The 53,522-nt window shown below is 64.4% G+C and carries 64 protein-coding genes and 1 riboswitch (1 of these 65 running past the window's edge); of the genes, 33 read left to right on the top strand and 31 right to left on the bottom strand.

Annotation, left to right across the window (positions count from 1 at the left end):
* Positions 1-1,219, bottom strand: the beginning of a protein-coding gene (alaS, locus tag XH81_RS08370) for an alanine--tRNA ligase (RefSeq protein WP_028142821.1). It extends 1,463 nt beyond the left edge of the window; only the first 1,219 of its 2,682 coding nucleotides appear in the window; it begins with the start codon at positions 1,217-1,219; its stop codon lies beyond the left edge, outside the window.
* Positions 1,220-1,452: 233 nt separating this feature from the next.
* A riboswitch (glycine riboswitch) is annotated at positions 1,453-1,541 on the top strand.
* 144 nt (positions 1,542-1,685) lie between these two features.
* Here alaS and gcvT point away from each other — a divergent pair.
* The 3 genes from gcvT to gcvP are packed head-to-tail and all read left to right on the top strand — an operon-like array spanning position 1,686 to position 6,098.
* On the top strand, positions 1,686-2,834 hold the full coding sequence (gcvT, locus tag XH81_RS08365; protein ID WP_028142820.1) for a glycine cleavage system aminomethyltransferase GcvT: 1,149 nt from the start codon (positions 1,686-1,688) through the stop codon (positions 2,832-2,834).
* 10 nt (positions 2,835-2,844) lie between these two features.
* Positions 2,845-3,213, top strand: a complete 369-nt coding sequence (gene gcvH / locus XH81_RS08360) for a glycine cleavage system protein GcvH (RefSeq protein ID WP_028142819.1) — start codon at positions 2,845-2,847, stop codon at positions 3,211-3,213.
* Between the two features lie 17 nt (positions 3,214-3,230).
* Positions 3,231-6,098, top strand: coding sequence for an aminomethyl-transferring glycine dehydrogenase (gene gcvP / locus XH81_RS08355; protein WP_028142818.1), 2,868 nt, complete (start codon positions 3,231-3,233; stop codon positions 6,096-6,098).
* A 117-nt stretch (positions 6,099-6,215) separates the two neighbouring features.
* Here the strand turns inward: gcvP and XH81_RS08350 are convergent, their stop codons facing one another.
* Entirely contained in the window at positions 6,216-6,512 is a 297-nt protein-coding gene (locus XH81_RS08350; RefSeq protein ID WP_028142817.1) for a hypothetical protein, read from the bottom strand.
* Positions 6,513-7,128: 616 nt separating this feature from the next.
* Positions 7,129-8,217, bottom strand: a complete 1,089-nt coding sequence (gene recA / locus XH81_RS08345) for a recombinase RecA (RefSeq protein WP_028142816.1) — start codon at positions 8,215-8,217, stop codon at positions 7,129-7,131.
* Positions 8,218-8,516: 299 nt separating this feature from the next.
* Here recA and XH81_RS08340 point away from each other — a divergent pair, with 299 nt between their 5' ends.
* Both XH81_RS08340 and XH81_RS08335 read left to right on the top strand, forming a co-directional pair.
* Complete coding sequence (locus XH81_RS08340; protein ID WP_028142815.1) at positions 8,517-8,717, top strand: hypothetical protein; 201 nt, start codon at positions 8,517-8,519, stop codon at positions 8,715-8,717.
* A 155-nt stretch (positions 8,718-8,872) separates the two neighbouring features.
* Positions 8,873-9,040 (top strand): hypothetical protein, encoded by a 168-nt coding sequence (locus tag XH81_RS08335; RefSeq protein ID WP_085967727.1) that lies wholly within the window; start codon positions 8,873-8,875, stop codon positions 9,038-9,040.
* A gap of 635 nt (positions 9,041-9,675) precedes the next feature.
* Here XH81_RS08335 and XH81_RS08330 read toward each other — a convergent pair.
* Positions 9,676-9,933, bottom strand: coding sequence for a DUF2798 domain-containing protein (locus XH81_RS08330; protein ID WP_028142814.1), 258 nt, complete (start codon positions 9,931-9,933; stop codon positions 9,676-9,678).
* 352 nt (positions 9,934-10,285) lie between these two features.
* On the opposite strand from XH81_RS08330, the gene XH81_RS08325 reads away from it, so the two are divergent.
* Positions 10,286-10,483, top strand: a complete 198-nt coding sequence (locus XH81_RS08325) for a hypothetical protein (protein WP_028142813.1) — start codon at positions 10,286-10,288, stop codon at positions 10,481-10,483.
* A gap of 169 nt (positions 10,484-10,652) precedes the next feature.
* Positions 10,653-10,886, top strand: coding sequence for a DUF6894 family protein (locus tag XH81_RS08320; RefSeq protein WP_028142812.1), 234 nt, complete (start codon positions 10,653-10,655; stop codon positions 10,884-10,886).
* Between the two features lie 82 nt (positions 10,887-10,968).
* Here the strand turns inward: XH81_RS08320 and XH81_RS08315 are convergent, their stop codons facing one another.
* Together XH81_RS08315 and XH81_RS08310 are read right to left on the bottom strand one after the other, a co-directional pair.
* Positions 10,969-11,223, bottom strand: a complete 255-nt coding sequence (locus XH81_RS08315) for a hypothetical protein (RefSeq protein WP_028142811.1) — start codon at positions 11,221-11,223, stop codon at positions 10,969-10,971.
* Between the two features lie 127 nt (positions 11,224-11,350).
* Positions 11,351-11,647, bottom strand: a complete 297-nt coding sequence (locus XH81_RS08310; protein ID WP_018316631.1) for a hypothetical protein — start codon at positions 11,645-11,647, stop codon at positions 11,351-11,353.
* Positions 11,648-12,023: 376 nt separating this feature from the next.
* Here XH81_RS08310 and XH81_RS08305 point away from each other — a divergent pair, with 376 nt between their 5' ends.
* Positions 12,024-12,488 (top strand): PaaI family thioesterase, encoded by a 465-nt coding sequence (locus tag XH81_RS08305; protein WP_028142810.1) that lies wholly within the window; start codon positions 12,024-12,026, stop codon positions 12,486-12,488.
* A gap of 133 nt (positions 12,489-12,621) precedes the next feature.
* On the opposite strand, the gene XH81_RS08300 is transcribed toward XH81_RS08305, so the two are convergent.
* A complete protein-coding gene (locus tag XH81_RS08300; RefSeq protein ID WP_026201704.1) occupies positions 12,622-12,915 on the bottom strand; it encodes an HdeA family protein in 294 nt (97 codons plus the stop codon).
* Between the two features lie 176 nt (positions 12,916-13,091).
* Here XH81_RS08300 and XH81_RS08295 point away from each other — a divergent pair, with 176 nt between their 5' ends.
* Positions 13,092-13,340: a PilZ domain-containing protein gene (locus XH81_RS08295; RefSeq protein WP_370092662.1), complete on the top strand. Its 249-nt coding sequence runs from the start codon at positions 13,092-13,094 to the stop codon at positions 13,338-13,340.
* 44 nt (positions 13,341-13,384) lie between these two features.
* Here the strand turns inward: XH81_RS08295 and XH81_RS08290 are convergent, their stop codons facing one another.
* Together XH81_RS08290 and XH81_RS08285 are read right to left on the bottom strand one after the other, a co-directional pair.
* Positions 13,385-15,421: a pyrroloquinoline quinone-dependent dehydrogenase gene (locus XH81_RS08290; RefSeq protein WP_028142808.1), complete on the bottom strand. Its 2,037-nt coding sequence runs from the start codon at positions 15,419-15,421 to the stop codon at positions 13,385-13,387.
* A gap of 13 nt (positions 15,422-15,434) precedes the next feature.
* Positions 15,435-15,659, bottom strand: a complete 225-nt coding sequence (locus XH81_RS08285; protein WP_028142807.1) for a hypothetical protein — start codon at positions 15,657-15,659, stop codon at positions 15,435-15,437.
* 177 nt (positions 15,660-15,836) lie between these two features.
* Here XH81_RS08285 and XH81_RS08280 point away from each other — a divergent pair, with 177 nt between their 5' ends.
* On the top strand, positions 15,837-16,241 hold the full coding sequence (locus XH81_RS08280) for a hypothetical protein (RefSeq protein ID WP_028142806.1): 405 nt from the start codon (positions 15,837-15,839) through the stop codon (positions 16,239-16,241).
* Between the two features lie 113 nt (positions 16,242-16,354).
* A complete protein-coding gene (locus tag XH81_RS08275) occupies positions 16,355-16,681 on the top strand; it encodes a hypothetical protein (protein WP_028142805.1) in 327 nt (108 codons plus the stop codon).
* A gap of 68 nt (positions 16,682-16,749) precedes the next feature.
* Here XH81_RS08275 and XH81_RS08270 read toward each other — a convergent pair whose 3' ends face one another.
* From XH81_RS08270 to XH81_RS08260, 3 genes are read right to left on the bottom strand one after another with little or no spacing between them, the layout of a single operon-like run.
* A complete protein-coding gene (locus XH81_RS08270) occupies positions 16,750-17,106 on the bottom strand; it encodes a carboxymuconolactone decarboxylase family protein (RefSeq protein WP_028142804.1) in 357 nt (118 codons plus the stop codon).
* A gap of 23 nt (positions 17,107-17,129) precedes the next feature.
* Positions 17,130-17,597, bottom strand: a complete 468-nt coding sequence (locus XH81_RS08265; protein WP_028142803.1) for a DUF6691 family protein — start codon at positions 17,595-17,597, stop codon at positions 17,130-17,132.
* Positions 17,598-17,602: 5 nt separating this feature from the next.
* Positions 17,603-18,031: a YeeE/YedE family protein gene (locus tag XH81_RS08260; RefSeq protein ID WP_028142802.1), complete on the bottom strand. Its 429-nt coding sequence runs from the start codon at positions 18,029-18,031 to the stop codon at positions 17,603-17,605.
* 93 nt (positions 18,032-18,124) lie between these two features.
* Here XH81_RS08260 and XH81_RS08255 point away from each other — a divergent pair, with 93 nt between their 5' ends.
* From XH81_RS08255 to XH81_RS08245, 3 genes are all read left to right on the top strand, one after another.
* Positions 18,125-18,442 carry an ArsR/SmtB family transcription factor gene (locus XH81_RS08255; protein WP_028142801.1) on the top strand — a complete coding sequence of 106 codons (318 nt, stop codon included), beginning with the start codon at positions 18,125-18,127 and terminating at the stop codon, positions 18,440-18,442.
* 31 nt (positions 18,443-18,473) lie between these two features.
* Complete coding sequence (gene ccoG, locus XH81_RS08250; RefSeq protein ID WP_271596099.1) at positions 18,474-19,913, top strand: cytochrome c oxidase accessory protein CcoG; 1,440 nt, start codon at positions 18,474-18,476, stop codon at positions 19,911-19,913.
* A gap of 151 nt (positions 19,914-20,064) precedes the next feature.
* Positions 20,065-21,258 (top strand): GNAT family N-acetyltransferase, encoded by a 1,194-nt coding sequence (locus XH81_RS08245; protein WP_028142799.1) that lies wholly within the window; start codon positions 20,065-20,067, stop codon positions 21,256-21,258.
* Here XH81_RS08245 and XH81_RS08240 read toward each other — a convergent pair.
* Both XH81_RS08240 and XH81_RS08235 read right to left on the bottom strand, forming a co-directional pair.
* Positions 21,236-21,901, bottom strand: coding sequence for a DsbA family oxidoreductase (locus tag XH81_RS08240; protein ID WP_028142798.1), 666 nt, complete (start codon positions 21,899-21,901; stop codon positions 21,236-21,238). The genes XH81_RS08245 and XH81_RS08240 overlap by 23 nt on opposite strands.
* A 92-nt stretch (positions 21,902-21,993) precedes the next feature.
* Positions 21,994-22,815, bottom strand: a complete 822-nt coding sequence (locus tag XH81_RS08235; RefSeq protein ID WP_271596098.1) for a helix-turn-helix domain-containing protein — start codon at positions 22,813-22,815, stop codon at positions 21,994-21,996.
* Positions 22,816-22,916: 101 nt separating this feature from the next.
* Between XH81_RS08235 and XH81_RS08230 the strand changes: the two genes are divergently transcribed.
* Both XH81_RS08230 and XH81_RS08225 read left to right on the top strand, forming a co-directional pair.
* Positions 22,917-23,147 carry a hypothetical protein gene (locus tag XH81_RS08230; protein WP_080670194.1) on the top strand — a complete coding sequence of 77 codons (231 nt, stop codon included), beginning with the start codon at positions 22,917-22,919 and terminating at the stop codon, positions 23,145-23,147.
* 39 nt (positions 23,148-23,186) lie between these two features.
* Positions 23,187-23,585, top strand: a complete 399-nt coding sequence (locus XH81_RS08225) for a hypothetical protein (protein ID WP_028142795.1) — start codon at positions 23,187-23,189, stop codon at positions 23,583-23,585.
* Positions 23,586-23,627: 42 nt separating this feature from the next.
* On the opposite strand, the gene XH81_RS08220 is transcribed toward XH81_RS08225, so the two are convergent.
* Positions 23,628-24,191 (bottom strand): SET domain-containing protein, encoded by a 564-nt coding sequence (locus XH81_RS08220; protein ID WP_028142794.1) that lies wholly within the window; start codon positions 24,189-24,191, stop codon positions 23,628-23,630.
* Positions 24,192-24,354: 163 nt separating this feature from the next.
* Here XH81_RS08220 and XH81_RS08215 point away from each other — a divergent pair, with 163 nt between their 5' ends.
* Positions 24,355-24,960, top strand: a complete 606-nt coding sequence (locus XH81_RS08215; RefSeq protein ID WP_028142793.1) for a hypothetical protein — start codon at positions 24,355-24,357, stop codon at positions 24,958-24,960.
* 121 nt (positions 24,961-25,081) lie between these two features.
* Here the strand turns inward: XH81_RS08215 and XH81_RS08210 are convergent, their stop codons facing one another.
* Positions 25,082-25,822 carry a TetR/AcrR family transcriptional regulator gene (locus XH81_RS08210; protein ID WP_271596097.1) on the bottom strand — a complete coding sequence of 247 codons (741 nt, stop codon included), beginning with the start codon at positions 25,820-25,822 and terminating at the stop codon, positions 25,082-25,084.
* Positions 25,823-25,927: 105 nt separating this feature from the next.
* Between XH81_RS08210 and XH81_RS08205 the strand changes: the two genes are divergently transcribed.
* From XH81_RS08205 to XH81_RS08175, 7 genes are all read left to right on the top strand, one after another.
* A complete protein-coding gene (locus tag XH81_RS08205) occupies positions 25,928-27,325 on the top strand; it encodes a carotenoid oxygenase family protein (protein WP_097668934.1) in 1,398 nt (465 codons plus the stop codon).
* A gap of 75 nt (positions 27,326-27,400) precedes the next feature.
* Entirely contained in the window at positions 27,401-27,664 is a 264-nt protein-coding gene (locus XH81_RS08200) for a hypothetical protein (protein WP_028142790.1), read from the top strand.
* Between the two features lie 76 nt (positions 27,665-27,740).
* A complete protein-coding gene (locus XH81_RS08195; RefSeq protein ID WP_028142789.1) occupies positions 27,741-28,316 on the top strand; it encodes a hypothetical protein in 576 nt (191 codons plus the stop codon).
* Positions 28,317-28,328: 12 nt separating this feature from the next.
* Positions 28,329-28,883 carry an inner membrane-spanning protein YciB gene (locus XH81_RS08190; protein WP_028142788.1) on the top strand — a complete coding sequence of 185 codons (555 nt, stop codon included), beginning with the start codon at positions 28,329-28,331 and terminating at the stop codon, positions 28,881-28,883.
* A 189-nt stretch (positions 28,884-29,072) separates the two neighbouring features.
* Positions 29,073-29,369 (top strand): hypothetical protein, encoded by a 297-nt coding sequence (locus tag XH81_RS08185; RefSeq protein WP_028142787.1) that lies wholly within the window; start codon positions 29,073-29,075, stop codon positions 29,367-29,369.
* Between the two features lie 14 nt (positions 29,370-29,383).
* Positions 29,384-30,304 carry a hypothetical protein gene (locus XH81_RS08180; RefSeq protein ID WP_028142786.1) on the top strand — a complete coding sequence of 307 codons (921 nt, stop codon included), beginning with the start codon at positions 29,384-29,386 and terminating at the stop codon, positions 30,302-30,304.
* An 85-nt stretch (positions 30,305-30,389) separates the two neighbouring features.
* Positions 30,390-31,439 (top strand): DUF3616 domain-containing protein, encoded by a 1,050-nt coding sequence (locus XH81_RS08175; RefSeq protein ID WP_028142785.1) that lies wholly within the window; start codon positions 30,390-30,392, stop codon positions 31,437-31,439.
* Between the two features lie 57 nt (positions 31,440-31,496).
* Here the strand turns inward: XH81_RS08175 and XH81_RS08170 are convergent, their stop codons facing one another.
* The 3 genes from XH81_RS08170 to XH81_RS08160 form a co-directional block, all read right to left on the bottom strand.
* Positions 31,497-33,152, bottom strand: a complete 1,656-nt coding sequence (locus XH81_RS08170) for a fumarate hydratase (protein WP_038948099.1) — start codon at positions 33,150-33,152, stop codon at positions 31,497-31,499.
* A gap of 176 nt (positions 33,153-33,328) precedes the next feature.
* Positions 33,329-33,562, bottom strand: a complete 234-nt coding sequence (locus XH81_RS08165; RefSeq protein WP_245448835.1) for a type II toxin-antitoxin system RelE/ParE family toxin — start codon at positions 33,560-33,562, stop codon at positions 33,329-33,331.
* Between the two features lie 6 nt (positions 33,563-33,568).
* Positions 33,569-33,790, bottom strand: coding sequence for a hypothetical protein (locus tag XH81_RS08160; protein ID WP_028142783.1), 222 nt, complete (start codon positions 33,788-33,790; stop codon positions 33,569-33,571).
* 122 nt (positions 33,791-33,912) lie between these two features.
* Between XH81_RS08160 and XH81_RS08155 the strand changes: the two genes are divergently transcribed.
* The 4 genes from XH81_RS08155 to XH81_RS08140 all read left to right on the top strand — a co-directional run bounded on the left by XH81_RS08155 (position 33,913) and on the right by XH81_RS08140 (position 37,143).
* Entirely contained in the window at positions 33,913-34,386 is a 474-nt protein-coding gene (locus XH81_RS08155; protein ID WP_028142782.1) for a hypothetical protein, read from the top strand.
* 340 nt (positions 34,387-34,726) lie between these two features.
* Positions 34,727-34,900 carry a hypothetical protein gene (locus XH81_RS08150; RefSeq protein WP_162832252.1) on the top strand — a complete coding sequence of 58 codons (174 nt, stop codon included), beginning with the start codon at positions 34,727-34,729 and terminating at the stop codon, positions 34,898-34,900.
* 363 nt (positions 34,901-35,263) lie between these two features.
* Positions 35,264-36,385 carry a helix-turn-helix transcriptional regulator gene (locus XH81_RS08145; RefSeq protein WP_038948102.1) on the top strand — a complete coding sequence of 374 codons (1,122 nt, stop codon included), beginning with the start codon at positions 35,264-35,266 and terminating at the stop codon, positions 36,383-36,385.
* Between the two features lie 83 nt (positions 36,386-36,468).
* Entirely contained in the window at positions 36,469-37,143 is a 675-nt protein-coding gene (locus XH81_RS08140) for a methyltransferase family protein (RefSeq protein WP_028142779.1), read from the top strand.
* 417 nt (positions 37,144-37,560) lie between these two features.
* On the opposite strand, the gene XH81_RS08135 is transcribed toward XH81_RS08140, so the two are convergent.
* Positions 37,561-38,526: an AraC family transcriptional regulator gene (locus tag XH81_RS08135; protein WP_038971620.1), complete on the bottom strand. Its 966-nt coding sequence runs from the start codon at positions 38,524-38,526 to the stop codon at positions 37,561-37,563.
* A 103-nt stretch (positions 38,527-38,629) separates the two neighbouring features.
* Between XH81_RS08135 and XH81_RS08130 the strand changes: the two genes are divergently transcribed.
* Together XH81_RS08130 and XH81_RS08125 are read left to right on the top strand one after the other, a co-directional pair.
* A complete protein-coding gene (locus XH81_RS08130) occupies positions 38,630-39,622 on the top strand; it encodes a zinc-dependent alcohol dehydrogenase family protein (protein WP_038948104.1) in 993 nt (330 codons plus the stop codon).
* A gap of 34 nt (positions 39,623-39,656) precedes the next feature.
* Positions 39,657-39,950, top strand: coding sequence for a DUF1330 domain-containing protein (locus XH81_RS08125; protein WP_028142777.1), 294 nt, complete (start codon positions 39,657-39,659; stop codon positions 39,948-39,950).
* A 77-nt stretch (positions 39,951-40,027) separates the two neighbouring features.
* Here XH81_RS08125 and XH81_RS08120 read toward each other — a convergent pair whose 3' ends face one another.
* The gene (locus XH81_RS08120) at positions 40,028-40,924 is read right to left on the bottom strand and encodes a crotonase/enoyl-CoA hydratase family protein (RefSeq protein WP_028142776.1); all 897 of its coding nucleotides are present in this window, start codon (positions 40,922-40,924) and stop codon (positions 40,028-40,030) included.
* A gap of 85 nt (positions 40,925-41,009) precedes the next feature.
* Here XH81_RS08120 and XH81_RS08115 point away from each other — a divergent pair, with 85 nt between their 5' ends.
* A complete protein-coding gene (locus XH81_RS08115) occupies positions 41,010-41,654 on the top strand; it encodes a TetR/AcrR family transcriptional regulator (protein WP_028142775.1) in 645 nt (214 codons plus the stop codon).
* Positions 41,655-41,656: 2 nt separating this feature from the next.
* Positions 41,657-43,282, top strand: coding sequence for an AMP-binding protein (locus XH81_RS08110; RefSeq protein WP_028142774.1), 1,626 nt, complete (start codon positions 41,657-41,659; stop codon positions 43,280-43,282).
* A 1-nt stretch (position 43,283) separates the two neighbouring features.
* Here XH81_RS08110 and XH81_RS08105 read toward each other — a convergent pair whose 3' ends face one another.
* The 10 genes from XH81_RS08105 to flgB form a co-directional block, all read right to left on the bottom strand.
* A complete protein-coding gene (locus XH81_RS08105) occupies positions 43,284-43,991 on the bottom strand; it encodes a glutathione S-transferase (RefSeq protein ID WP_028142773.1) in 708 nt (235 codons plus the stop codon).
* Between the two features lie 180 nt (positions 43,992-44,171).
* Entirely contained in the window at positions 44,172-44,855 is a 684-nt protein-coding gene (locus XH81_RS08100) for a lectin (RefSeq protein WP_028142772.1), read from the bottom strand.
* A 144-nt stretch (positions 44,856-44,999) separates the two neighbouring features.
* Positions 45,000-46,007 carry a Tim44 domain-containing protein gene (locus XH81_RS08095; RefSeq protein WP_097668917.1) on the bottom strand — a complete coding sequence of 336 codons (1,008 nt, stop codon included), beginning with the start codon at positions 46,005-46,007 and terminating at the stop codon, positions 45,000-45,002.
* Between the two features lie 359 nt (positions 46,008-46,366).
* Positions 46,367-48,946, bottom strand: a complete 2,580-nt coding sequence (gene cckA, locus XH81_RS08090; RefSeq protein ID WP_028142770.1) for a cell cycle histidine kinase CckA — start codon at positions 48,944-48,946, stop codon at positions 46,367-46,369.
* Between the two features lie 155 nt (positions 48,947-49,101).
* Positions 49,102-50,181 (bottom strand): flagellar biosynthesis protein FlhB, encoded by a 1,080-nt coding sequence (gene flhB / locus XH81_RS08085; protein WP_028142769.1) that lies wholly within the window; start codon positions 50,179-50,181, stop codon positions 49,102-49,104.
* Positions 50,182-50,185: 4 nt separating this feature from the next.
* Positions 50,186-50,962, bottom strand: coding sequence for a flagellar biosynthetic protein FliR (gene fliR, locus XH81_RS08080; RefSeq protein WP_028142768.1), 777 nt, complete (start codon positions 50,960-50,962; stop codon positions 50,186-50,188).
* A 17-nt stretch (positions 50,963-50,979) separates the two neighbouring features.
* Entirely contained in the window at positions 50,980-51,243 is a 264-nt protein-coding gene (gene fliQ, locus XH81_RS08075; RefSeq protein WP_018321865.1) for a flagellar biosynthesis protein FliQ, read from the bottom strand.
* Between the two features lie 138 nt (positions 51,244-51,381).
* Entirely contained in the window at positions 51,382-51,690 is a 309-nt protein-coding gene (gene fliE, locus XH81_RS08070) for a flagellar hook-basal body complex protein FliE (RefSeq protein WP_018321864.1), read from the bottom strand.
* Positions 51,691-51,706: 16 nt separating this feature from the next.
* A complete protein-coding gene (gene flgC, locus XH81_RS08065) occupies positions 51,707-52,132 on the bottom strand; it encodes a flagellar basal body rod protein FlgC (protein ID WP_018321863.1) in 426 nt (141 codons plus the stop codon).
* Between the two features lie 40 nt (positions 52,133-52,172).
* Positions 52,173-52,577, bottom strand: a complete 405-nt coding sequence (gene flgB, locus XH81_RS08060) for a flagellar basal body rod protein FlgB (protein ID WP_028142767.1) — start codon at positions 52,575-52,577, stop codon at positions 52,173-52,175.
* A gap of 352 nt (positions 52,578-52,929) precedes the next feature.
* Between flgB and XH81_RS08055 the strand changes: the two genes are divergently transcribed.
* A partial coding sequence (locus XH81_RS08055) for a flagellar biosynthetic protein FliO (RefSeq protein WP_271596096.1) occupies positions 52,930-53,522 on the top strand: 593 nt, incomplete at its 3' end.

Genomic DNA, 53,522 nt, shown 5'->3' with positions numbered 1-53,522 from the left:
TCAGCGCGTCCTGCGTCAGGTCGAGCGGGAAGCCGTAGGTGTCGTACAGCGTGAAGGCGACGTCGCCATCGAACATGTCGCCCTTTTTCAAGGACGCGCTCTTCTCGTCGAGGATGGCGAGGCCCCGCGACAGCGTCTTGCGGAACCGGGTCTCTTCCAGCCGCAGCGTTTCCTCGATCAGGTTTTCCGCGCGCATCAGGTCGGGGTAGGCCTGGCCCATCTCGCGGACCAGCGCCCAGACCAGACGATGCATCAGCGGCTCCTTGGCACCGAGCAACTGCGCATGGCGCATCGCGCGGCGCATGATCCGGCGCAGCACGTAGCCGCGGCCCTCGTTCGAGGGCAGCACGCCGTCCGCGACCAGGAACGCCGAGGAGCGCAAATGGTCGGCAATGACGCGGAACGAGGCCACGGTCTGCTCATTCGGCCCGCTCCCGAGCGCGGACGAGGTCGCATCGATCAAATGACGGAACAGGTCGGTCTCGAACACGCTGTCGACCCCCTGCATGATGCAGGCCATGCGCTCGAGGCCCATGCCGGTGTCGATCGAGGGACGCGGCAGATCCACGCGCTCCTCCTTCGTCACCTGCTCGTACTGCATGAACACGAGATTCCAGAATTCGAGGAAGCGGTCGCCATCCTCTTCCGGCGAGCCCGGAGGTCCGCCCCAGATGTGATCACCGCGGTCGATGAAGATCTCCGAGCACGGGCCGCACGGGCCGGTGTCGCCCATCGCCCAGAAATTGTCCGAGGTCGGAATGCGGATAATGCGGTCGTCGGAGAAGCCCGCGATCTTCTTCCAGAGCCCGTGCGCTTCGTCGTCGGTGTGGTAGACGGTGACGAGCAGCTTGTCCTTGTTGAGCCCGAAGTCCTTCGTGATCAGCTTCCAGGCGAGCTCGATCGCGCGCTCCTTGAAATAGTCGCCGAAGGAGAAGTTGCCGAGCATCTCGAAGAAGGTGAGATGGCGCGCGGTGTAGCCGACATTGTCGAGGTCGTTGTGCTTGCCGCCGGCGCGCACGCATTTCTGCGACGTGGTGGCGCGCTGATAGGGCCGCTTCTCGACGCCGGTGAAGACGTTCTTGAACTGCACCATGCCGGCATTGGTGAACATCAACGTCGGATCGTTGCGCGGCACCAATGGCGAGGACGACACGATCTCGTGGCCGTTCTCGGCAAAGAAGTTCAGAAAGGTCGACCTGATCTCGTTGACGCCGCTCATGTTCATCCAATCGGGTGTGCTTGGACCCGCTATAGGCCATCCAAACCTGACATTTAGGCTGATATCTGCGGGCCACAGCGCTTTTAGACAAGGCCAGCTTCGCTGTCCAGAAACTGTGCAAGGAGATCAGAGGGTTGCCGCAGGCGCTCAATCCCCTTTGCAATCCCGTTGATAGGGCAAGCGGACGCGTTGACAGGCTTGGCCGCCCTGTGGTCTGTACCCATCTGTATCGTACGGCCACGTCGGGAGAGACCGGCTTTGGTGCCGGCGCCGAAGGAGCAACCGCCCCGGAAACTCTCAGGCAAAAGGACCGCGTGGCTTTGACAGCATCTGGAAAGAGGCGCCGACGGGTTTAGACCCGGATGGCTCCCGCCGACGGGATAATACTCTCAGGCACAGCGACAGATGGGGCTTCGACTGGTGTCCTCAGGGAATCGTCCCGGGGGAACCGCCGAGGGCCCCTGTGATGCTAGCGCGCGACGACCAAGACTCCCGAAAACGTACGCCCCTTCATGGGCTTCATGTCTCCCTGGGCGGCAAGATGGTGCCGTTCGCGGGCTATGACATGCCCGTGCAATACCCCGCGGGCGTCCTGAAGGAGCACCTCCATACCCGCAACGCAGCCGGCCTGTTCGACGTCGCCCATATGGGCCAGATCGCGCTCAGGCCGAAATCCGGCAGGGTCGAGGACGCCGCCCGCGCACTGGAACGGCTGGTGCCACAGGATATCGTGGCGATTGCACCGGGACGGCAACGCTACGCCCAGTTCACCAACGCCGATGGCGGAATTCTGGACGACCTGATGGTCGCCAATTTCGGTGATCACCTCTTCCTGGTCGTCAACGCCGCCTGCAAGGAAGCCGACGAGGCGCATCTGCGCGCGAATCTCTCTGGGGACTGCGGCGTCGATTCCCTCACAGACCGCGCACTGATCGCGCTGCAGGGGCCGAAGGCCGAGGCGGCGCTGGCGAAATTGTGTGCAGAGGCGCCCGCCATGAAGTTCATGGATTCCGGCCCCCGCAAGGTTGCCGGCCTCGACTGTTTCGTCTCGCGCTCCGGCTACACCGGCGAGGACGGTTTTGAAATTTCGGTTCCCGCGGCCGATGCCGAACGTCTCGCCAAAGCGCTGCTCGAAAACCCCGACGTGCTGCCGATCGGCCTGGGCGCCCGCGACAGTCTTCGGCTGGAAGCCGGGCTCTGCCTCTACGGCCACGACATCGACACCGCGACCACGCCGGTCGAGGCCGCGCTGGAATGGTCGGTGCAGAAGAGCCGCCGCAGCGGCGGCGCGCGCGCCGGCGGCTTTCCCGGTGCCGAAAAAATCCTCGCCCATTTCGACAACGGCGCGGCCCGCCGCCGCGTCGGCCTGCTCGCCCAGGGACGCGCGCCGGTGCGCGAGGGCGCGCTGCTGTTTGCTGACAGCGCGGGCGGCGAGCCGATCGGACAAGTCACATCGGGCGGTTTCGGCCCAAGCCTGAATGCGCCGGTCGCGATGGGCTATGTGCCCACCGCATCGAGCGCGCTCGGCACACAACTCTTCGCCGAGGTGCGCGGCCAGCGTCTGCCGGTCGCTGTCGCCGCCATGCCCTTCGTCAAGAACACCTACAAACGCTGAGGATTCGAGAATGACCACGACGCTGTATACCTCCGACCATGAATGGCTCGCCATCGAGGGCGACGTCGCCACCGTCGGCATCACCGATTACGCCCAGCAGCAGCTCGGCGACGTCGTGTTCGTCGAACTGCCCAAGGTCGGCCGCGTGCTGAAGAAGGCGGAACCCGCCGCCGTGGTTGAGTCGGTCAAGGCGGCCTCGGATGTGTACGCGCCCGTGACAGGCGAAGTGCTCGAGACCAACGCCGAGCTCGCGGCCGAGCCGGCGCTGGTGAACTCGGAGGCGCAAGGCAAGGCGTGGTTCTTCAAGATCAAGATGGCCGACAGAAGCGAGCTCGGCGGCCTGATGGATGAAGCCGCCTACAAGGCGCACACGGCTTAAGGACGATGGAGCAAGCGATGACCGCGCACCGCAAGACCAACGGCGACACCGCCGCCAGCTTCGTTCGCCGCCATATCGGCCCGTCGGCGCGCGATGTCACCGCCATGCTCGAAACCGTCAGCGCCAAGAGCGTCGACGCCCTGATGGCCGAGACGCTGCCGGCTTCGATCCGGCAGGCCGCCCCGCTCGATCTCGGCAAGCCGCTCAGCGAGACCGAGGCGATCGCGCATATGGGCGAGCTCGCGGCCCAGAACCAGGTCTTCACCTCGCTGATCGGCCAAGGCTATTCCGGCACGATTTTGCCCGCGGTGATCCAGCGCAACATCCTGGAGAATCCGGCCTGGTACACGGCGTACACGCCCTACCAGCCCGAGATCAGCCAGGGCCGGCTGGAGGCGCTGCTCAACTTCCAGACCATGATCTGCGACCTCACCGGGCTCGACGTCGCCAACGCCTCGCTGCTCGACGAGGCCACCGCCGCGGCCGAAGCCATGGCGCTGGCGGAGCGGCACTCGCAGGTGAAGGCGCAAGCCTTCTTCGTCGACAAGGACGTGCATCCGCAGACGCTCGCTGTGATGCGCACCCGCGCCGAGCCGCTGGGCTGGACCCTGATCGTCGGCGATCCCCTCACCGATCTCGACAAAGCCGACGTGCTCGGCGCGCTGCTGCAATATCCGGGCTCTTCGGGCGCGGTGCGCGACCTCCGGCCCGCGATCGCAACATTGAAGGCCAAGGGCGCGCTCGCGATCGTGGCCGCCGACCTGCTGGCCCTGACGCTGCTCGCCTCGCCCGGCGAGCTCGGCGCCGACATCGCGATCGGCTCGGCGCAGCGTTTTGGCGTGCCGATGGGTTATGGCGGACCGCACGCGGCCTATATGGCGGTGCGCGATGCGCTGAAGCGCTCGCTGCCCGGCCGCATCGTCGGCCTCTCCGTGGATTCCCGCGGGATGCCGGCCTATCGCCTCGCGTTGCAGACCCGCGAGCAGCACATCCGCCGCGAGAAGGCGACCTCGAACATCTGCACCGCGCAGGTGCTGCTGGCCGTGATCGCCTCGATGTACGCGGTCTATCATGGCCCCGAAGGGCTGACGCAGATCGCCCGCAATGTGCATCGCCGCGCCGCCGTGCTCGCGAGCGGCTTGCGCAAGCTCGGCTTCGCGCCTGATAGCGAAAACTTCTTCGACACGATCAGCGTCGATGCCGGCGCCAAGCGCGCCGAGATCGTCGCGCGCGCGGCGGCCGAGAAGATCAATCTCGGCGTCGGCGCCACCAGCTTGCGCATCGCGCTCGACGAGACCACGACGCCCGCGACGGTCGAAGCGGTCTGGCGCGCCTTCGGCGGCAAGCTGGCCTATGCCGAGTTAGAGGCGACCACGCGCGAGGCGCTGCCGGAGGCGCTGAAGCGGGCGACCTCCTTCCTCACCCATCCCGTCTTCCACGCGCATCGCTCGGAGACCGAGATGCTGCGCTACATGCGCAAGCTCAGTGACCGCGACCTCGCACTCGACCGTGCGATGATCCCGCTGGGATCCTGCACCATGAAGCTGAACGCGACCACCGAGATGATGCCCCTGACCTGGCCGGAGTTCGGCTCGCTGCATCCGTTCGTCCCGCGCGAGCAGGCGGCCGGCTATCATGTGCTGTTCGCGCGGCTGGAAAAATGGCTGTGCGACATCACCGGCTATGACGCCATCTCGCTGCAGCCGAATTCGGGCGCGCAGGGCGAATATGCGGGACTTCTTGCCATTCGTGGCTACCATGCCGCGCGCGGCGAAAGCCATCGCAAGATCTGCCTGATCCCCTCCTCCGCCCACGGCACCAATCCGGCCTCGGCCGCGATGGTCGGCATGGACGTGGTGGTGGTCGCCTGCGAGAAGAACGGCGACGTCGACGTCAATGATCTCCGCGCAAAGGCCGAAAAGCACTCCAATGATCTCGCTGCGGTCATGATCACCTATCCCTCGACGCACGGCGTGTTCGAGGAGCACATCCGCGAGATCTGCGACATCGTGCACGGCCATGGCGGCCAGGTGTATCTGGACGGCGCCAACCTCAACGCGCAGGTCGGCCTTAGCAGGCCCGGCGATTACGGCGCCGATGTCAGCCATCTCAATCTGCACAAGACCTTCTGCATCCCGCATGGCGGCGGCGGCCCCGGCATGGGCCCGATCGGCGTGAAGGCGCATCTGGCGCCGTTCCTGCCGGGTCATCCGGCGACCCAAGGCGACGCACCGGTCGGCCCGGTCTCGGCCGCGCCGTTCGGTTCGGCCTCGATCCTCACCATCTCCTACATCTACATCCTGATGATGGGCGGTGAAGGCCTGAAGCGCGCCACCGAGATCGCGATCCTCAACGCCAACTACATCGCAGCGCGGCTCGATCCCCACTTCCCGGTGCTCTACAAGAATGCGAAGGGCCGCGTCGCGCATGAGTGCATCGTCGATCCCCGTCCGCTGAAGAATACGAGCGGCGTCACTGTCGACGACATCGCCAAGCGCCTGATCGACTACGGCTTCCACGCGCCGACCATGAGCTTCCCGGTGCCGGGCACGCTGATGATCGAACCGACCGAATCGGAATCCAAGGCCGAGCTGGATCGTTTTTGTGATGCCATGATCGCGATCCGGAAAGAAATCGCCGAAGTCGAGGCCGGCCGCTTCAAGATCGAAGCGTCACCGCTGCGCCATGCTCCGCACACCGTGCACGACATCGCCGATGATGATTGGAAGCGCGCCTATACCCGCAGCGAGGGCTGCTTCCCCGCGGGCACCTCGCGCACCGACAAATACTGGAGCCCGGTGGGGCGCGTCGACAACGTCTATGGCGACCGCAACCTGGTATGCTCCTGCCCGCCGGTGAGCGATTACGCGGAGGCGGCAGAGTAAGACGCGACGGAGGTCTTGTAGGGTGGGCAAAGCGTAAGCGTGCCCACCACCCTTGTATGCGTTGAAATATGGTGGGCACGGCGCTTACGCGCCTTTGCCCACCCTACGGCTCCTGACCTAAGGCGCAATCAACAATCGACTTTCACGATCCCAACGCCAGAGTTGCTCATTGGTCAGCAACGTGCCGCCCCACCAGCGCCGAATCGGATTGTGACGGCGAAAATCCTCCCGACCTTCCAGAACCGCTTTGCCAAACTCCGTCAGCGACAGCCGGCTCCGGCGAAAGGCGGCGTTGCGACCGCGCGCGTTGTCCGGATCGAGTGTCGCCAGCTTGCCGTCCAGACCCGCAACCGCTGGCGCAGGGCCGAATGCGAGCCCTTCGAGCAGCGCGCCCAACTCCCACGGATCGAACACACGAGCCTCGGAGGTGCCTGACGGAAACAGCTCATCGGTGCGACTGCGTCCGCTTGCGATGAGTTCGAGAAGCCGCGTCTCGGTCGCCCCCAGTCCCGTCGCTGGCGACGGCAGCGCAGATCGAAATCGACGAGTCGTAGTCTCAGACTCTCAGTAAGTGACGGCTCGAAACGCAGGTAATTGAGGATCCAGATCAGCTGCAATTGACTGTTGGGTTCGGGGTCGAACCACAGTTCAATGAGATCGACCCCGTAATTCTTGCAGACCCAGAGCAGGGCACCGGCTCGATCCTGGCGCCTGATGAGGGGCGACTGACGCACGGGGACGCAATCCGACCAGTGCATTTGGTCGACCCACGTCCTGGACTCCCGCCAGCCGAGATAGCGGATGAGGTGGTCAGCCGTCGGAAGTGGCCCCGAAACGAAGCGATAGATGAACGGGATGACCATGTCGGCGCGATCGGCGAGGGCAAGACCGACGCCCGCCGAACTGGTCAGGATCACACGCTTCATCGTCGGCGCACCTCACCCTTACGCAAAACGAAACGGGCACTGACGACGTCGGCAACTCAACGTCTTCAGCGCCCGCTCCTCGCGAAAAACTTTCGCGTTAGGTCTTACTCGTCCGCCGGCTCCTCGCCGTCGGCGTCGCGCTCCGGCGTGCCGGCGAGAATTTGCTCGGCGATCAGGCCGGAGTTCTGGCGGATCGAGGTCTCGATCTTGGCGGTGATGTCGGGGTTGGCCTTCAGGAACGCTTTCGAGTTCTCGCGGCCCTGGCCGAGACGCTGGCTGTCATAGGAGAACCAGGCGCCTGACTTCTCGACGATGCCGGCCTTGACGCCGAGATCGAGGATCTCACCCATCTTGGAGACGCCCTCGCCGTACATGATGTCGAACTCGACCTGCTTGAAGGGCGGCGCCAGCTTGTTCTTGACGACCTTGACGCGCGTGGTGTTGCCGACAACTTCGTCGCGCTCCTTGATCGCGCCGATGCGGCGGATGTCGAGGCGGACCGAGGCATAGAACTTCAGCGCGTTGCCGCCGGTGGTGGTTTCCGGCGAGCCGTACATCACACCGATCTTCATGCGGATCTGGTTGATGAAGATCACCATGGTGTTGGACTTGTTGATGGAGGCCGTCAGCTTGCGCAGCGCCTGGCTCATCAGGCGGGCCTGCAGACCCGGCAGCGCATCGCCCATCTCGCCCTCGAGCTCGGCCTTCGGCACCAGCGCCGCGACCGAATCGATCACCAGCACGTCCACCGCACCCGACCGCACCAGCGTGTCGCAGATCTCCAGCGCCTGCTCACCGGTGTCGGGCTGCGAGATCAGGAGCTCGTCGATGTTGACGCCCAGCTTCCTCGCATAGACCGGGTCGAGCGCGTGCTCGGCGTCGATGAAGGCGCAGATGCCGCCCTTCTTCTGCGCTTCGGCCACCGTATGCAGCGCCAGCGTGGTTTTTCCTGAGGATTCCGGCCCGTAGATCTCGACGATGCGCCCCTTCGGCAGGCCGCCGATGCCGAGCGCGATATCGAGCCCGAGCGAGCCTGACGACACCGCCTCGATGTCCATGGACCGGTCGTTCTTGCCGAGCTTCATCACCGAGCCCTTGCCGAACTGGCGCTCGATCTGAGAGAGCGCGGCGGCCAGAGCTTTACTCTTGTCCATGGAAGATCCTTCGACGATACGCAGGGCAGTGGCGGACATTGGGTCGTGCTCCTTATGGCGAGGATTCGCGTGAGGGACAAACGATTGGCGAGGCGGCTCGTCGATAAAAGCAACGTACCCTATTTGTTCTAGGTTCGCAATATGTTCTTTTGCGGATTTGAGGCTTTGTCCGTGAGCATCGCCACGTCCCCCTCCCCATTCGCGTTGTGCACACAACTGGACAGACGCGGCTCCCGTTAATGGTCCTCAATGGGCCATCACCGCCCCAACCGTGGCCACTATCGGTGACGAGAACGCCGATTGCGCTCCCGCCTTCATCGCATGAAAAGGAGCGCGCCATGCTCAAGCGGCGACGTTTCAAGCAGCAGTTGACCCTTCAAGACCGGCTCTCCGCATGGGTGAAGCAGGTCCAGGAAGAGGCCGCCAGGCTTCCGCCCGGGCCCGAGCGGGACGCCCTGCTCAAGAAGGCCCGCCAGGCCGATGTCGCCAATCATCTGCACGACTGGGTCATATCCCCCGGGCTGCAACCGCCGAAATAGCAGGGCTGTCGCAACGTCATTCCCCGGCCGAAGCTGACGCTCATCAAAGACGCAGCCGCCGGCCGCCGTCAGAATTCCGCAATCCTGCGGCACCGAACCTTTTCGCGGTCTCGGGCCTTCTCCAGGATGGGACCGCAACTCTGGGGACCTCAGTCATGACGGACACCACGAACCGCGATACGATCAGGCGCAATCCCCTGCTGGAGGCGGCGCATGAGGAACTGATGAAGTTCGAGCGCCAGGAAAACGAATTCCGCAAGAAGGACCGCCAAGAGCGCGCCGCCGAGTTCCACCTTCCCCTGAATGAAATCAAGATCCACTAGACCCAACCGGGGGCTTCCGAAGCTGACAAGAGCGCGCCGGCGATACGGCTGGCGGCGGCCCTTTTGATGACCTTGCGGGAGGTGGCGGCGGGAGGCGGTCGCCCTATCACCGCAAGCGCGTTGACGGCATCCAAACACCAAGTTTAAGCTATTGAAAGGACAACGGAACTTCCGTGCAGCCTACTGTGCATGGGGTTGTTTTCCAATTTTGCGGCATGCCCTGTACCCCGTTCATCCAGGGAAAGGCTGCCGCTCGCGTGCCTGTCCTTAAAGCAGCGCCAGCAGCACGAGGCCGATCACCAGCACCACGAAGCCAGCCGCTGTCGCGGCGGCGAATGACCGCTCTACGTTATCCATGATGCCACCCCGTGGTCGGCGTGCCACGTTTCCCCCATGGCTGCGCCGAACGCTGTGGAATCTTGCCGACCGGTGTGTCCGCAGTTGTGCGAACGGATGTCGAAATTGGGACCGGTGCGGGGCCAGTCTGCGGCCTCGGCGTTGAGTCCGGAAATCTGACGCCTGTCAGGCTGCCGTAAGCGGAGCCGGCTAGGATGATGCCGCTATGGTGTTGCAGCCCAGCACCTCAGCCTCCAATAACTTTTTGCCCCGTCTGGCTCTCCCCAGGCGGGGCTTTTTCATGCCTGCCGGGCGGTTCGCGGGTCCCGCTCCTCCTGCGTCAGGAGCAGCGAGAAGGCGCGGATCGCGGGCGCAGCCAGCAGCACGATCGGCAACATCGCGGCCCATGCGATCAGCCACGACACCATCCAGTGCCCGACGAAGCTCATCGCGCTGCCTGCGGGCAAGCTGGCGATCCCCGCCGCGATCAGCGACGTCAGCCCGGACTGGATGATGCCGAAGACGAAATGACTGTAGCGGCGGGGAATGCCCAGCATGACGGCCCTTGCTGTTTTTGCCATCGCCAGACCAAGCAAGGCATATGCCGCCGCTTGCAGGGAAACCGGTAACCCCTCCGCGGGCCCCCCGCGGCCCGTCCGATCGGCGTACCGACGCAGCCGGGTGCAGCCCAGGAACTTTGTTCATGGTCGGAGAACCACGGGTATGCGACAGCCTCACTGTCTCACGGACCGGCGTCTTTCGAGAGCCGGCTTCGCCTGTTTCGGGGCAGGCGCGCTTTCGAGATACCCCCGAACTATCTAGGGCTTACCGACAAAATTTGCTTGTCTCCGGAATATTGGCACGTCGAACATGTTTGCAGTCATGGAGAGTGAATCGTGGGAGGTCGCCATGAATCACAGGGGCATCGAGTTCACCGTCGCCAAGACGGCGATTCCCGGAATCTGGCAGTGGCAGTTCCGCATTGGCGAGCAGGTCAAGACCGGCAAGACCGAGACGAAAATCGACCTGTTGGCGATCCGGCGCGTGCAGCTGCGTATCGACCGTGAGCTGAAGCGATCGGCCGGGCGGCGTGAACCGGCCGGATGAAAGTCGGCATCGGATGGCGCCTTCTGCGCCCGCTGCACCACGGCTGGCGGTTGCGGCGGAACATCATCCGTAGCCGCCCGGAATTGATCTGACGGTCGTTTGGGATTGGACTGCGCGCGCGCCCATGGCCTTGGGGGCGAGGCCATCACGCGCGCGATCGGTGCCAGCTATGCCGTTGTATTTCTTTCGGATCCGGAATGGAAGTTACTCCGGCTGCGCCGATCAGGCGACGGAATTTGCCGATCGCAATTCGGCCTGGAAAGAGATGACCAATGTCTGCGCCGACATGACCGCAGGCATTGCCCGCAAGCTCCAGGAAAATTCCGAATGGCACATGGAGCTGCTGGACGAGACCAAGGAGCCCGTGTTCCGGATCCGCATCGTTGCCGAAACCCTCGACTAGCAAGCTCTCCGGATCAAGCTTTAGATTGTTGTTTGAGCATGATCTTTTCGGAAAACCGCTGAGCACTTTTCCGGATCATGCTCTAGTCCGCGCTGGGCAGCCGCCGCATGGTGAATTCGATATCGCCGCCGGGCAGCTCGCGCCAGCTCTCGACAACGCTCATATAGCCGGCCTTGGGGTAGCGGGCGAAGAAGGCCTGCGCCCTTTCCCGCGCCGCCGCGCGCGGCAGCGTGAAGGTCTCGCGCAGATAGCCGTCCCGAACCGCTTGGCCCGGCTTGCCGGCGATCTTGCGCCGGCGCGCCATCCGCTCGGCGAGATCCCGCGGACGGTCGGCCATGTCCTCCTCCTCTACGCACTACGCTCAGCCCAATGTAGGGCGTGAGCCGGGTGAAGAGGAGTCCCGTCCGAAAAGCGTTGCACCGCCTCCCGAACGGAGCTGGGTCAGTTGGCGGCCGTGCCGCTCGTCAGTTGGCGGCCGTGCCGCTCTTGGACTTCTTCGGCGCGCTGGTTGCGGCCGAGGCCTTCGGCGCCGCCGGCTGCTTCGGCGGATCGGAGCGCATGCCGCCCCAGGGATCGTTGGAGGTCTTGGAATCCGGGATCTTCTTCAGCGTTTCCTTGTAGGCCTTGTCACGCTCGGCTTCCGCGGCCTTTTCCTCGGGGGTCTTGCTCGGGGCGTCCTGCAGCAAATTCAGATTGGGCATTTGCGCATAGGCAGGTCCCGCCAGCACGGCCAGCACCGCGGCCAAACGGAAAAGCTTCATCGTCTACTCCTTGATCATCCATGGAGGCACGGATCGCCCGTGCCTGGTCATCCTTGTCGCGGCCGCTCGCGACCGCCGAGGCCGTCCGGGCCCGCTAGAGCCGATCCGATCTGCACGATTTCGGCGCGTGCAGCCAGTCGTCCCAGATCGGACCGCATTTGGTGCAGCCGCTCAGCGCCAGGCCGAGCGCGGCCATGCAAAAGACGAGGACACACCGACGCAACATCATCCACCCATACCCCGAGCAAGCCATCATATCGGGCCAAGTCAGGCATTTTCAAGCCGACGGGACCGGCGCCAGACCGGGTGACTTTGCCGCGCCGATGCGCGCACAATGGGCCGAAACATCAGGCAAATACAGGAGAGCGCGCCAGCAATGCAAATGCAGCCAGACACCGAATTCGGCCTCTCCGACGCCAGACGCATCCTCGGCGAGGTTTTTGCGCCCTGGGTCCAGGATCTTAATCTCGCCGTCGAGCGCCTCGAGCACGTGCAGCCGGCGGATGCGCCGGACTGGCAGCCGGGCGCGCTGCTGCGCATGCCGTTCTCGGAGCGGCTGTGCCGGAACGGCGGCGTGGTCTGCGGCCAGGCCCTGATGGCGCTCGCCGACACCGCGATGGTGATCGCGATCCTGGCTGCCAATCGCGGCTACCGCCCGATGACCACGGTCGACCAGACCACGCATTTCATGCGCGCAGTGTCCTCGTCGGACGTGCTGGCGGACGCGCGCGTAGTGCGGCTCGGGCGCACCATGAGCTTTGGCCGCGTCACGCTGCTCTCGGCCGCCGACAACAAGCCGGTCGCGATGGTATCGAGCGCGTTCGCGATGCTGCCGGGCTGAGCAGCATCTCAAAAGAAGAGAGCCGCGTGGGCGTAAAGCGCACCGCGGCTCTCCATCACGATCGTGTCGAAGCAAGAGACCGAAGCGCGATTGCATCCTCGCTTCGGTCCGCACGCTTCATGACTTGCCGGGATTATTTTCCGAGCACTTCGTCGGCCGCGGTGACGATGCTGGCTGTCGGATTCTTTCCGCAATAGGCACCGAACTTCTTGGCGTTCTCGATGAACACGTCGGTGTCGATGATCGCGTTGTCCTCGTCGCCCTTGTACCAGCCGTCCATCCAGGTCAGCACGACCTGGATATTGTCTTCGCCGCTCTCGAGGAACTGCTTGCAGCTCATGGTCGAGAGGTCCCACTTGACGGCGTGGGCGGGCATCGACGACAGCGAGAACGCGGCGGCGAGCAAAATCGAAAGCGTGGTCTTCATCAGTATCTCCATTGGAGCGTAGCGCCACAAAAGAAAAGCGTGTGAGGAAAGTCGGCGGAGAGACTCTCCGCGTCAACGTCGTAAACGAAGTCTGAAGCGCTGTGCAAGTAGCGCCAGTATTGAGTTTAGTTCAACGTAATTTCTATGCACTACTTCACAATCAACATGATGGACCAATGCGGATGATCGAGAAGCGTGAAGCGCAGCGGTACCGTGTTTTCAAGGGTGGAACGATCACCTTTGAAAGCAGCGGCATTCCCTGCACTGTGCGAAACATGTCAGCGGGCGGCGCGGCGATCGACCTCGACACCCCCGTCACATTGCCGCAATCGTTCACGCTATCGATCGCGCGCGACGATTTCGTCCGGAATTGTCGCACAGTTTGGCGCAGTGACAAGCGCGTCGGCCTCGCCTTCGTGCAATAGCGCGCGCGATGTGAACGAACGTTCGCATCGCATCCACAACACGATTATGATTGCGTGATACGACGACGGCGACGCCAGCGCAGGCTTGCGATCACGAGCGCGGCGATCCCGATTCCGATCACTGCGGATGCCCCAAAAAATCGTCCACCGGGACGATCGATGGTGCGCGACCACAATGTCGGCGCCTCGCCCGGCCGCGCCAGGCGGAACGCAACCACGCTGTCGCCGATCGAGGTGCCAGCTTCAGAGTGGCCGCCGGCGCCGATCGCGACATATTGCTCGCCCTTCCACAGATAGGTCATGGGATTGGCGACGCCGGGCACCGGCAGCCGTCCCTGCCACAACTCCTTGCCGCTTCGCGCATCGAAGGCACGCAGATAAGCATCCATCGCGCCGGTGAAGACGAGACCACCCGCCGTGACCGCCAGTCCGTTGACGAGAGGCGCGCCCCAGGGCAGCGGCGCGCCGAGCGGTGCCAGATCTTCGGTGGTGCCCACGGTCGAGCGCCAGAGGATCTTGCCGGCCTTCAGATCGACCGCAACCATCTCGCCCCAGGGCGGCTTGTTGCAGAGCAGACCGAGCGGCGACATCGCCACCGCGCGCGACATCGCAAACGGCGCGCCGCGCTGCTGGCCGAAATCATGACCCGGCGGCGGGTTGTACCCGGCGGCCTCCGCGCGCGGGATCAGCCTGATGAGATGAACGGCGCGCCCGGTGTTGGCGTAGAGAATCTGCCGGACCGGATCGAAGGCCGCGCTGCCCCAGTTCACGCCGCCGCCGGTGAAGGGAAACTCCAGCGTGCCCCGCACGGAAGGCGGCGTGAACAGACCCTCGTTGCGCGCCTCCGTGAACTGGCGCTCGCAGGACGAGCGGCGCAGTTCCGGCAACGGCGAGAGCGCGTCGTCGGTCGAGATCGTCTGCGACGTCAGCGCCGGCACATGCGTCGGAAACGGCTGCGTCGGCGACAACGCCTCCCCGTCCGCGCCGCCCTGCGGCACCGCGCGTTCTTCCACCGGCCAGACCGGCTTGCCGGTATCGCGGTCGAGCACGAAGACAAAACCCTGCTTGGTCGGCTGGATCACGACGTCGCGCTGGCCGTCACCGGCATCGAGGCGCGCGAGCGTCGGCTGCGCCGCCAGATCGTAATCCCAGACGTCGTGATGCACGGTCTGGAATGCCCATGCGAGCTCGCCGGTCTCGATACGCAATGCGACCACCGAATTGGCATGTTCGTTGTTGCCCGGCCGCTTGCCGCCCCAGAAATCCGGCGACGGCGAGGACGTCGGCAGGAACACCAGGCCGCGCGCCGCGTCGACCGACATCGGCGCCCAGACGTTGGCGTGCCCGGCTTCGATGCCGTCACGCTTGAGCGGCTCGAAGGTCCAGCGCGCCCGGCCGCTGCGCGCGTCGAACGCACGTACGACGCCGCTCGGCGCATCGACGCGTCGGTTGTCGGAGATCGAGGAGCCGACCACGACGACACCCCGGCCAACGGCGGGCGGCGAGGTGATCTGGAACTCGCCGGGCCATTCCAGGGCCATGCCGATATCGAGCTTCACCTCGCCGCCATTGCCGAAACCGGCACAGGGAATTCCCGTCTTCGCGTCCAGCGCGATCAGGCGGACGTCGTTCGTGCCCGTGAAGATGCGCGATCGACAGGCGGCATTCGCGGGCGCCTCATCGTCGGTCCAGTAGGTGACGCCGCGGCAGACGTAACGATTGGCGGGACGCTGATCGGTCGCGATCTTCGGATCGTAACGCCATTTCTGCGCGCCTGTGCCGGGATCGAGCGCAATCACCTCGTTGAAGGGCGAGCAGAAGATCAGGCTGTCCTCGACGAACAGCGGCGTTGCCTGGAATTTGGTTCGCCGCATCACCTCCGGCGGACGCACCGTGAGATCGCCGGTGCGGAATTCGAAGGCCCGAACCAGATTGCCGACATTGTCGGGCGTGATCTGTTGCAGTGGCGAGAAGCGCGAGCCGCCGGCATCGCCGCCCCAACTCTCCCAGGCCGCGCTTGGCCGCACGGCAATCAGCAGCAGCGCAACGAGCCCGATCGGAATTCGCAGGCTGCTCCGCAACGCTTCCCTCGCTCTATTTCGGCTTCTTGGCGGGTTCACTCGGCCGGGCCCCGCCCCAAGGGTCGTACTTGTCCTTGGGCTCGGGAATGCGCTCGAGCGCGGCCTTGTAGGCTTTCTCGTCGACCTTGGGCTTGTTGTCCGCCGGTTTGGCTCCGTCATTGGGTGGCCGCCGGCCCTGCGCCTGCGCCGAGGCAACCGTCAGCGCCATGACCGCGGCCGCAATGACCAAAATCCTCATTGGTGCAATCCCCCTCGTCTGGGGTACAAACTTAGCCTGCAATTCCGGAATATGAAATGCCGCGAGTTCCAACCATTCCATCAAGGCTTCCATAAAGACTTCAGCAAATCTTGATCGCCGGGGACTTCGCCGGATCGCATTCCTGCCTATCTGTTGGCCCGCAGGGGACCTTCACGGATGTTGCGGATCATTGCTCATGCGGCGTTGCTCGCCGGCGCGCTCGCGCTCGGCGCCTGCGGCGTTGCCGACAGCCGCGCCCCAGTGCCGGAATTCATGCGCATGAAGGAAACCGAGCAGCCGCCGCCCGAAGCGCCTCCCGACGTCAAGCGCCTGGTGCGCGAGCAGATCGACGTCGTCTTCCTCGCCACCTCCTATCCGCGCGAGGTGCACGTCGCTTCGCCCCATCGCGAGGTGCGAGGGCCCGGCTGGACCGCCTGCGTCCGCGCCCAGCTCACCTCCGCGACCGGCACCTCGCTCGGCGCCCAGACCTACATCGTGACGATATCAGGCGGAAAGGTGGTCGACCGCCGCCGGGCGGAAGCCGACGATATCTGCGGAACGGAGACCTACGAGCCGATCTAGCAGCGAATCCGCGCAACAAAGCTCCGGTTCCGGGAAAAACCAGTATCGCAATCGGGAACGATCGCCGCCTCCCCTTCTTGTTACCGCCGAGGGCAGTTTCGGTGGAGGACAGGATGAAGACGTTTACGATTGCGCTTTTGGCGGGCGTCGGTGCTTTGGCGGCGGCGTCGAGTGCGAAGGCTTCCGATATCTACACGAGCAGCGAGTATACCAATTCGGATCTCGTCCAGCAGGTCCGGCTTGTCTGCGACGACGCCGGCCGCTGCTATCGTACGCGCGGTGGTTCGCGCGTGATCGTGCGCGATTCCTACAATTCCATGCCGCGCGATCGCTATTATGAGCGACGCACCTATCGCGACTGGGATGACGGGCCGCGCGGCGGCGTCGGCATTCGCGCGCCCGGCGTCAGCGTGGGCGTCGGTGTCGGCGACCGCTGGTAGTTGCTAGATCCGGCATGGGCGGGACCGGGCGAGACAATCGCCCGGTCCCGTCACGTGATTGAATCGGATCAGGCGGCGACGGATTGGTGCTGAAACTGCTCGTAGGCCGCGATCGCGTCGGCGGCGTACATCAGCGACGGCCCGCCGCCCATGTAAACGGCCATGCCGAGCGTCTCCTCGACCTCCTGACGCGTCGCGCCGAGCTTGACGAGGGCTTCGGTGTGAAAGCCGATGCAGCCGTCACAACGCGCGGCGACACCGAGCGCCAGCGCCATCAGCTCCTTGGTCTTCTTGTCCAGCGCGCCGTCCCGCGTGGCGGCCTGGGCGAGTGCGGAAAATCCCTTCATCGTCTCGGGAATGTCGCTCCGCAGCTTGCGCATATTGGCGGAGATTTGCCTGACGATGTCGGGATAGTTCTTGTCCATGGTCTTTACTCTCTGCAGTGACTTCAGGTTTCGAGCGGATCGGCCGGCGCGACGAAGCGCGTCAGCGACGGCAGGTGAGCGACAAAGCGTGCCAGCACCATGCCGGCACACATCGCCGCGACGAAGATGAAGGCCAAAGAAGACCCGAACCCGAGCGCGGTCAGCGCCGGCCCCGGACAGAAGCCGGCCAGTCCCCAGCCGATACCGAAGATCGCCGGACCTGCGACGATTCTGAGATCGATATCGTTTCGCGTCGGGAGAAAAAATCGTTCGGCAAAGAACGGACGCGCGCGCCGCAGGACGCGATTGAAGCCGATGAAGGTCACGGCCACCGCGCCGGCCATCACGAAGGCAAGGCTCGCATCCCACGTCCCCGCCGGAATGCCGCCGACGTCGAGGAAGTTCAGAACCTTCGCCGGGTCGGACATGCCGGAGACGATCAGGCCGAGACCGAAGATCAGGCCGATCACGAATTGAACGAGAATGGCCATCGGCGTCAGCTCCAGTGCCGCATCACGAAGACGGTCGCCATGCCGGCTGCCATGAAGGTCACGGTCGCGACCAGCGAACGCGTGGAGAGCCGCGACAGGCCGCAGACGCCGTGGCCCGAGGTGCAGCCGCTGCCCCACACCGAGCCAAAGCCGGTGAGCAGGCCGCCGACAACCAGGATTGCCGTGCCCGCCTCGATCGTCTGCGACGGCAGGCTTCCGGTGGCGAGCCGCACCAGCACGGGTGCGGCGACAAGACCGGCGACGAAGGCCAGCCGTCCGGCGAACTCGCCGTCCTCATAGGGCGGAAACAACCTTGCCGCGATGCCGCTGACGCCGGCGACCCGTCCCTTCGCCCACATCAGCAGAACGGCGGACAGGCCGATCAGCGCGCCGCCCACGAGCGAAGCCATTGGCGTGAAAGACGTTGCAACCATTCGACCCTCCGGACCGAGAGTGCCCTTCACGGGCGGCGATACCTTTATTTCAGTTGTTTCTTATTTTCGAATATACTAATATATTAGCCGACCATGAATCGCAAGCCCCGCAATCAGGAATTGCTCGCTCTGGAGGAGAAGGCCGAAGACGCCTCCCGCCTCCTCACCGCTATGGGCAATCCCAAGCGCCTGCTGGTTCTCTGCAACATGCTGGACGGCGAAAAGTCCGTCGGCGAACTCGCCGAGATCGCGGGCCTGTCCTCGGCGGCGCTATCTCAGCATCTCGGCAAGATGCGCGCATTGAGCCTGGTCAAACCCAGGCGGGACGGCCAGACGATATACTACAGCATCGCGAGCCGGGAAGTCCGCGCGGTGCTGGAGACGCTGTACCGCCTCTTCTGCGCACCCTAGGACTTCGCCGGCGCAAACGCGGGAGCGCGGCATGACCGACGACACCTTCATCGAAGGACCTCTCTACGAGAAGCGCAGGAAGGTCTATCCTCAATCGGTCCACGGCCCGTTCCGCCGCATCAAATGGGCGATCCTGTGCGTCACGCTCGGGATCTATTATCTCTTGCCATTCATGCGCTGGAATCGCGGACCCGGCCTGCCCGACCAGGCCGTGCTGATCGACTTGCCGCATCGCCGCTTCTATTTCTTCTTCATCGAGCTGTGGCCGCAGGAGGTGTATTACTTCACCGGTCTGCTCATCATCGCGGCGATGGCCCTGTTCCTGATGAATGCAGTCGCGGGGCGACTGTGGTGCGGCTATTTGTGCCCGCAGACGGTGTGGACCGACCTGTTCTACGCCGTCGAGCGCTGGGTCGAAGGCGACCGGCGCGAGCGCATGCAGGGCGACAAGCGCTACTGGACGTTCGACCACATCCGGAAGGTGGCGCTGAAGCACTTTCTCTGGATCATGATCGCCTGGTGGACCGGCGGCGCCTGGGTGCTGTATTTCGACGACGCGCCGACGCTGGTGAAGGAGCTCGCCACCTTCCAGGCCCCGTTCATCGCCTATCTCTGGATCGGCATCCTGACCGCGACGACCTATGTCTTCGCCGGCCACGCCCGTGAGCAGATGTGCATCTACATGTGCCCGTGGCCGCGCATCCAGGCGGCATTGACCGACGAATCGGCGCTCAACGTCACCTATCGCGGCGACCGCGGAGAGCCGCGCATGTCGGTGAAGAAGGCGGAAGCTGCCCGCGCCCATGGCGATTTCGCCGGCGATTGCGTCGACTGCCACCAATGCATCAACGTCTGCCCGACTGGCGTCGACATCCGCCACGGCATCCAGCTCGGCTGCATCCAGTGCGGCCTCTGCATCGATGCCTGCGACAACGTCATGCGCGAGATCGGCCGGCCCAAGGGCCTGATCGGCTACGATACCGATATCAACATGCAGCGCCGGCGCGACGGCAAGCCGCCGATCTATCGCATCGTCCGCGCGCGCACGCTGATCTATACCGCAGCCATTGCCATCGTCGGCACCATCATGGTCTACACCCTCGCCACGCGCGCGACCATGGACGTCAACGTGCTGCACGAGCGCAATCCGCTGTTCGTTCAGCTCTCGGACGGCGGGGTCCGCAACGATTACACCGTGCGCATTCTCAACAAGGGCGCACAGCGATCGTTTGCGATCGAGGTCTCCGGACTGCCCGGCGCGAACATCCGGGTCGCAGGCGTTGAAGTCGCTCCGGATGGCAAGCCCGTCGTAGAAGTCGGGCAGGACCAGACCCGCGAGGTCAGGCTGTCGGTGCAGGTCGGGCCTGCCGATCTGCCGAAGAGCTCGCGCGATCTCGAGGTTGCGATCACCGATACCGCCAGCGGGGGGCGGGCGAGCGCCCGTGATCACTTCCTGCCCGGCGACAAATAGGGATCTGCGTTGAGCATCCGGCACCGGATGCTCAACGAGACGTTAACATTACCGGTCGAATTGGAGCCGCGTCCCAACGGTATTTTCCAATCTTTGGGCTAAGCATGGCCACGTGACGCGGCATTTGCCCGCGTGAACGGGACGAGGGGACGTGGTCGACATCGCGCAGCAGGCAGCGATCCATGCGGCATCGAGAAAGGATGCCATGGCGGCGCGCGTCCCGCTTACAGCGATCGATCCCGGCCAATGGCGCGCGCTCGCGCAGCGCGCGATCGAGCCGAACGGATATTACCTGCCCGCCTGGGAGCTCGCCGTCAGCGCCACCGCGCGCGGCCGCACCGCAGCTTCGGCATTGCCCGCTTTCGACGGCGCGTCGACCCGGCTGATCGGGCTGATGCCGGTGATCTCGCTGTGGCGCGCCCTGAAGATTCCCCTGCCCGCGCTGGTGAGCGCGCATCCCTACGGCACCCTGTGCAGTCCGCTGATCGACCGCGACGCCCCGATCGAGGCGGCGACGCAACTGTTGCGGCGGGCGCGCGAGGCCGGCGCGCATGCGCTCGTGCTCAACGACGTCGCGCTCGACGGCGCTGCGATGACTGCGCTTAAGCAGGTCCTGACCCGCGACGGCCTGAAGCCGCGCGTGCTTTCCTCCTACATCCGCGCCAGCCTCGATGCGACGCAGGATGACGAAACGCTACTGCGCGACGCACTCGGCACCAAGAAGCTCAAGGAGCTGCGCCGACAAAGCCATCGCCTCGAAGAGCACGGCCCTGTTACGTTCGACGTCGCACGCCGGCCTGACGAGATCGGGCCCGCACTCGAAACATTCCTGCAGCTCGAAGCCAGCGGCTGGAAAGGCAAGCGCGGCACCGCGCTGGTGCAGCATGTCGGCGATGCGACCTTCATTCGCCGCGCGGTGCCGGCGCTGGCGGAGACCGCGCAGTGCGAAATCATCACGCTTCGCGCCGGGACGACCCCGGTCGCCGCCGGCATCGTGCTGAGCCATCAGGACCGCGCTTTCTTCTTCAAGCTCGGCATTGACGAACGCTTTGCGAAATATTCGCCGGGCGTGCAGCTCACAATCGAGCTCACCCGCCATCTCTGCGCCGATCCCGCCATCGCAAGCGCGGATTCCACCGCGAGCGCCGATCACCCCATGATCAACCCGATCTGGCGCGGGCGTTTTGCAGTCGGCGACGTGCTGATCCCGCTGCGGCGGCACGATCCGGTCGTGGCCCTGATTCACGCAGCACTGGCCGGACTCAATGCCGCGCACGAGGGCGCGCGACACGTGGTCCGCCGGCTCCGCAAATCAGCGAAAGCTACTCCGCCGCCTGCGCGTTGATCTCCTCCGAGACCTGGCGGATGGCGCGCGCGAGCAGGGTCGGGTCCTGCGCACCGGAGACGGCGTATTTCTGCGCGAACACGTAGGTCGGCACGCCGGAGATGCCCTTCTCGGCGGCCTCCTGCGCATCGGCCGAGACGCGCGCGACGTCTTCGTCGGTGGCAAGGCGCCGGCGCACGTCCTCGGCGTCGAGGCCGATATCGGCGGCCGCCTGCACCAGCACGTTCACATCGGTGAGATCGCCGCCGTCGCGGAAATACAGCTCCATCAGGCGCTGCTTCATCTCGGGCGCCTTGCCGATCGCTTCCGCCCACAGGATGAGGCGATGGCAGTCGGTCGTGTTGGGCTGACGCGCGACCAGCTCGGGCTTGTAGAGGAGGCCCTCCTCGCTTGCGGCCGTAACGACGCGCCCCGCGATCCCCTTATAGGCTTCGACCGAGCCGAACTTCTGGGTGAGATAGGCCTCGCGGCTGATGCCCTCGCGCGGCACCCAGGGGTTGAGGAAGAACGGGCGGAAATTGAGCTTGACGGGAACGTCCGGCACGAGCGCCAGCGCACTCTCGATCCGGTGCTTGCCGATATAGCACCAGGGGCACACCACATCGGAGACGACATCGATCTGGAGCGGTTTCAGCGTGCTCATGTCAGGCGCCTCCTTCGGGCGATCAAGGTTGGCCCAAAGATAAGCCGAAGCCGCTCGGAGGCAAGGGTGCCAAGGGCTCTAGGTCAAGGGCTCTAGGTCATGGCTGCCGCGATCTGCTTCAGCCGCTCTGCGGTGCGCTCGTCGGCCGGGAAGAACGTCTCCAGCGCCAGCTCCGACAGGGTGATGTCGACGGGCGTGCCGAACACCATGGTGGTGGAGAAGAAACTTAGTATCTCCCCGCCGTGGCGCAGCTTGAACGGGATCGCGACATTGTCGCTCGACAGCGGCCCCGCGCGCGCCGGGATCGGATAGCTCTTGAGGTCGTTGTAGAGCTTGATCAGCTCAGGATCGGCCGTCACCTCGCATTGCCGGTGCAGACGCTCCAGAAGGTGGCCGCACCACTCCGCGAGATTGACCGTGCGCGGCGCCAGCGCCTCGGGATGAAAGGCGAGCCGCAGCACGTTGAAGGGCTGGCCGAGCAGCCGCTGCGGAATGCCGTCGAGCAGCGGCGCCACCATGCGGTTGGCCGACACCAGGTTCCAGTGCCGGTCCACCGCGAGCGCGGGATTGGGCTCGTGCGCCCTCAGCACGAGATCGATCGCCTGGCGGGCTGATTTCAAGGCCGAGTCCTCCAGCGGGCGCTGCTGGAACGCGGGCGCGTAGCCGGCGGCGACCAGCAGCACGTTGCGCTCGCGCAAGGGCACGTCGAGACGCTCGGCGAGCCGCAGCACCATGTCGCGCGAGGGCGCGGCGCGGCCAGTCTCGACGAAGCTGAGATGACGCGCCGAGATTTCGGCTTCGCCCGCGAGATCGAGCTGGCTCATGCGGCGGCGCTGCCGCCATTCGCGCAAATGGTCGCCGATGTGAACCGGCTGGCTGCGGTCGGCCTGTGCCGTGGATGCATGTGCGTTCATGCCCGGAAACCTAGCATGCGGATTTCGGCCCTTCCATTACCCGCGAGGTAATCGAATTGGCGCGCCGGCGCGCGCATCTTCAGTGGCGACAGGAGATGACCATGATCGCGCTGCTGCTCTACCGGACCGTCGCAGACCACCTTGTTCCCTGGGCCATGGCCTTCGCAACGCGGATGCTGGCGCGCAGCCTCAACATGCCGGAGCCGCTGGTGCATTCCACCGGCGACTATGTGCTCGCGCAGGTCACGGCCTTCGAGCACGGCGTCGGCAGGAGCCTTTGTCCGTTCCGCCTCGCCCGCCTGCTTCGCGCCTGGTGGCGCGGACGGCACTGAGTTTCACCCCCGAGCCCACCCCAACCATGGAGACCTCTGATGATCGACGCTTCCACCTTCCTGCGCCGCGCGCTGCTCGCCGATGCCATCTTCAGCGGCGTCGCCGCCCTCGGCTTCACTTTCGGCGCGAGCGCGTTCGCTGCGATGTTCAACCTGCCCGAAGCGCTGCTGCGCGAGACCGGCCTGTTCCTGATCGCCTACGCCGCGCTGGTCGGCTGGCTGGCGTCACGCGCCTCGGTGGCGAAGGCGCTCGTGCTGCTGGTCGTGATCGGCAATGCGGCCTGGACGGTCGGCAGCATTGCGCTGCTGCTCTCGGGCGCGGTGTCGCCGAACCTTGCCGGCGCGCTCATGGTCGTGGCGCAGGCGATCGCCACCGGCGTGTTTGCTGAGCTGCAATATGTGGGATTGCGGAGAAGTGCGAGCGCGGTGGCGGCGTGAGGCCCGGCCTGGCCGCGCACCAATCGCGGCCATCGCCTGCGACTACGCCCTCGCCCGGCCGACCTTGCCGGCGAAGTGCTTGCCGTTCAGCTTCTTCTTTTTCGCCGTGCTTTTCGTGCCCGCCTTCTTGGCCTTGGCTTCCGTGCGCGCCTTCACCTTGGCGGCTTCCGCCCGCGCCTCGGTTCGCAGCTTCTTGCGCTTCTTCTCGCAAGACTCGCACTTGCAACCGATCGGCTTCAGATAGGCTTTGAAATAGTCGGTGCCGTAATCATAGTTGATCTCGTCACCCGGCTCGATGTTCCTGATGGCGCGGATGAAGACCTTGCGCTCGCGCGGCCGGACGTCGGACTCGGCGTTGGGCCGGCAGGAATGGTTGATGTAGCGGGCCAGATTCTTGCGCACCGAGCCGTCGATAGTCCAGCGGCCGTTGAGCTCGAACAGGTACTTGTTCTCGATGTCGTCCTGCTCGGGAATCCGCGAATCCAGGATCGGTCCGAAATAGCGGATGATCCGGGTGCCCTTCTTGATCGGCTTGGTGGCGAAGAGGCCGAGCCCGGTCTTGGAGCGGCCGACGCGATAGGGTTTTTGCGAGGAGATGGCTGGCATGATCAAGTAAAGGAGGACGCGAACGAGGCTGGAGGAGCCCAAGCGAAGCCGCTCTTCTAGAACGATTCCGCGCCGCTGTCAGGTCTATCCCACCCCTGTTTGAACCTTGCCCACAATGAAGACGTCTGATGGTGCGGAGTTCCCTGCGATCGAAGCCCTCATGATGAACCGCATCACCTGCACAGGCCTGGCCGTCTTGATGATCTGCATCGGCCTGCACAGCGCCGCCGCCCAAACCGTGGGCAGCACCTACACCTCGACCGCGCCCAAGGATTGCCGCCAGATCGGCAAGCCCAGCGAGCTCGACGGCAGCACGACGCGCATCTGTCCGGGCAAGGACGGCCTCCTGGTGCTGATCGCCGAGGACGATCTTCGCGAAATCGTCTCGGTCGGCCGCAATCGCAAGCAGGCGGCCGAGGAACCGGCAGCCAAGGTCTGGTTCGCACCGTTCAATTCGTCGGAGACCACGATCGAATGGCGTGCCGTGGGCGCAAAGCCGTTCGCGATCATCCAGCGCTGGCACATCGCCGACAATGCCGATCCCGACAAGCAGGGCCGGCCGAACACCAGGGACATGCTGGTCGTGACCCGGCTCCCGCCGGGCCCGGTCTGTCACGTTGCTTATGTCGATGCGATCGCAAACCCCACCACCAACGAGCTTGCGCGCAAGGCCGCGGACGATTTCGCCCGTGGCTTCGCTTGCGGCAAGGACGAGGTGAAGATCATCGGCACGCGCGGCCGCGCCGTCGAGCTTGCGACGATGCGCTAAGGCGCGATGCGATTAGGACGAATCGTCATCGCGCTTTAGGTTGTTGTTTAAGCATGATCTTTTCGGAAAACCGCTGCGCACTTTTCCGGATCATGCTTTAGGCCTTGGCGGCCCACGACCGCTATGCGGGGTGTTTGGTGGCCACCGGCGCCATCAGCATCGCCTCCATTAGCCGCTCGGCCGTCGTTCCCTCGGGCAGACGTCCCAAGATATCCTCGAGCCGTCCGTCGAGCAGCAGCATGGTGAAGCCATGCACCATCGACCAGGCACGTGCGATCGCGGCACCCTGGCTCAGCGTCAGCGCGTCACCGCTGATCTGCTCCTGCCGCATCATGCCGATCGCATTCGCCAGCCCGGCGAAGGAGGCTTCGGCCGCCTCGTGCAGCGAGGGCCTGGAATAGTCCAGGCGCTCGGTACGGAACATGATGCTGTACATGCCGGGATGGGCTTGCGCGTAGGCGACGTAGGCCTTGGGCCGCGCCAGCGCGGCTTCGAGCGGCGTGGTGGCGGCACCGCAGGATGCCGCCATCGCCGCGTTGAACTGGCGGAAGCCGACGGCCGCGAGTTCGCTGAGCAGGCCGGTGAGATCACCGAAATGGTGGGTGGGTGCGGCATGGGAGACGCCCGCCTCCCGCGCCACCGCGCGCAAGGTGAGGCCGGCGAGTCCGTCGCGCTCCAGCACCCGTTCGGCAGCCTGCAGCAACGCCTCGCGCAAGGCACCGTGGTGATACGGCGTCTCGGACTTCGCGCTCGCCGCGCCGCGCCTTGGGCGCGATGCCGCAGTCGACGTCGTCTTTCTGGGGGCACGCGCGCTTCGCGCCGTTTCGCTCTTGGTATCGGTCTTGGTGTCGATCTTGGCCATTTGCAAGCTATATGACGCAATATTGACAGTGTAAAGATTTCGCTTGACCGATGCGGCAATCGACGCTATCCGATCTTTACGATGTAAAGATAAGGAGTGTACGCCGTGCAGCACGACGCCATCGCCGAGCGCCGCAACAACATCGCGCCGATCCCGTTCGAAGCGGACGCGCCATTCCTGAAGATCATCGGCGAATTGCCGCGCGAGCTGAACGGCACGCTCTATCGCAACGGCCCCAATCCGCAGTTCGATTCCCCCGGCGCGCATTGGTTCGTCGGCGACGGCATGCTGCACGCGTTCCACCTCGACAACGGGCGCGCCAGCTATCGCAACCGCTGGGTCCGCACGCCGAAATGGCTCGCCGAGCACGATGCCGGCCGCGCCTTGTTCGGCGGCTTCGGCCGCAAGCTGCCGGATGCGCCGGCCGATCTCACCGACGGCGGCGTCGCCAACACCAACATCATCTTCCATGCCGGCAAGCTGCTGGCGCTGGAAGAGGCGCATCTGCCGACCGAGATCGAGCCCGGCACGCTGGCGACGCGCGGCTATCACAACTACCAGGGCCGTGTCGCCGGCAGTTTTACCGCGCACCCGAAGATCGATCCCGTCACCGGCGAGCTCGTGTTCTTCGGCTACAACGCCGCGGGTCCGTTGACCCCTGCCCTGTCCTACGGCTCGATCGACGCCTCCGGCAAGGCGACCCGCTTCGAGCGGTTCGAGGCGCCCTATGCCAGCATGGTGCATGACTTCATCGTCACCGCGAACCATGTGCTGTTTCCGATCCTGCCGATCACCGGCAGCATGGAGCGCGCGATGCGCGGGCAGCCGCCCTACGCCTGGGAGCCGGACAAGGGCGCCTATGTCGGCGTGATGAAGCGGAGCGGCACCGCAAAGGACATCGTCTGGTTTCGCGGTGAAGCCTGCTACGTCTTCCACATCATGAACGCGTGGGAGGACGAGAACCGCATCATCGCCGACGTCATGCAGTTCGAGGAAGCGCCGCTGTTTCCGCATTCCGACGGCCGGCCGACCGATCCGGACAAGTCGCGCGCCCGGCACTGCCGCTGGACCTTCGATCTCTCCGGCAATACCGATCGCTTCCAGCAGACCTATCTCGACGATCTCACCGGCGAATTTCCGCGCATCGACGACCGCCGCGCCGGGCTGAAGAACCGTCACGGCTGGTACGCCTGCGCCAATCCGAAACTGCCGATGTTCGGCGCGCTCTCCGGCGTCGTCCATGTCGACGGCAACGGAAGACGTCTCGGCCATTACCTGCTGCCCGCCGGCGACACCATCTCCGAGCCGGTGTTCGTCGAGCGATCGAAGGATGCGACTGAGGGCGATGGCTGGCTGCTCGCCGTGGTCTGGCGGGCGCGGGAGAACCGCAGCGACCTCGCCGTGTTCAACGCCACCGATGTCGAAGCGGGTCCCGTCGCGCTGGTGCAGCTCGGCCATCGCGTGCCGGATGGTTTTCACGGCAATTGGGTGGGGGCGCAGTAGCTCCCGTCATTCCGGGGCGCGCCACTTGGCGCCCGCCCGGAGCCACAGCACGGACGTGTCACCAAAGAGGCCCGTATGCAGATGCCCTCCATCACTGCAGACCTCCTCGCCATCCTCGCCATGGTCTGCGCCGCGCTCACACTCGAGGTGGTCCATCTGCGGCGGAGCGGCCAAGTCCTCTTCAACGGCGGCATCCTGCTCGCCCTCGGCCTCGCGATCGCCTGCGCGCTCCCCATTCTGTCGCGCCTGCCCTGGGCGGAATTGGCTGACGAGGCGTCCGACCAAGCCGTTGCGGCACTTCAACTTTTACATGCCGCCTACATCATTTTGACACTGTAAAGATTTCGCTTGACCCGGTCTCGCCTCTGACCTATTGATCTTTACATCGTAAAGATCGGCCTGACCGAGGTAGGTAATGGCGATTTTCCTGATCCTTGCGCCCTACGGCGCCTACAGCTTCCTGATGCTGGTAACGTCGGCCGCGATCAGCGTGTTCGTGGCCTCCGCGATCTGCCTCGCCACCGTCGCAATCGATGTGGCGCGCGGGCGCTCGGTGAAGACCCTGGCCGCGGGCTCGGCGATCGTGTTCGCCGCAATCGGCCTCTACCTGGCGCTGCTCGACCCGCAGCTCGGAACGCTCGGCGTCAAGCTGTCGGTCGATATCGGCATCTTCGTCATCTCGCTCGGCTCGCTGCTGGTCCGCCGTCCCTTCACGCTGCAATATGCGCTGGAATCAGTGCCGGCCGAGACCGCGGCGATGCCCGGCTTTCTCACCGCCAATTACGTCATCACCGGCGCCTGGACCGTAGCCGCGCTGTTGATGGCGGCCGGCAATCTCGTGCTGCTCTACGTCCCCGGCCTGCCGCTCTGGTCGAGCCTTGCAGTCGCCTTCGCCGCCCGCAACAGCGCGATTTACTTCACAAAATGGTATCCCGAGTATCGCCAGATCAAGTACGGTACGCCCGCCCGCGCATTGCCCACCGCCCGCTGAACAGGATTGACGATGAAGGACGTATTCGCCCGCCTCGGCTCCGACCTCTTCTCCGCCATCGTCTTCCTGGTCGTCTATCTCGCCACCGACAACGTCATCCTAGCGACGTCAGTGGCGATCGCCGGCGCGATCGCGCAGGTGATCCACGCCCGCATCAAGGGGCAGCAACTCAACTACATGACCTATGCGAGCCTCGCGCTCGTCGTCGGACTGGGCGGGATCACTCTGCTGACCAATGATCCCCGCTTCATGATGGCAAAGCCTTCGATCGCGCATTTCGCCATCGGCGCGATCATGCTCAAGCGCGGCTGGATGCTGCGCTACATGCCGCCGATCGTCGTCGAGACCGTTCCGGAATATGTGACGGCTGCAGGCTATGCCTGGGCGGCGCTGATGTTCGTGATCGGCGTCGGCATGATCCTCGTCGCCTCCACGGGCGATCTGAAGCTGTGGGCGTTCTACCTCACGGTGGTCGCCGGCGGCGCCAAGATCCTCGCCTTTGCCGTGCAGTATGTCGTTCTAAGGCTCATCGTCACCAGCCGCAGGCGCGCTGCAGCCCGCGCCTAAAGCGCGATGTGATCGCGCTTTAGGTTGTTGTCTGAGCATGATCCTTTCCGAAAACCGCTACGCACTTTTCGGGACATGCTTCCATGCCTCAAATGGAGCGTTAGGCAGGAGCTGCGAGTTGGGCTATAGGCTCGTCCGGGACTGGCCGCGGATCGTCGCGGTCCGCCGGGATTTGTTCGGGAGACGGGAATGGCCGTAGACGGCAACTGGAATCTGACCATGACGACGCCGATGGGCGAGCGCCAGGCGACGCTGAGCCTCAAGGCCGCCGGCGGCACGCTCACGGGCACGCAAGGCGCGGAAGGTAATACCGCCGAGATCTTCGACGGCACCGTCGCTGGCGACAACGTCTCCTGGAAGGTCTCGATCACCAACCCGATGCCGCTCACGCTCGAATTCGCCGGCACCGTCTCCGGCGACAGCATGAACGGCGAGATGGGCATCGGCCCGATGGGCAGCTTCCCGTTCACGGGCGCCCGCGCGTAAGGCGGCGCAGCATCATGCGCGTGCTTCGTCTCATCGCGACGACGATGCTGTGCGTCGCGACACAAGCGGCGCGCGCGGATGACACCGAACCGGCGTGGCGCGCAAGCGCGCTCGCCCTGGTCCCGGCAGGCTATGTCGCCGGCGCCGCTTATCGGACTGATGGCTCGATGGGATATCTCGCCGTCTATCCCGCGCCATCGAACGATCCAAAAACACCGGCAAGCGTGTTCGCTGCGCGCCAGGCCCTCGTGGTCAAGCTGACACCGGATGCGACACGCGCGGTTTCAGCCGAGTTGAAGCCGCGCACAGAGCCCGATCCGGACAATGACGACAGCGATTTCTCAAAGCTGCACGCCGATCTCGCCGCCGGACGAACAAAGCTGCCCGAGGGCACCGAGCCCTGCAGTCTCGGCGCCTGGTCCATCGACAAGGACCCCGGTGGCCTCAACGTGCGCGCCGAGCCGTCGGCGACGGCGCGCGTGCTCGGCACGCTGCCGCCGCCTTACCGCTTGAAGTTAGGCGGCGCTGAGAACACGCCCGACGGCGGCTGGCTCACCGAATTCCGCATCATCGGCTTCAAGAGCGGCTGGTTTCTGATCGAAGACGCCAAGCCGCCGGGCAAGGACTACGAGGACGAGAAGAGATATCCGCGGAGCGCGCCCAAACCCTATGCCGGGCGCGGCTGGGTTGCGTCCAACAAGGTCGGCGCGAGCTACGCCAATGGCTATACGCGCGCAGGCGGGCTGTTCCAGGCTCCCTTCGTCGATGCCAAATGGATGCCGGCGCAGCGTGAGCTCGGCGGCCCGATCGACGGTGACGGCGGCCCGAAGCGCCTGTTCGCCTGCAGCGGCTTCTGGGGTCTGGTCGAGAGCCATGACGGCGTCCGCGGCTGGTGGCGCGCGCTCTGCTCGAACCAGGTCACGAATTGCAGCTGAGAAGAGAGCGCTCCGCGACATTCTCGCTCTTGTCTTTTCTTAACAATTCAGGATTGTATTTGAGCATTGCACCCGAGAGGGAAAAATGCCGTACAGCATCACGCATGCATTTCATCGATCACTGACAGCCGCGTTCGTTTGCATTCTGCTCGGAGCAGCGATGTCGACCGGGCACGGCGAACAATTGCCGCCGAAGATTGCCCCGGAGGCAACCGCCTGGAAGCCCGCCTCGATCTTCGAGAAAGACGACAAGGACGACAAGTTCAAGGATCAGCCACGCATGAATTTGAGCGGAGCGGCGTGCGTGCCCACCACGCCGAAGTTCACGTCATGCCTGATCGCCAATGATGAGAAGAAATACGCACAGTTCTTCTCGATCGAAGGCAACGTCCTAGTTCCCCGGAAGCTCATCCGGCTTTCGGATGACGACAAGGACCCCGATGCCGAAGGCGTCGCGTATGAAAAGGGCTTCTTCTATGTAACCGGCTCGCACGGCCGAAGCCGCAAGAGCGACAAGGAGAATCTGTCGAGCTATGTCGTGTTTCGGATTGCCGTGGATCCGCAAACCGGCGCACCCAAGACCGAACCCAACGCCAAGAAGGTCGAAGGCGTCGAGCCGAGCCCGCGGCTGCGCGAAGTGATTGAAAAGAGTAACGACGTCGGATCGAAGTTCAACAAGCCGCTCGCGGAAGGCGGTGTCAACGTCGAAGGGATTGCAGTCAGGAACGACCGCATTTACTTCGGGCTGCGAGGTCCATCGCTGAACCGTCAGGCCTTTGTGCTCAGCGTCGATGCAAGCGCGCTCTTTACCAAGGACGACGATCTCAAACCCGCCTCGACGCCGCTCGATCTCGGGGAGAATACCGGCATCCGCGACCTTGCCGTGGTGAACAACGGCATCTTGATCCTCGCAGGGCCAACGCGTGACGAAGACGTTCCCTATAGCGTCTGGCTGTGGGACGGCAGCAGCAAGACTGCCAAATCCCTGGCGACGCTCGATCTGAGCACAGCCCCAAAAGAGGCGAAAGCGGAAATTCTGCTTCCCCTCGAGGAAGACGCAGCCAACATCCGTGTGCTTGTCATGTTCGACAGCGCCGAAAATGGCGGCGCGATGTCGTTCACAATAAAGCGCTGAGCGCGCGCTGCGTAAATCGTCCGCCGGTTCGAGAACCGGCGGACGACGCAGGATTGGCTAGCCCAGGTTCAGCTCCTTGAAGAAGTCGTTGCCCTTGTCATCGATGATGATGAACGCGGGGAAGTCGACGACTTCGATGCGCCAGATCGCTTCCATGCCGAGCTCGGGATATTCGAGCACCTCGACCTTCTTGATGCAGTGCTCGGCAAGGTTCGCCGCGGCGCCGCCGATCGAACCGAGATAGAAGCCGCCATACTTCTTGCAGGCCTCGCGCACCGCCGGCGCGCGGTTGCCCTTGGCCACCATCACCATCGAGCCGCCGGCGGCCTGGAACTGGTCGACGAAGGAATCCATGCGGCCCGCGGTGGTCGGACCGAACGCGCCGGAGGCGTAGCCCTCGGGCGTCTTGGCCGGGCCGGCGTAATAGACCGGGTGGTTCTTGAAATAGTCCGGCAGCGGCTCGCCCTTCTCCAGTCGCTCGCGCAGCTTGGCGTGGGCGCTGTCGCGCGCGACGATCATGGTGCCGGTCATCGAGACGCGGGTCTTGATCGGGTGCTTGGAGAACGTCGCCAGGATGTCCTTCATCGGCTGGTTGAGATCGATCTTGACGACCTCGCCGCCGAGCGCCTGCTCGACCTGCGGCAGATATTGCGCCGGGTTGTGCTCGAGCTCCTCGAGATAGACGCCGTCCCTGGTGATCTTACCGAGCACCTGGCGGTCGGCAGAACACGAAACGCCGAGCCCGATCGGCAGCGATGCGCCATGACGCGGCATGCGGATCACGCGGACGTCGTGGCAGAAGTACTTGCCGCCGAACTGCGCGCCGACGCCGAGCGATTGCGTCATCTTGTGGATCTCCTTCTCCATCTCGACGTCGCGGAAGGCGTTGCCGTCGGGCGAGCCGTGGGTCGGCAGCGCATCGAGATAGCGGGCGGAAGCGAGCTTCACCGTCTTCATGCAGAGCTCGGCCGAGGTGCCCCCGATCACGATCGCGAGGTGATAGGGCGGGCAAGCAGCGGTGCCGAGGGTGAGGATTTTTTCCTTCAGGAAAGCGAGCAGCCGGTCCTTGGTCAGCACCGAGGGCGTCGCCTGGAACAGGAAGCTCTTGTTGGCGCTGCCGCCACCCTTCGCCATGAACATGAACTTGTAGGCGTCATCGCCTTCGGCGTAGATCTCGCACTGCGCCGGCATGTTGTTGGCGGTGTTCTTCTCCTCGTACATCGAGAGCGGCGCGACCTGCGAGTAGCGCAGATTGCGGCGCAGATACGCGTCGCGCGCACCTTCCGACAGCGCCGCCTCGTCGTCGCCGTCGGTGATGACGTTGCAACCCTTCTTGCCCATGATGATCGCGGTGCCGGTGTCCTGGCACATCGGCAGCACGCCGCCGGCGGCGATGTTGGCGTTCTTCAAAAAGTCCAGCGCGACGAACTTGTCGTTCGGGCTGGCCTCGCCGTCCTCCAGGATGGCGCGGAGCTGCTTCAGATGGCCGGGGCGCAAATAATGGTTGATGTCGCCGAAAGCCGCCTCCGACAGCGCCCGCAGCGCCTCGCGCGACACCACCAGCATGTCCTTGCCCAGGACCTTCTCGACCCTGACACCCTCGGCCGTGATCTTCTTGTAGGGCGTCTCGTCCTTGCCCAGCGGGAATAGCGGGGTGTGCTTGTAGGGCGGAACGGGCTTTGACGGGTCGGGGAAGGCGGTCGGAGCGTTCATGGAGCGAATCTCGGGTTTTTGGAGCCCTGGCGGGCCTCTCAGCATAGAAGCGTTCTAAGCTTTTTTGCTGCAAAGGGAAGTGAGCGGAGCGCATGGAAGAGACCCCATTCTGTCTCCCGGCAAGGGGCAGGCGCCCACTCAAGAATCTCGGGCCTGTGCGCCGTGAAATACTGCAGTTACGACAACTCGTGCGCGTAACACATCGACCTCATAGGGGAGCCGGGGCACAACCACTCAAATGTCTGGGGATCATGCCCGACGTGCCCCATAAAGGGGAAGGACGTCAACTGCCCGATACTCTTGAGCAGCCGATCGGTCACCTTCCGGGCAGCGGCCGGACTATCCTGTGAAATCCAGTTGAAGATACCTTCGAGATCAGCAACCGCCTGATCATCGAAGATCAGCTCCATGGCCCCTCAGGACCCAAAGCGCTCGACGCGCGCACGCACTTCATCCAGGGAGAGGAATTTGCGGTTTGGATCGGCTCGGCGACGGCGCACTTCGGCGATCTGCTCCTCGGTCAGCTGGATGTCCCGCATGTGTTTGACATAGTCGAGCAACGCCCCCGCGGCGGCATCCTGCTCGCCTTCGGGAAGCTGCACGACCTGACGGATAGCCTCGTCCAGGAGCTTGGTCATACAATCAAGTATAGCAGATTGCAGGCGAGAGAACAGCCAAGCCGCACGGGGAAATGCCCGTTCCCACTCTTGCGCTTCGCGCCCGACGACGCTTGAATGCGCGCCCTAAGGGGCTTTTCATCATGACATTGAACTTGAACGTCCGCGGCGCGATCCTGGTCGCCGCCGCCATCACCGGCCTTGTGACCCTCATTTCGCCCGCACGCGCCGACCGCTGCGACGACAGTGCCAAGGAGCTGGCGAACCAGGTCGATCGCCTCAAGGTGAACTTCCGCGCTGCGAACACCGTCTACCTGACGCACCCGGCGGCCAAGGAGCTGTCCGTGGGTTGCCGCGGCGACAAATATTCCATCGAGCTCTATGCCAAAGGTGATCGCAAGCCGACGCCGGAATTCTATGCGCTGGTGGGATCGATGGCGGCGATCGTCTTCACCGTGACCAAGGACGACACCACGACGGGCGCGACACGCTGCCTGAAGCGGATGGGTCTGCTGCGCGGCGACAAGATCAGCATGCGCTATCGGCGACTCAACATGGAATGCACCCGCACCAAGAAGGACGCGTCCATCGCGATCACGCGCGGCAAGGACGAATAGGCGGAGGCCCTCTTCCGCACTTGCTGCGGACAAGGTGCAATTGCGACGCGACGCAGGTCGCCACGTACTCCGTCATTGCGAGCGGAGCGACTTGTCCGCCGAAGCCTTGGCGAAGGCGGAAGCAATCCAGAATCCTTCCGCGGTGACGGTCTGGATTGCTTCGTCGCAAAAGCTCCTCGCAATGACGAGGAGGGTTTAGTCGTCGCTCGCATAAGGCACGGTGCGGGGCACGAACAGCGCCTCCTACCACACCAATCGCTCGCATTTTAACGATTGCCTTGAAGGAATTTTCGCTCCTCGCAGCGCAGGGTCAATTGTTTCCATGTGTGAGGATTTGCGGATGAAGGTTTCCACCGTTGCGCCGCCGCCGATCGCGATCGTGGTTCCGAGCTACGACACGACCAAGCAGCAGGACGATCAGACCAAGACCAAGGACGCCGACCCCACCTACAAGCCGCAGCCGCCCGCACCGCTGCCGCCGGGTCAGGGCACGCGGATCGATCAGCTCGTCTGATCGATCTTCTCGAAGGACGAATCGCCCGATCCGGTCGATCGGGCCTGTTTCGTGTCCGGCGCATCTTCGCCGGATAGCGGGAACATCATGCGCGGCCACCCCGGAACCTGCGCATGATCGCAAGACGGCCGTTGCTTGACACCACGCTCGTTGCCGCCATGGGCGCGCGATTGTTCGCGTCCACGCGAACCTTGCACCCGGCCCGCCTGCCCCACCGCGGCCATTTTCCCTACGCGCACGATTGGGCCGAAAACCACCGCTCCGGCTCGGCGCGGCCTTCAAGTGTGATCCGGCTCATCAAATTTCCGCATGCGGCGTGCTCATCTGCGAGGCCGAATGAGCATGCGTCGATGGGACAAGCCAATGGAACTGAATGGAGCGCTGCTGTCGCTGGTGGCGGACATCTACGATGCAGCGCTCGACGATTCCCGATGGTCGGCGACGCTTCGTTGCATCGTCGACCTGGCGGGCGGCCAAAGCGGCGGTCTGGTCCGGATCGGAGCAGACGGCGAGGCCGTGATCGCGCATGCCGTTGGTGTCGAGCCGGCCTATGTTCAGTCCTACATCGAAACCTATGAACCGTTCGATCCGTCGCGCAGCGTGCTCCACGCGCCGGTCGGCCAGATCCAGACCATCAGAGACTGGATCGACGTCGACGAATTCCGCACCACCATGTTCTACAACGAATGGACGCGGCCGCAGGGCCTCGAGGACGCCGCCAATATCCTGCTCGACAAATCGCCTGAGGGAATATCCCGCCTCTCGATCATGAAGGCCGGCGGCCCCGTCGACCGCAGGATGTACCAGGTGATCTCCCACCTCACGCCGCACCTGCAACGGGCCATGGTCGTCAGGCAGAAGCTGCAGCAGCAGAACGCATTGGAGACGACGTCGATGCGCACGCTCGACGCCCTGCGAACCGCCATCCTGCTGCTCGATGCCGAGGCTCATATCAGGCACGCCAATGCCAGCGCGCGCGACATCCTGGACGAGGCCGACGTGCTTCGTTCGGCCCGTGGCCGGCTGGTGACGTCCGAGCCGAATGCCGATCGCGTGCTGCGGCAGGCGCTGGCGGGCACGGTTGTCGGCGACCGCGCGACGACGAGCGCAAGCATCTCGCTGCATCTGACGGCCCGCGACGGCGCGCATTTTGTCGCGCATCTCCTGCCGCTGACCGCCGGGCGCCGGCAAAGGTTCGCAGCGAGCTACGACGCCTGCGCCGTCCTGTTCGTCAGCAAGGCAGCGCTCGATACGATCGTCGCGCCCGACCTCATCCGCAAGCTGTTCAGGCTGACGCCGACCGAGCTGCGCGTCTTCCTGTCCATCGTCGAGATCGGCGGGGTTCCCGACGTGGCCAGGAGCATGGGCATCGCCGAATCCACGATCAAGACCCATCTCGCCCGGATCTTCGCCAAGACCGGAACCAAACGACAGGCGGATCTGGTTCGGCTCATCGCGGCCTTTACACCGCCGATCAAGGTCTGAACCCGGTCCCTGTCGCCTCGCGCCGCATGTTTGCCGGAAAGCAGGCTATCAATACGCCGGCGTGGGACAGAACAAGATCGCCAATGATCGCCAGACTGCTGCTGCAGAACACGATCACCACCGCCGCGATGGGCGCGCTGCTGTTCGCCTCCGCAGGGACGCTGCGCTGGCCTTCGGCCTGGGTGTTCCTCGCGACATGCACCCTGCTCGGCCCGCTCTGCGGCTGGTGGCTCTACCGGATCGATCCGGCGCTGCTGGCCGAGCGGCTGCGGCCGGTGCTGCAGAAGGATCAGCCAGCAGCCGACAAATTGTTCATGAGCGTCTTCGTCGTCGCGATGCTGGCCTGGCTGGTGCTGATCGGCGTCGACCGGCGCCTTCAATCGTCCGACATGCCGGTCGCACTCCAGGCGTTCGGCCTTGCGCTGTTCCTGGCCTCGACACTGTCCACGATGTGGGTGTTCCGCGAAAACTCGTTCGCTGCGCCGGTGGTGAAACTGCAGGCTGAGCGCGCCCAGCGCGTGATCTCGAGCGGTCCCTACGCCCATGTGCGTCATCCCATGTATAGCGGCATGGTCCTGTTCTTCGCCGGCGTGCCGCTGCTGCTGGGCTCGTGGTGGGGACTCGTGATGGTCCCGCTCCTGGTCCTCCTGTTCGCGATCCGAATCGGAATCGAGGAGCGCACCTTGCGCGAGGGCCTGCCGGGCTATGCCGATTATGCGGCGCGGGTGCGCTATCGCCTGATGCCCGGCGTTTGGTGAGCGCGCATTGCGCTGCCTCCTCCGAACGGCTGACGCCGCCGAAAGCGGACTTCGCTAGACAGCGGCGGCACGCAACGCAACGAAAGACGCGACGATGTTCTGCAAGCCGCCCTGCCCCGACCAGCCAGAGCTTTCTTCCGCTCCCGATGCTTCAGACGGTCATCCTGGTCCGGCGCACGCGCAGCCCGGCGGCAGCCATGACGTTTTCGGGCGATTGATCGCGCCCGAAGCGGCCGGTCCGGAACGGGGGCTGCCGCCAGCCTCCCTCCGGACCGGCTAAGTTTCTATTTTTTGACGCGTTTCTTGACGCGAACCGGTATCCACTTCGCTCGAAAACGCTCTAGCTGGAGCGCAGTCGAGAAGGGTTGAGAGGCCCGCAATATTGACGAAGATCTGGACCCGGCCGCACGCCGCGGATCATAACGCAGGCCTGTTCGCCTCCGCAGCCAAGGTGCGCCGCCACTCTCCAGGCGCCAGTCCCTCGACACGCCGGAAGGCGCGGCTTAGCGCGGTATCGGAGTCATACCCGACCCTGACCGCCACTTCCGCCAAGGCCGCGCCCTTCCGCATCAGGGTTTTGGCGCGATACATCCGCCACCGCGTCACATAGCTCAGCGGCGTCTCTCCGAGAACCGAACGGAAGTTCTGAGCGAAGGTGGAGCGCGAGACGCCTGCGACACGAGCCATCTCCTCGACCGTCCAGTCGCGTGCGATGTCCGCATGAACGGAGCGAATAACCTTGGCCAAGGATCTGTGCCTCAGCGCAGCAAGCCACCCGCCGGCCCGTGTCCCGTCCGCCGCAACCCACGCGCGGATCGTTTGAATGAACAACACGTCCGTCAGTCGCTCTACCACTAAGTCCGCGCCGAGCCCATCTGCGCGGCTTTCCAGGCCAATCAGGCCTAGGGTGGTCTCGAGCAGATCGAGGTCACCATGCGCCAAGCGAACGTGGAGCAGATCGGGCAACAAGGCGAGCAAGGGCTCGGCCGCGATCGGATCGAATGAAAGACGCGCCGATACCATTTCCATCAGCGCGCCGTTACCGCCATAGTTGACCGTGCGGTCAGGGATGGTGGTGAAGCCGGTCCCTTCCGAGAAGCCGGGCAGGTCCGCAAACAGGTTCACACAATCCACGAGGGCACTGTCGGGCCGATCCGCCAGCGCGAACCGCGTGCCTTCCTTGACGATGAGACAATCGCCCTTGGCCACTGGTAGGGGAACCTCACCCTCGGACAGCAACCAGCCCACACCTTCTGCGATCATCACCAGCCGGGCCTGATAGCCGGTATCGAATGCCACACCCCACGGCGCGGTAAAGCGGAATCGCACATAGAGCGAACTCGCCACGCTCATCGCGCTCACAACGTCGTCGAAGGGATCCATCCCGATTCGATATCGGACGATCGGTCAGGAATCAAGGCGCTTGGGCCATTACTCATACGATCGAGCCAGTCTATCTATCCCACCTCATCGATTGGAGAGGGACATGCGAAGCTACAGAGCTAATAAGATTGGATCGCTCGACGACCTGAAGATCATCGAGGAGGATCTTCCCGTTCCCGGACCTGGACAAGTTCGGGTCAGGGTCCGCGCCACGGCCCTTAACTTTCGCGACCTCGCCCTTCTCACCGGGATATTCCCTGCTCCCGCCAAGGCGGACGTCGTTCCGCTGTCTGATGCGGCTGGTGAAATCGAGGCGGTAGGATCGGATGTAACCCGCTTTGCAATCGGCGACCGCGTTGTCAGCAGCTTCTTTCCGACCTGGTTCGGTGGCGCGTTCGAGGCTGGTGCAGAGCAATATTCGGTCGAACGGGATGGCTGGCTGACCGAGTATAAGGTCGTCGACGCCGAAGCCCTGGTCGCCGCGCCCAATACTTTGTCGTTCGCAGAGGCCGCTGCTCTGACCTGCGCGGGCGTCACTGCTTGGTCGGCTCTTGCCGGCGTCCGGGCGGGCGACATCGTGCTGACGCAAGGCACGGGCGGCGTTTCAATCTTCGCAGTGCAATTGGCCAAAGCGTTGGGTGCGCGTGTCATCGCCACCACCTCAAGCGCGGAAAAGGCCGATCGTCTGCGAGCGCTGGGCGCTGACGAGGTCATCGATTATCGCGCCGATCAGGACTGGGGCTCCACGGCACGCGCAATGACCGATCGTGGGATTGACCGTATCGTGGAGACGGGCGGTGCGACCTCGCTTGCGCAGTCCATCAAGGCAATCGCTCCCAGCGGACAGATTTCGCTGGTCGGCGTGCTCGGCGGCTTTGCGGGCAGCGTCGATTACACGGCGATGTTTTTTAGCTTTGCTCGCTTCCAGACGATCACGACCGGCAGCCGCCGCGATCTTGAGGAGCTCACGCGCTTCGTCGCTCGAACTGGCCTGAAACCCGTCATCGACAGTACCTTCATCTTCGAGGAGGCGCGAGCGGCGATCGAACACCTGGGTCGACGCCAAGTGTTCGGCAAGATCGTCGTTCAGCACTGATTTCATCTTGAACCCTCAACGGAGATTTTAATCGATGAGCGTCTATGCCATCTTCATTCGCGAACGCACCCGCAACGCGGGTGAACTGGAGACCTATGCCGAAATGGTCACCCCCCTACTGGGGAATTCGGGAGCGACGGTTCTCGCGGCCTACGGCGCTCAGGACGTTCTGGAGGGGCCTTCGCCTGAAGGCGTGGTGATGGTCAGCTTCCCGACCATGGAGACCGCGCGCACCTTCTATGACAGCCCCGAATACCAAGCTGCCGTCCGACACCGCTTTTTGGGCGCGGACTATCGATCGATCATCGTTCAGGGGGTCGATGGCTGAGACGGACTGTCCACTTTCGGCGACGTTCTCGAAGAAGGAAAAATCGCGCCGCGATCGATCGCTTCTCGCGCAACACGCTAGGTGCCGCTCTTCAACTCGCTGATCTGCTTGCGTGCCTCGTCGCGCTCCGGAATCGGACGTCCGCTGTCGCGCCACTCGATCGCGGCCTTGAAGCCGTGCTTCTGGGCGTACCGCCTGAACCACAGACCCTCGGGATTGTGACGCGTGATGCCGTCGAACAGGGTGGCGAGCGACTGCGTCTGCTCCAATCCCATATTCAGCATGACTTGGTTGACCACCATTTTATGCATGGCAAGGTGGCTCTTCGGCACCCCGGCGATCCGGTCCGCAAGCTTCCTGGTCGCGTTCTCGAGCTGCTCCATCGGCACGCAGGCGTTGGCCAGACCCCACTCGGCCGCCGTCCGGCCGTCGATCATGTTGCCGGTGAACATGAGCTCTTTCGCGCGCGACGGGCCGAGCTTGAATGTCCACATTGCGGTGGTGGGACATCCCCAGACCCGCGTCGGCATGTAGCCGATCCGGGCGTCCTCTGCCATTACGATCAGGTCGCAGCACAGCGCGATATCACTACCGCCAGCTACCGCCGCGCCGTGGATTTTTGCGATCGTCGGCTTGGAGCATTTCCATAGGCTCATGAAGTTTTCGGTGTTCTTCTTCATGACTGCGTAATCGACGAGCGGATCCCAAGGCTCGCTCTCCTGCTGGCATGGATGCTCGATCTCGCTTTCCGCATAGGCGACGAGATCGTACCCGCCGCAGAAGCCCTTGCCGGCGCCCTCGATAACGAGGACATGCACGTCGTCATTCTTCTCGGCCCACTCCACGGCGGCGCGGATTTCGGCCGGCATCGCATCGTCGATGGCATTGAAGCGTTCCGGGCGGTTGAGGACGAGGCGAGCGATGCGCGGAGCGTCCTCGCGGGTCACGATGCTTAGCGTCGAAAAATTCGGCATAGTATCCTCCGGGCATAAACAGTCAGCATTGACTGTAGCACATCTCATGCTACAGTCAACGCTGACTGTCGATAGGAGGAAGTGCATGTCCAGAGCGGCAAAGTCCGTGCGCGGGTCTGAAGGCTCCGAGACCATGCGATCGAGAGTGCTCGACGCCGCGGTCGAATGTCTGATCGAACACGGCGTAGCCGGCACGACCACCCTCGCTGTCCAGCATCGGGCAGAAGTTAGCCGGGGCGCCCTGCTGCATTATTTCCCCAACCATGCATCGCTTCTGGCCGCGACCGTCGCGGAGCTTGTCCGCCGCAATGAGCGGGCGGTGTCGCAATCCCGCGCGGCGAGCGGCGCATCGTCGGATTCCCTGCAGTCGGCCATCGAGGCCTTGGCCTTCGCCGCCCATCAGCCCGCCTATCTCGCCGAGCTTGAACTCTGGGCCGTCGCACGCACGGACGCGGCTTTGAAGCAGGCGCTCATCGCGGCCGAGCGCGGCGCGCGTCGTGATCTCGAACGAGTCTATTTGCAGCTCTTTGGCAAATGGACGGAATCGGAAGCCTACGATGAATTCGTGGCGCTGACGCTCCATTTCATCAGGGGGTTGGCGATCTCGGACAACCTCCGAAGCTCGGCGCGAAAGCGCGAGCGCCTCATCGCCGCCTGGGCAGAAGCGATGCGGACGGTTCTCGAGACGAAATCCAACGTCCGAAACAGACAAAAGAGTCAGGGGGCTTAGACATGGACGAAACGAGGCTTCGCAATTCCTACTATCCCGCCGATCCGTCGCGGCCGATCCTCGACGTCAGCATCGGTCGTGCTCTCACGTCCGCTGCCGGCACCGTGCCTGATCGCGAAGCGCTGGTCGAAGTCGTTCCGTCATCGATGGCCTCCCCAGTCGGGGCCTCACGCACTGACCGTCGGTGGACGTACGCTCAATTGTACGACGATGCGCAGCGTTGCGCGAGTTGGCTGCTACAACGGGTCGAGAGCGGAGACCGCATCTGCGTCTGGGCCCCGAACGTGCCGGAGTGGGTTGTCTTGCAGTACGGGGCGGCGCTTGCCGGCGTGATCCTGGTCACCGCCAATCCCGCGTTCAAGCCGAGCGAGCTCGAATTCGTTCTTCGGCAGTCCAGATCATCAGCTCTCTTTCATCTATCGAGTTTCCGCGAAGTCGATACAGGTGCCATCGCCCGCGAGTTGGAAGGTCTCGGCATCCACCGCTATTGCTTCGAAGGCTGGCTTGACGAGATCCGCAACACGCCGGAAGCGGCGTTGCCGGAGATCGATTCGCAGCATCCGGCGCAGATCCAGTACACTTCCGGGACCACGGGCAAGCCTAAAGGGGCGCTCCTCCATCACCGCGGCTTGGTGACGAACGCGAGCTATGTGGCGGCCAGAGCAGGTCTAGAAGACAGCGTACTGCTGAGTCCGATGCCGCTCTTTCACACCGCCGGGTCGGTCATGAGCGTGCTCGGCTGCATGACCTCACGCGCGACACTGGTGCTCCCGCTCTTTTTCGATCCGCCAACGGTCCTGCAGGCCATCGAAGCGTCCAGGGCGCAGGTCCTCTTCGGCGTTCCTACGATGCTGCTCGCGCTGATCGAGGCGATGAAGGCCACCCCGCACGATCTGTCGTCCTTGCGTGTGGCGCTGTCCGGGGGCGCTCCGGTCTCGCCGGAGATACACCGTCGCGTGAAAGATGCGCTTGGTCTTCCGGTCGTCACCGTCTTCGGTCAGACCGAGCTCAGCCCGATCGTCGCGCAGACGAGCGACGACGATCCGGAGTTTGAACGGCTTCATACGGTAGGAAAGCCGCTATGGAACGTCGAGGTGCGCATCGCGGATCCCGGCGATTTTCGTGTCTTGCCGACGGGTACAGAGGGCGAAATTCAAGTCCGCGGGTACCAGACGATGATCGGCTATTTCGACGCACCGGACGACACCCAACAGGCTATCACGTCCGACGGATGGCTGCGTACCGGCGATCTGGGAACGATCGACGAGGGCGGCTATATCCGCGTTACCGGTCGCCTCAAGGACATGATCATCCGCGGTGGAGAGAACATCTATCCCGTCGAGATCGAAGCCTGCCTCTTGCGCCATCCGGAGGTCGCCGACGTCGCCGTGTTCGGGGCGCCGGACGAGAAATGGGGCGAAGTCGTCGCAGCAGCCGTTCGCCTGTCGTCAAGCGCTTCAGGATGCGCCGAGCGACTGACTGCGCATTGCCGCGACGCAATGGCCCCACATAAAACGCCGATATTGTGGTTCGCCTGCTCCGAATTTCCGTTGACGGCCTCCGGTAAGGTTCAGAAGTTCCGCCTGCGGGAAGCGCTGGCTGCGGGCTCGCTCGAGCGGATGGACTAGACTAGCCATCCAGCTCGCGATAGCGGCGGAAGATGCCCTGCTCGTTGAAGGGAATGCGGCGCTCGCTCGCCAGATAGGCCTCGATGTTCGGCCGCGCGGCGATGCGGTCGTGCAGGGAAACGAGGCCCGGAATGTCTGTCTCGAACGCCTTCATGCGCCTGGGGAAGGCATAGCGCAGCCCCGCGACGATCTGGAAGAGCGAGAGATCGACGTAAGTCAGCCGCCGGCCGGTGACATAGGCGCCGCCATTCCCGGTGAGAAGCTGCTCGAAATAGCCGAGATATTTCGGCACCCGCTCGTCCCAGAAATCGGCCGTGCGTTTCTTCGCCGGCGGCTTCTGGTCCTCGTAATAGAGCGAGGGTCCGAGCGGATGATGGGTGTCGTGGATCTCGACCACGAGGTCGGTGATGGTGAGCTGAAGCTGGTGGACCCAGAGTCTGCCGGCTTCCGCCTTCGGCGCGAGCGCATGGCGGCTACCGAGATAGAGCAGGATATTGGCGGTCTGGCCGATGACGAGCTTGCCGGCTTTCAGGAACGGCGGCGCAAAGGGCGGCGTGCCCTTCTGTGCATCCATCATCTTCATCATCGCAGCTGTGCCGCGTGGTCTGCGCGCGACGTCGACATAAGCGGCCCCCGCCTCCTCCAACGCCAACCGCACATATTCGCCGCGGCCCTGGATCTCGGGCCAGTAGTAGAGCTCGTATTTCATGGGAGAGGTCCTTTGAGACGCAGGCAGGACAAGCCTAGCATGCGGCGCAAGTTCCGTCGTGATGAGGCGGAACGTCGGCCCCACGCGTCATTGCGGGCGTTAGCGAGCAATCCAGAGCCTTTCCGCGGAGATAGTCTGGATTGCTACGCTCGCAATGACGAGCCGAGGGAGCTCGGCCTCTCAATTCGCAGCGAAACAATACAGCAGGCCGTCGCCGCCCGTGCTCTTCAGATCGGCCTGCGAGCAGCCACCATCGGGACCGCGCGAGGGGTGCGAGCTATTCCAGGATTTTGACGGCTCGTCATCGCGCAGGCCCTTGCGATCGAAATGGCCGACCATCGCGGTGCCTTGCGTGCTCGACGTCCAGTTCTTGCAGGTGCGATCGTCCGGACCGGCAAACGCGGTGCCGTCTGGTTGCGATCCCGTGAGGACGTCGTGCCGGTTCGGCTGGTCACCCATACCGTTGATACCCTCGCCCTTCTCGCTGAGCGCCGTCTGCTTGGTGAGGTTGTTGGCGGAGCCGTGCAACTCGGCAACATCCTTGGCAATGACCGCGCCCTTTGCATTCTGCCACGGTCCTTTGCCGATGCGATCGCGCGCGTTGACGGCCGGCTTGCCGTCGGCGGCCTGCGTCGAGAGGTAGGCGCGCCAGGTCTTCGCACCGGCGCCGGCGGTCTGTGCGAGCCTCGCGCACTGCGCATCGGCTCCCTCCAGGCCGCCGAGATCGGCGCCCTTGCCCGGGCCGTTGGACGTCACGAAGAACGTCATGTCGGCCGACTGCGCCTCCACGGCTGGCGCCCCAAGCAATGCAAGCGAGGCCGCAGCGAGCGCTGAAATCGTCACGGATCTCTTGATACGGATCATCTTGTCCTCCCGTTGTGTTTGTCGTTGGCCGCCTGATTTCAACCCGATGCGCCGCCACTTATTCCGGTGCCGCGATGAATGGGGCACAAAAGAAAAGGGCGTCGTGCCTAAGCACGACGCCCTTTGTTCTCCATCGCTTTGCGATCAGTTGGTCTGCTGGATCGCCGACAATTCCCAGCCGCTGCCGGGCCGTCGGGCAAAGGTCCAGACTTCGGTGACTTCGCCCGGCTGCTCGCTGCCGGCGACGACCGTGCCGCTGTTGCGATCCAGCGTCTTGTCGGTGAGCGCGAAGCGCAGCGCCACCGTGGCGTAGTCGGTCTCGCCTTCGCGCCAGGCCTCCGCGAGATCGCCCTGCAGCAGCTTGACGCCAGTCACCTTGTTGACGACGTTGCGCGCGCGGTTCTGGGCGAGGTCCTGCTCGAAATAGGAGACCATCTCCGGCGTCGCGAGCGTGTGCAGCTTGGCCACGTCCTCGTTCGACCAGGCGGTCTGGACATCGCCGAGCAGGCGCTCGAACGCCTCGTAATCGTCCGGCTTGATCTCGAGCGGCGCGTTATTGGCATTCGCGCCGAAGCCGAAGCCGCCAAGACCACCGCCAAGGCCGCCGCGCTGGTTCGGCTGCGGTCCGGAACCTGCGCCCGCCTCCGCATTGGCATAGGCCGCCTGCGGCGTGTGACGGCGCTGCCACCAGGACATCGCCAGCCGCACCACCAGCACCACGAGCGCGATCTGGATGATCAGGCCCAGGATCGAGGACAGGCCGCCGAGGCCGCCGAACAGGCCGCCGCCGAACAGCATGCCGAGCAGGCCGGCGCCGAGGAAGCCGGCCGCAAGACCGCCCATGAAGCCGCCGGCGCGGCCGAACAGGCCGCCGCGCGCGGGCGCGGAAGCAGCCGAGTTCATGCCTGCACCCGGCTGGGTGTAGGTGCGGTTGAACTGCGAGGCCGAGCCGGGCGCCGTCGTGGTCGAGGGCGGGGCCGAATAGGTGCGCGAGCCGCGTGAACCCGACGAGCCGCCACCGCCGACGCGCGCGTCGGCAGACGAGATCGCCAGCGCAGTCGGCAGCGCAAGCGCCAGCACGACAGCGATGGTCTTGAAGAGACTGCGGGAGCGTAGCGAGAAATTCATGTGCGTTTCCCAAATCCCCGGCATGGGGACGTGCGCCTAAGATGGGCAGACTTCCCGAAAAGTGAAGCCGGTTTCGGAACCTATGGCTGCGGCCCTCAGTCGCGGGGATGTGGCAAAAGCCCATATTTGGCGGGGGCTTGGCCGGGCGCGCCAAGGAACCGTGGTCGCGGGATACCGGCGGTTTGGGCCGAGATTTCCGCTCTTTCCCCGTCATGCGAGCGTAGCGACTTGTCCGCCGAAGCCTCGGCGAAGGCGGAAGCAATCCAGACTGCCTCAGCGGAAAGACTCTAAATTGCCTCGTCGCACCAGCGCAAAATTGCTACGCAATTTTGTCGCGGGCTCCTCGCAATGACGGAGGGGCGAACGGCGTGCGCCGCCTATCCTCACCCCTGCTTCGCCATCGTCTCCTTGACCGCCGCCACGAGCTGGCTGAGCGTGAACGGCTTCGGCAGGAAGTCGAACTGCTGGCCTTCGGGCAGGCTCTTCTCGAAGGCGTCCTCGGCATAGCCGGAGACGAAGATGAACTTGATGTCGGGATTTTTCTCCCGCATCGCCTTCAAAAGCGTCGGGCCGTCCATCTCGGGCATGACGACGTCTGAGACGACGAGATCGATCGCGCCGCTCTGCTCCTCCAGCACTTCCATGGCCTCGACGCCGTTCTCGGCCTCGACCACGGTGTAGCCGCGCGAGCGCAGGCCGCGTGCGTTCAGGGCGCGCAGGCCCTCTTCGTCCTCGACCAGCAGGATGGTGCCCTGCCCCGTGAGATCGGTGCGCGGCTTGGCCTCGGCCGCCGCGGCGTCCTTCCCGGCGCCGCTGGTCGCGCTCACCAGAGCCGCCGGCTGCTCGACCTGCGCTTCAGGCTCGGCATGGTGACGCGGCAGGAAGATGTGGAACGAGGTGCCCTGGCCCGGCTCGGAATCGACGTAGATGAAGCCGCCGGTCTGCTTGACGATGCCGTAGACCGTGGAAAGGCCAAGACCCGTACCTTTGCCGACTTCCTTGGTCGAGAAGAACGGCTCGAAAATCTTGTCGCGGATGTCGGCGGGAATGCCGGTGCCGGTGTCGGCGACCTCGATCCGGACATAATCCGCGGCCGGCATGCCCTTGTAGGCGAGCTTGGCCGCTTGTTCCGCGGTGACGTTGGCGGTGCGGATGATCAGCTTGCCGCCGTCGGGCATGGCATCGCGCGCGTTCACCGCGAGATTGACGATCACCTGCTCGAACTGGGAGACGTCGACCTTGACCGGCCAGAGATCGCGGCCGTGGATGGTCTCGTGCTTGACCTTCTCGCCAATCAGGCGGCGCAGCAGCATGGCGAGATCCGACAGCGCGTCGCCGAGATCGAGCACCTGCGGCCGCAGCGTCTGCCGCCGCGAGAACGCCAGCAGCTGCCGCACCAGGGTCGCGGCCCGCGTCGCGTTCTGCTTGATCTGCATGATGTCCTGGAACGACGGGTCGGTCGGCTTGTGCGCGTTCAGCAGGAAGTCGTTCGCCATCATGATGGCGGAGAGCACGTTGTTGAAGTCGTGGGCGATGCCGCCGGCGAGCTGGCCGACCGTCTCCATCTTCTGCGACTGGTTGATCTGGTTCTCCAGCGCGCGCCGCTCGGTGGTCTCGAGCATGTGCACGATGGCGGCTTCCGCCTCGTTCTCGGCGGCATCGACCGGCGTGACGAAGAACTGGCCCCAGCGCTCCTTGGTCCCTTCCAGCGCCACCTCGACCGGGGCGATGTCGGCCTGGCCGTCGGCGGCCTGGTTGATGGCCGCGATCAGGAGGTGCCGGTCGCGCGCATTGACCGCGCGGAAGATCGACTTGGAGGCGCTGTCGAGCCCGAGCGCCTGGCCGAGCTTGGCGTAGCGCGCATTGGCGCGCACCACGTTGCCGCCGCGATCGACGGTCGCGATCGCCATCGGCGTATGGTCGAAGAAGCGCATGAAGCGCACTTCGGCGGCGCGGTCGGGATCGCTGCGCTCGTCGCGGGCGCGGCTGATGACGAGCGTGCGCGACGGCCCCGGCGCGCCGTCGGCGCCGAAGGCGAGCTTGTGATAGAGCCGCACCGGCATGGTCTTGCCGGTGCGCATGCGCAGATCGATGTCGAAGACCTCGGTCTTCACCTCGCCCGGCACCGCCACGATCGACGTCAGCAGCGAGGCGCCGTCGCCGGAGACGATGTCAGTCAGCTTCAGGCCGCCCGAGCCGATCTCGGCGAGGTCGTAGTCGAGCCAGTTCGCCAGCGTCGCGTTGACATAAGCGAGCTCGCCGGCCGGATTGACCGAGAAGAAGCCGCACGGCGCGTGGTCGAGATATTCGATCGCGTGCTGGAGCTCCTGGAACACGTCCTCCTGGCGCTCGCGGTCGCGGGTGATGTCGGCGATCGACCACACCGCGTATTTCGCCTCGCGCTTGCCGGTGCCGAGCGGGCGCACCCGCATGCGCAACCAACGGCCCTGGCTGCCGTCCTGGCCGGAGATGCGGACCTCTTCCTGCTGCCGTTTGCCTTCGCGCGCGGCCTTGAGCAGGCGGAACACGGCTTCGGAGACGTCGGGGTTGCCGATGAAGACACGCTCGACCGGGCGCACGTCCTGCGGCCCGGTCGCGCCCGTCAGCGTCAGATAGGCGGCGTTGGAATAGACCACGTGGCCGCGGGCATCGGTGACCGCGAGCCCGTCGAATCCATGATCGGCGATGCGGCCCACGACCGGATCATCGAGACTGCGGTCGGCGAAGCGGATGATCCCGGCGGCGAAGGCGAACAGGTTGAACAGGCCGACCATGGCCAGCACGGCGAGGATGCCGAGGATATAGGGCTGCGCCTGCGCGCGCCCGAGCGTCATCAGCCCGACGGCGACGGCGACGAGGCCGGCGGCCACCAGCAGCACCAACGCAATGCTACCCGAGCGCGGCGACGGCTCGTGCGTCGCAACGGGCTCGCGGGTGAGGTCGTGGTCGGTCTCGGCGGTCATTCTCGAGCTGGCGCAGCCTGTCGGCAGAGAATCAACGCGCTACGGGGCGCGTGGGGTCCTCCCTGCCTGAATCGGACCCTGAGGTGCAAGGGCAGCAGGGGCGAAAGGTACGCTGATTCCCAGATTACGGCCATTTCCGGTACTTTTCGGGTGTTTTATTCTCGCCCGGCGCTGAATCCGCGCTTCAGCCGCATGACGTAGCCGATGACTTCGGCGACCGCATGGTAGTGCTCGGTCGGGATTTCCTGGTCGATCTCGACGGTGGCGTAGAGCGCGCGGGCGAGCGGCACGTTCTCCACGATCGGGATGTCGTGCTCGCGCGCGATCTCCCTGATCTTGAAGGCGAGATTGTCGACGCCCTTGGCGACGCAGATCGGAGCCGTCATGCCGCGCTCGTAGGACAGCGCCACCGAATAGTGGGTCGGGTTGGTGATGATCACCGAGGCCTTGGGAACCGCCGCCATCATGCGCTTCTTGGCGCGCTGCTGCCGCAACTGCCTGAGCTTGCCCTTGATGTGCGGATCGCCTTCGGACTGCTTGAACTCTTCCTTGATCTCCTGGAGCGACATCTTCTGCCGCTGGAACCAGCTGCGGTACTGGAAAAAATAGTCGGCAATGGCGACGATCGCGAGCGCTGCGACCACCGCACCCAGCAGATGGATCGTCATGCTGGTGCTGGCGCCGAGCATGGCAGCCGGATCGAGCCTGACCATCGCTTCCATGCGGTGCCGCTCCGGCCAGAGGATCATGGTCATGACCACGCCGAGCAGCACGAGCTTGCCGATGCCCTTGAGAAAATTGGCCGCCGCCTGCTTGCCGAAGATGCGCTTGAAGCCGGCGCCGGGCGAGATCTTGCTGAACTTCGGCGTCAGGGATTCGGTCGACCAGACCAGGCGGTGCTGGAGCATGTTTCCGGCGATCGCCGCCAGCATCAGCATCAAGAGAGGCACGCCGATCGCCGCGAGCAGGGCGAATTCGATCTGCTGCATCAGCGCGAGCAGGGCCTTGCCGTCGGTCTTGATCATCCAGGAATTGGCGAGCAGGCCCCGCATCGGCGCCAGCAGCCCGCTGCCCACCGAGCCCGAGAAGGTCGAGACCACGAGCGTGCCGCCCGCCATCATGAACCAGGTGTTGATCTCCTGGCTCTTGGCGACGTCGCCGCGTTCGAGCGCGTCGTCCAGGCGCTTTTGCGTCGGGTCTTCTGTTTGACTCTCTGGGTCCTTGTCTTCTGACATCGATCTACCGTGACCTCAGCGGCATCAACTGGTGCATGACACCGATGAAGTAATCCAGATAGGTGCCCATCATCGCCGTGAGCACCACGGCGAGCACCAGGAAGCCCGCGAAGATCGAGAGCGGCACACCGACGAAATAGACCTGCATCTGCGGCATCAGCCGCGCCAGCACGCCAAGGCCGATGTTGAAGACCAGGCCGAACACCAGAAACGGCCCCGAGAGCTGCAGGCCGAGGCGGAACGCGGCGGCAAAGGCGCGCGTTGCGAGCGAGGCCACATCGCCGCTCGATACGGTCTCGCCCGGCGAGAAGATCGTGTAACTGTCGTTCAGCGCCGCGATCACCAGATGATGGCTGTCGGTGGCGAACAGCAGCGTTACCCCGAGGATGGTCAGGAAGTTGCCGACCAGCACGCCCTGCTGGCCCTGCGTCGGGTCGACCGAGGTGACGAAACCGAGTCCCATCTGCTGTGCGATCACGGATCCCGCGACCTGGAGCGCCGAGAGCGTCACGCGCGCGGTCGCGCCCAGCACGATTCCGATCGCGATCTCATGCAGCATCAGGACCAGGAGCGGCGCGAGCGATCCCATGTCGACCTGGTAGGCGTTACGATGCAGCGGCAGGATGATCAGCGTCAGCACCAGCGCGATCGACAGCTTGATCCGCGTCGGAATGTTGGTCTCGCCCAGCCCCGGCAACAGCATCACCATCGCGCCGACCCGGGCGAAGGCGAGCATGAAGGAAGCGGCGAGCGCCGGCAGTAGCGAGACGTCGATGCGCATGATTGACGCATCTTGCCTCAGCCGCCGATGATTCGCGACGAGATCCGCAGCATGTGGGCGTGGAGCGCGTCCGCCATGAACGGCAGCGCCAGCAGCATCGTGGCAAAGATGGCGAGGATCTTCGGCACGTAGATCAGCGTCTGCTCCTGGATCTGCGTCAGCGCCTGGAACAGCGACACGATGACGCCGACCACCAGACCGACCACCATCAGGGGGGAGGACACGATCACGATCGTCCAGATCGCATCGCGCGCAACGTCGAGGGTTTCGGGTCCGGTCATTTGAATTCCTATCTCTGAATTGTTTGTCGTCATTCCGGGGCTCGCGAAGCGAGAACCCGGAATCCATCGGGCCGCAGCGTTGGTCGCACCATGATTCCGGGCTCGCGACTTCGTCGCGCCCCGGAATGACAGTGCGCGTCAGATCGGCATCTTCATGATGTCTTCATACGCCGCGATCACGCGGTCGCGGACCGAGACGAGCGTGGACACCGCGACGTCGGTGTCCGCCACCGCCGTCACCACGTCCATCACGTTGGCCTTGCCGGAGGCCATCGCCACGGTCTGCGCATCCGACTTGCGGCCGGACTCCATGACGCTGCCGACGGCGTCCTTCAGCATCGAGGCAAAGGATTGCCCGCCTGCCTCGGTGGCTTTGCCGGCACCGCTGTTCTCCAGCACCCGGGCGAGGTTGGCATAAGCGTTGGCCGCGATTGTCGGTGATGCCATGGCTCAATTGTCCTGTTCAGCTCTTGAGGATGTCGAGCGTGCGCTGGATCATCCGGCGCGTCGCACTGATGATGTTGAGATTGGCCTCGTAGGACCGCTGCGCGTCGCGCATGTCGGTCATCTCGACCACCGAGTTCACGTTCGGATATTTGACGTTGCCGCTGGCGTCAGCGACCGGATTGTTCGGCTCGTATTTGACGCGGAAGTTCGACTGGTCCGGCTTGATCCTGCCGAGGGTGACGACCTGCGCGTCGAGCGTGCGGTCGAGCGCGGAGGAGAAGGTCGGAACCTTGCGCCGGTAGGGATCTCCGCCTGCGGTCTGCGAGGTCGAATCCGCGTTCGCGATGTTTTCCGAGATCACCCGCATGCGGCCGGCTTGCGCCCGCAGACCGGAGGTCGCGATCGCCATCGAGCGGGCAAAGTCGCTGCTGTCATTGGCCATGATGCGCCTCCTCTAGCTCTTCTGTTCCCGGATCATGCGGCTAGCCCTTGCCGATCGCGGTCTTGAGCAGATGCAGGCTCTTCGAATAGAGCGAGGTCGCCGCCGCGTAGTCCATCTGGTTGCTGGCCGCCTTCATCATCTCCTCTTCGAGATTGACGGCGTTGCCCGCGGGGCGGGTCTCGAACCCCGCATTCTTGTTCTGGTCGAATCCGGAAGCAGCCCCTGACGGCGTCATGTGAGAACCGCTGGTGCGGGCGAGCGCGAGGGGGCCCATCGAGCCTGTGACGGCCCCGGACTTGTCGAGCTTCGGCTCGACCAGGTCGCGCGGCCGGAATTTGGGCGTGTCGGAATTGGAGACGTTCTCGGACAGGACGCGCTGGCGCTCCTGGTGCCACTGCATCTTGGTGCGAAGCGCCGACAGCACCGGGAGGTCGTTGATGGACATCGTCGCGGCTCCTTCCGCCTCTTGCGAACCTTGAGGTCCGCAACTAGGCAGAATTTGCCGCGTGTATGGTTAACAGCTGGTTAAGGACGCCCTCGAGGCGTGTCCCCGGGCGGGACACTATTTTGCGCCCCGTGATTCTACGCCTCCAAAAATGGCATTAACCCAACCATTTGGCGGCGCATTCACGGGCCAAGAAGTCGTTTTGGATCGAGCGATTCATAGGTTATTAAGAGTTGGGGACGGCAAAACTTGCCGTGGGACGTTAAGAGATCGCAGTTTGGGGCATCGTTAAGCCGGTGGTTGGCGCGTCTGACCACGGGCACGAGAACAGCGCCATTTGTCGGGGACAAGTATGCAAGGCAGCCCTATCACCTTCATCGTCGCGTTCATCGTCGTTCTGGCGTTGATCGGCGTCGCTGCCTGGCTGGTTCGCCGATTCGCCGGCAGCCGGGTCGGCGCCAACACCCAGCGCGGCAGGATGCCCCGGCTCGCGGTGATCGACGCTGCCGCGGTCGACGGTCGGCGCCGCCTGGTGCTGGTCCGGCGTGACAATGTCGAGCATCTCCTGATGATCGGCGGGCCGACCGATATCGTCGTCGAGCCCAATATCGTTCGCGCCGCGCCCGGCCGCGACCAGCTTCCGCAGCGTCCGAACGCCGCGGAACCGCCGCGGCTCGCGCCCATGCCGGATACCAGCAGCTGGGCCGACGAAGCACCGCGGCCCGAACTGCTCGATCATCCCGAGCCGCAGATGCCCGAGCCGCCGCCGCGGCCCGCGCGCCCGTCCTTCGCCGACGAGGTGCGCCGGCCCGCTCCCGCGCTGGCCGAACGCCGCAGCGATCCCCTCGCCGGCTTTACGGCCGAGCCGAACGCGCCGCGCCCCGAGCGCGAACCCCGGCCCGAGCCGCTGCCCCCGCGCGTTCCGCGCAGCGAGCCGCCACTGAT

The sequence above is a fragment of the Bradyrhizobium sp. CCBAU 25360 genome (assembly GCF_028128695.1).
Lineage (GTDB): Bacteria > Pseudomonadota > Alphaproteobacteria > Rhizobiales > Xanthobacteraceae > Bradyrhizobium > Bradyrhizobium ottawaense.
Note: the sequence above shows the minus strand (reverse complement) of the source record. Positions and strands in the feature narration are given on the sequence as shown.

Excerpts from the sequence above, each read along its gene's own strand:
- gcvT (WP_028142820.1), top strand. The coding sequence starts at position 1,686 with ATGCTAGCGCGCGACGACCAAGACTCCCGAAAACGTACGCCCCTTCAT.
- gcvH (WP_028142819.1), top strand. The coding sequence starts at position 2,845 with ATGACCACGACGCTGTATACCTCCGACCATGAATGGCTCGCCATCGAG.
- gcvP (WP_028142818.1), top strand. The coding sequence starts at position 3,231 with ATGACCGCGCACCGCAAGACCAACGGCGACACCGCCGCCAGCTTCGTT.
- recA (WP_028142816.1), bottom strand. The coding sequence starts at position 8,217 with ATGTCCGCCACTGCCCTGCGTATCGTCGAAGGATCTTCCATGGACAAG.
- XH81_RS08340 (WP_028142815.1), top strand. The coding sequence starts at position 8,517 with ATGCTCAAGCGGCGACGTTTCAAGCAGCAGTTGACCCTTCAAGACCGG.
- XH81_RS08335 (WP_085967727.1), top strand. The coding sequence starts at position 8,873 with ATGACGGACACCACGAACCGCGATACGATCAGGCGCAATCCCCTGCTG.
- XH81_RS08330 (WP_028142814.1), bottom strand. The coding sequence starts at position 9,933 with ATGCTGGGCATTCCCCGCCGCTACAGTCATTTCGTCTTCGGCATCATC.
- XH81_RS08325 (WP_028142813.1), top strand. The coding sequence starts at position 10,286 with ATGAATCACAGGGGCATCGAGTTCACCGTCGCCAAGACGGCGATTCCC.
- XH81_RS08320 (WP_028142812.1), top strand. The coding sequence starts at position 10,653 with ATGCCGTTGTATTTCTTTCGGATCCGGAATGGAAGTTACTCCGGCTGC.
- XH81_RS08315 (WP_028142811.1), bottom strand. The coding sequence starts at position 11,223 with ATGGCCGACCGTCCGCGGGATCTCGCCGAGCGGATGGCGCGCCGGCGC.
- XH81_RS08310 (WP_018316631.1), bottom strand. The coding sequence starts at position 11,647 with ATGAAGCTTTTCCGTTTGGCCGCGGTGCTGGCCGTGCTGGCGGGACCT.
- XH81_RS08305 (WP_028142810.1), top strand. The coding sequence starts at position 12,024 with ATGCAAATGCAGCCAGACACCGAATTCGGCCTCTCCGACGCCAGACGC.
- XH81_RS08300 (WP_026201704.1), bottom strand. The coding sequence starts at position 12,915 with ATGAAGACCACGCTTTCGATTTTGCTCGCCGCCGCGTTCTCGCTGTCG.
- XH81_RS08295 (WP_370092662.1), top strand. The coding sequence starts at position 13,092 with ATGCGGATGATCGAGAAGCGTGAAGCGCAGCGGTACCGTGTTTTCAAG.
- XH81_RS08285 (WP_028142807.1), bottom strand. The coding sequence starts at position 15,659 with ATGAGGATTTTGGTCATTGCGGCCGCGGTCATGGCGCTGACGGTTGCC.
- XH81_RS08280 (WP_028142806.1), top strand. The coding sequence starts at position 15,837 with ATGTTGCGGATCATTGCTCATGCGGCGTTGCTCGCCGGCGCGCTCGCG.
- XH81_RS08275 (WP_028142805.1), top strand. The coding sequence starts at position 16,355 with ATGAAGACGTTTACGATTGCGCTTTTGGCGGGCGTCGGTGCTTTGGCG.
- XH81_RS08270 (WP_028142804.1), bottom strand. The coding sequence starts at position 17,106 with ATGGACAAGAACTATCCCGACATCGTCAGGCAAATCTCCGCCAATATG.
- XH81_RS08265 (WP_028142803.1), bottom strand. The coding sequence starts at position 17,597 with ATGGCCATTCTCGTTCAATTCGTGATCGGCCTGATCTTCGGTCTCGGC.
- XH81_RS08260 (WP_028142802.1), bottom strand. The coding sequence starts at position 18,031 with ATGGTTGCAACGTCTTTCACGCCAATGGCTTCGCTCGTGGGCGGCGCG.
- XH81_RS08255 (WP_028142801.1), top strand. The coding sequence starts at position 18,125 with ATGAATCGCAAGCCCCGCAATCAGGAATTGCTCGCTCTGGAGGAGAAG.
- ccoG (WP_271596099.1), top strand. The coding sequence starts at position 18,474 with ATGACCGACGACACCTTCATCGAAGGACCTCTCTACGAGAAGCGCAGG.
- XH81_RS08240 (WP_028142798.1), bottom strand. The coding sequence starts at position 21,901 with ATGAGCACGCTGAAACCGCTCCAGATCGATGTCGTCTCCGATGTGGTG.
- XH81_RS08235 (WP_271596098.1), bottom strand. The coding sequence starts at position 22,815 with ATGAACGCACATGCATCCACGGCACAGGCCGACCGCAGCCAGCCGGTT.
- XH81_RS08230 (WP_080670194.1), top strand. The coding sequence starts at position 22,917 with ATGATCGCGCTGCTGCTCTACCGGACCGTCGCAGACCACCTTGTTCCC.
- XH81_RS08225 (WP_028142795.1), top strand. The coding sequence starts at position 23,187 with ATGATCGACGCTTCCACCTTCCTGCGCCGCGCGCTGCTCGCCGATGCC.
- XH81_RS08220 (WP_028142794.1), bottom strand. The coding sequence starts at position 24,191 with ATGCCAGCCATCTCCTCGCAAAAACCCTATCGCGTCGGCCGCTCCAAG.
- XH81_RS08215 (WP_028142793.1), top strand. The coding sequence starts at position 24,355 with ATGAACCGCATCACCTGCACAGGCCTGGCCGTCTTGATGATCTGCATC.
- XH81_RS08210 (WP_271596097.1), bottom strand. The coding sequence starts at position 25,822 with ATGGCCAAGATCGACACCAAGACCGATACCAAGAGCGAAACGGCGCGA.
- XH81_RS08200 (WP_028142790.1), top strand. The coding sequence starts at position 27,401 with ATGCAGATGCCCTCCATCACTGCAGACCTCCTCGCCATCCTCGCCATG.
- XH81_RS08195 (WP_028142789.1), top strand. The coding sequence starts at position 27,741 with ATGGCGATTTTCCTGATCCTTGCGCCCTACGGCGCCTACAGCTTCCTG.
- XH81_RS08190 (WP_028142788.1), top strand. The coding sequence starts at position 28,329 with ATGAAGGACGTATTCGCCCGCCTCGGCTCCGACCTCTTCTCCGCCATC.
- XH81_RS08185 (WP_028142787.1), top strand. The coding sequence starts at position 29,073 with ATGGCCGTAGACGGCAACTGGAATCTGACCATGACGACGCCGATGGGC.
- XH81_RS08180 (WP_028142786.1), top strand. The coding sequence starts at position 29,384 with ATGCGCGTGCTTCGTCTCATCGCGACGACGATGCTGTGCGTCGCGACA.
- XH81_RS08175 (WP_028142785.1), top strand. The coding sequence starts at position 30,390 with ATGCCGTACAGCATCACGCATGCATTTCATCGATCACTGACAGCCGCG.
- XH81_RS08170 (WP_038948099.1), bottom strand. The coding sequence starts at position 33,152 with ATGAACGCTCCGACCGCCTTCCCCGACCCGTCAAAGCCCGTTCCGCCC.
- XH81_RS08165 (WP_245448835.1), bottom strand. The coding sequence starts at position 33,562 with ATGGAGCTGATCTTCGATGATCAGGCGGTTGCTGATCTCGAAGGTATC.
- XH81_RS08160 (WP_028142783.1), bottom strand. The coding sequence starts at position 33,790 with ATGACCAAGCTCCTGGACGAGGCTATCCGTCAGGTCGTGCAGCTTCCC.
- XH81_RS08155 (WP_028142782.1), top strand. The coding sequence starts at position 33,913 with ATGACATTGAACTTGAACGTCCGCGGCGCGATCCTGGTCGCCGCCGCC.
- XH81_RS08150 (WP_162832252.1), top strand. The coding sequence starts at position 34,727 with ATGAAGGTTTCCACCGTTGCGCCGCCGCCGATCGCGATCGTGGTTCCG.
- XH81_RS08145 (WP_038948102.1), top strand. The coding sequence starts at position 35,264 with ATGGAACTGAATGGAGCGCTGCTGTCGCTGGTGGCGGACATCTACGAT.
- XH81_RS08140 (WP_028142779.1), top strand. The coding sequence starts at position 36,469 with ATGATCGCCAGACTGCTGCTGCAGAACACGATCACCACCGCCGCGATG.
- XH81_RS08135 (WP_038971620.1), bottom strand. The coding sequence starts at position 38,526 with ATGGATCCCTTCGACGACGTTGTGAGCGCGATGAGCGTGGCGAGTTCG.
- XH81_RS08130 (WP_038948104.1), top strand. The coding sequence starts at position 38,630 with ATGCGAAGCTACAGAGCTAATAAGATTGGATCGCTCGACGACCTGAAG.
- XH81_RS08125 (WP_028142777.1), top strand. The coding sequence starts at position 39,657 with ATGAGCGTCTATGCCATCTTCATTCGCGAACGCACCCGCAACGCGGGT.
- XH81_RS08120 (WP_028142776.1), bottom strand. The coding sequence starts at position 40,924 with ATGCCGAATTTTTCGACGCTAAGCATCGTGACCCGCGAGGACGCTCCG.
- XH81_RS08115 (WP_028142775.1), top strand. The coding sequence starts at position 41,010 with ATGTCCAGAGCGGCAAAGTCCGTGCGCGGGTCTGAAGGCTCCGAGACC.
- XH81_RS08110 (WP_028142774.1), top strand. The coding sequence starts at position 41,657 with ATGGACGAAACGAGGCTTCGCAATTCCTACTATCCCGCCGATCCGTCG.
- XH81_RS08105 (WP_028142773.1), bottom strand. The coding sequence starts at position 43,991 with ATGAAATACGAGCTCTACTACTGGCCCGAGATCCAGGGCCGCGGCGAA.
- XH81_RS08100 (WP_028142772.1), bottom strand. The coding sequence starts at position 44,855 with ATGATCCGTATCAAGAGATCCGTGACGATTTCAGCGCTCGCTGCGGCC.
- XH81_RS08095 (WP_097668917.1), bottom strand. The coding sequence starts at position 46,007 with ATGCCGGGGATTTGGGAAACGCACATGAATTTCTCGCTACGCTCCCGC.
- cckA (WP_028142770.1), bottom strand. The coding sequence starts at position 48,946 with ATGACCGCCGAGACCGACCACGACCTCACCCGCGAGCCCGTTGCGACG.
- flhB (WP_028142769.1), bottom strand. The coding sequence starts at position 50,181 with ATGTCAGAAGACAAGGACCCAGAGAGTCAAACAGAAGACCCGACGCAA.
- fliR (WP_028142768.1), bottom strand. The coding sequence starts at position 50,962 with ATGCGCATCGACGTCTCGCTACTGCCGGCGCTCGCCGCTTCCTTCATG.
- fliQ (WP_018321865.1), bottom strand. The coding sequence starts at position 51,243 with ATGACCGGACCCGAAACCCTCGACGTTGCGCGCGATGCGATCTGGACG.
- fliE (WP_018321864.1), bottom strand. The coding sequence starts at position 51,690 with ATGGCATCACCGACAATCGCGGCCAACGCTTATGCCAACCTCGCCCGG.
- flgC (WP_018321863.1), bottom strand. The coding sequence starts at position 52,132 with ATGGCCAATGACAGCAGCGACTTTGCCCGCTCGATGGCGATCGCGACC.
- flgB (WP_028142767.1), bottom strand. The coding sequence starts at position 52,577 with ATGTCCATCAACGACCTCCCGGTGCTGTCGGCGCTTCGCACCAAGATG.